Below are 57,671 nucleotides of genomic sequence, written 5' to 3'. Positions count from 1 at the left end.
TGAACCAATGACGGTAAATTTATCTCCTAATCTACCCGGTACAGACAGTGTTAGAGAGTCTGCAAAACTTCCTCCTTCAGAGGTCCACCAATACAACCTGAAAGGCGATGCTTCTGCATCAACCGTCAAGTTGCCTAAGAAAATAACACCGTCATCTGAGATTTCGATATCATTCATGGGATAAGTTCCACCGGCAACTTGAGATAAGTCGAATGCAGTGGTGAGGGTTACATCAGCGCCGGTTTCTGCATCCAATACCCTAATGGTGCTATTTGTTCTGTCGGCGGCATAAACACGAACGTTCCCGTTAACTGTGCCTTGAGCTATACCCCGAACATAACCAGCCGAAAACCAACTGGGGGCTGCTTCAGCAGCACCGGTACGAGCCGTGCGTTCCCATGTAGTATTTAGTTGTTGTGCTTGAGAGCTTATCGTAAACGCTATCATTAGAAAAGCGCTTACAAAAAAACTCATCAATGCTTTTTGTAAATGTGAGATCATTATACTCCTATTTATAGAATTGTGATTTCTATGGCAGATCTGTTTTGCATAGAAATTGAAAGGTTTGATTATCCCGATTATGTAATAAAAGAGAGCTGCATACCCCAATGTTAGTGCTGAAAACCTGCCATGTCCGAAACCGTAACATAAGATTTTTAAATTAATATGAAAGCATTAATAAATATTTTTTTAATGCAAAGTGATAATACAGCCGAATAGTTGATGACAGATCAAGTAGAAATGGAACTTATGACCTCAGTTCAAAGAATAGTGAGAAGAAAGTTCCTGACATTAATATTAATAATCTGAACTCGTTAATGAGCTACTTGATAACACACTTTTAGAGATGCTTCAAAAGGGTATTTACAACAGGCAATAACGCCACTCACCGACAAAAAAGGAACAGTTAGAAATAAATCCGGTCTGTGAGCAACCAATAACAACCATTGTATTCTTTGGTCTATGAGTGTGATATCCTGATTTGTTGAAGTAAACAAAGGTTCTCCATTCTGTATTTTAAGCCAACAGGACACATCAATAATATTGAACAGACGTTATTTAATGTTCATCAAAGCAACTCTCCGACAATCCCTTTACCTTTGGGTGAATTTTCAACTACCCACAGGTTAAAATCATGGCAACCTTTCCCAATCCTTTCTTTCGCTGGAGGCCTCATCCCTGGCACGGACTCGAAGTGGGCCCGGAACAGCCCCAAAAAGTAAATGCCTTTATAGAACTTACTCCTTTCGATACCATAAAATACGAAGTGGATAAGAAAACGGGGTATATGCGGGTAGATCGTCCGCAGCGAAGTTCTTCGTTGCCGCCATCCCTGTATGGATTTATTCCCAGAACCTACTGCGGAGATGAAGTAGGCGCCCTTTCCAGCCAGGATGTGATAGGAGACGGCGATCCGCTGGATATTTGTGTGCTTAGTGAAAGGCCCATTGACCGGAATGAGGTCATTTTAAGTGCGCGAGTGATCGGTGGACTGCATATGGTAGATCATGGAGAGGCCGACGATAAGATCATTTCCGTACTCGATAATGACAGCTATTACACCGATATCCAAAGTGTGAATGACCTGCCGCCCGTATTACTGGAGCGCTTGCGTCATTATTTTGGGACTTATAAACTTATTCCAGGTAAGGCCACCAACGATGTATATGTGGAAGGAATCTTCGATGAAAATCACGCTTTTAAAGTGATTGAAGCTTCTATCAAGGATTACGAAACCATGTTTGGTGAGTGAGCATTGAGCTGCTTTTATACCGAAGAATACCGGATTTTCAGGATGGTTATAGAGTGAAGTTATGACCAAAGGAAAAGAAAATATCCGCGTACAAAAATTCATTCTCACGGTAGCGGTCATCTTGTTCGCGATCAAAATGGTAGCTTGGTACCTGACCGGTTCCGTGGCGGTACTAACTGATGGCTTGGAGAGTATCGTGAATATGATCTCAGGCTTTGTGGGGCTTTACAGTCTCATCATTTCCGCCAAACCCAGGGATGCCAATCACCCTTACGGCCATGGGAAGATCGAATTCATCTCGGCAGGTATTGAAGGCACGCTGATCACCATCGCAGGACTGTACATTATATACGAAGCAGGGATGAGCTTCATCTATCCGGAACCTCTTCAAAAACTGGATTTGGGTATCATTCTGATCGCAATTTCCGGGGTGATAAATTATGTTTTTGGATGGTGGGCCTTAAATACCGGCAAAAAAAATAATTCACTCGCACTTCAGGCAAGCGGTAAACATCTGCAAACCGATACCTATACGACCATCGGAATCATTGCCGGACTTATCTTACTTCGGTTCACCGATATACTTTGGCTGGATGGAGCCGTAGCCATTTTATTTGCTCTGATCATTATGAGAACCGGCTACCGAATTTTGAGGGAGGCGGTAGCAGGCATTATGGATGAATCGGATGAGGACTTGCTGGAAGAGCTGATCACATTTTTGCAGGAAAACCGTGACCCCAAATGGATCGATCTGCATAATCTCAGGATCATAAAGTACGGCAGTATTTTGCATGTGGATTGCCATTTGACTCTGCCCTGGTATCTTACCGTGAAAGAGGCTCATGCTGAATTGGATAAGATCGAAGAGCTGATCGCGAATAAGTTTGGAGAACGGATCGAGATCTTTATTCACAGTGATTTTTGTATGGAATTCTCCTGTCGCTTGTGCCATATGGAGCATTGTGAAGTTCGTCAGCATCCATTTGAGGAAGAGATCACCTGGACAGTTGAGAATGTAGCTTCAGACGGAAAGCATAAGCTGTAATTATCTTTAAAGCGGGACTCAGATATAGTCAGTCAGATCAATATTTAATTCATGGGAATATCGACGCAGCAGTTCCACCTTATAATCGGGAACCAGCTCAGCTTCTCCTGCAATAATATCCTTAGCCAGTCGATTGGGCAAAATAAATGACTTGGCATGGTGTCCGTAATCGTCAGCGATCTTGTCTTGTATGGGTTGTAACAAAGTATGCTTAAGGTGGCTGATCTGACTTTGTTGTTGACGCATCTCACGATATTCTTCTCCGCTCATGGTGTGTGAGGCTTTGCGGGAATTGGAAAGGTTTTGTTGACCGGCCTCTTCAATTGCTTCATCAACTATCTTCTTAAGCTGCTTTTTAAAAGCTTCATTCTTGAGCTTCCCATAGATCCCTTTTTGTTTGTTCCACTGCTGTATTTTCCCAGGATCTCGCGCCAATGATTCTACCAATCTCTTATTTACCAGATGATACACCGGTTTATTGTACGACTTAGCCACCTCATCAAAAAAAGCCATTAATTTCTTGTAAATATGCCATTCAAACATGGTCATATCATTCTTATCCTTTTCTTTGATGAGGGTATTGTGATCCTCATCGCTGTAATCAAGCTGGTCAAAAATGGCATTCTCCTGCTGAACCCAGCCACTCAATCCTTGACGTCCCAGTTGTTGATCGATGGCATGTTTAAAATCCAGAAGATATAAGACATCGTCAGCTGCATACAGTTTTTGATCTTCGGAAAGTGGCCGTTTGTACCAGTTGCTTTGCTGTGAGGAACTGTTGACCGTAATGTTCAGCACTTCTTTGATCAAATTTGTCAGTGAAGCAGGTTCATAGTTCAGCAAGCTGGTGGCTACATCAAGGTCGAACAGATTCTTGGGAAAACATCCCAATGAATGCAGCAGGCGAAGGTCTTCCCCGAAAGCAAACACTACTTTCTGCACCTTGTCACTTTCAATAGGAGCAAAGATAGTCGCGATATTGACATCAGGGCTCAGTGGATCGATTAGATAACATTGGGTTCCGTCAAAGATCTGCATCAGGCATAAGTTGAATCCATACCGATACCGGTTTCGGTCAAACTCAAGGTCAATGGCGAATTCATTTTTTTGAAGCAATTCGGAAGACAATTTCCGGAGGGCTTCATTCTCCGTGATAAGTTGAATAGTCATAAATATAAAAAGGAAGTCATTTGCATGTAAGGTATAAGAATTAATTCTAAGAACCGAATGCTCTTACTTTCTCTTGAAAATTATTTCAGGGTTGGCGTAATCGCTTAGTTCTTCTAATTGTCTTTTGATCAGTTTGGCCCATTCCACCTGCTCCCGGTAATTCATAGAAAAGTTAGTGGCCTGATCGTACCGGTTCTGGGCTTCTTCAAGTTCATTTTGAGCTTCAGTATTTAACATGGTGAAAGTCGCTGAGGTCAGTATTCCTCTTTGTATTTCCTCCAATACCCGTTTCCGAAACTTCCTCGCCTGTACTTCAGCAAGATCAAAATGACCTTGTTCGTGCATCAAAAGCAACCCGGTCCAGGTTTTAGACCAGGATTCATACTTATCGAAATAGGTGCGGATAACCACCCGATATTCCTGATCTGTATAATTCAAACGGCCTTGAAAACCTACCACAGAAAAGGCAGCGTGAGAACTGTACCGTTCTGCAAGACCTTCAAAATCAGTCCATACCAATTCCTGATCCTCGCTCCAGTAAATAATGCTGTCCGGGGACATCTCGGCTTGGGCAAAAGATATGTGTATGCTGCCGATTACTGAAAATATGGCAAGTAAGAGATGTTTCATGAATAGTAGAATTCATAGAAATATACCAACCGTTCTGACTTTTCAAAATGGAAGTTGATCAGGCTGCCTTCACCGATGCTTGTCGTATGCATTAGCTGGAAGCACATTGCTTAGTTCCTGCAATTTTGATGATGGGAAGGATATCTCATTAGCGTTGAGCAGCAATTCAAGTTGCTCTTCGGTTCGTATGCCGGCTACCACTGATGCCACTGCAGGATGTTGTTGCACATATTTAACAGAAGCTGAAAGAGCGTTTTTAGTTTGATCCAGAGCCTTTTTCATGGCAGCTACCTGATCGGCAGAATATCCGAGATACTCTTGAGCCGGTTTATCGATAAGCATGCCCTTGGCTAAAGTTCCGCGGGTAATCACGCTGATATTATGCTCGGCTAAAAGATCCAGCGCTTCTTCTTCCGGCCGTCGATCCAGCAGGCTGTACTGCATCATCACACAATCCATATTGGATCTGTTAACCCATTCGCGGATCGTATTAGGGCGGATAGAAGAGATTCCATATGCACGGATCTTTCCCTGTTTTTTGAGCTGTTCAAAAGCTTCGACGGATTCATCAATGGGGTCGTCGATGGTTCCGCCATGCAGCATGTACAGGTCGATGTGATCCGTTTGCAGCCGGCGCAGACTTTCATTTATACCGGTCAATATGTGTTCTTTGGAAGGATTCCAGTCCCAACCTGAACCATCTTCCCGCCATTGATTCCCCACTTTTGTGGAGATGACGACTTCATCGCGGAAAGGCTTAAGTGCCTTCCCAACCATTTCTTCATTTCGTCCTTTGTTATAAAGATCGGCCGTATCAAAGAGATTGATGCCGGAATCATAGGCTTTTTTGATGAGATCTGTGATATGATCCTGTCCCTTTTCCAGCTCCAGCGACATACACCCAAAGCTGAGTTCGCTGACTTTAAGATCTGATTTTCCAAGCTTATGATGTTCCATGCCAAAACCTTTTGTTTAAATGGACTAATATAATTGAAACAAATCCTCAAAAATTCCGCACTGATTTTTGGGACTGTTTACCTCATTCCAAACAACCTTGTTGGGAATACCATGTTGGACCCCCGGTGCACATGAATTCATACTTGCTGATAATGTGCCCCACCGTAAGCGACAATACCATCTAACCAACAGAAAATCCATGATCCAAAGCGGTGTTTAAAAGTTTTTCTTGACCTTTATTCCCCGCGCCGGTTATTTGACAAATCATTTAGGCTCCCAATTTCTTTGCAATATTCCTTTGCCCTATTTAGTTTCAGAAAGAAACCATAACGAAACTAACCTGTGATGCCAAGTATTACTGTGAAAAACATACCAAAAGACATTTATGATCGGGTTCGTGAGCAAGCGAATGCCCATCATCGTAGTATCAACAGTGAAATTATTGCTTGTTTGGAAATAGCGGTCAAGCCGCAAAAGGTTTCTGCGGAAGATATTTTACAAGAAGCACGTCGTTTGCGAAATAACGCAAAAGGAAGCCTTTCTTCTGAAGAAATTGAATCTGCAATAAATCAAGGGCGTCCGTGATTGTTGTAGATACAAATATTCTTGCCCATTTTTGGCTACCTTCAGATTCAACAGAGCTGTGTGACAAACTCTACCAAAAAGATCCGCAATGGGTAGCTCCTATGCTTTGGCGCAGTGAATTCCGAAATGTGGTAACGCTATATTTAAGAAAAGAGCTGATCGATTTGTCGGAAGCTCTGCTGATTATGGAAAAGGCTGAGCTTCAAATGAAGGAGCGGCAGTTTCAGGTGAATTCAGTTCAAGTTCTGCATTATGTCAGCCAATCACAGTGCTCATCCTACGATTGTGAATTTGTAAGCTTGGCTAAAGATCTTGATCTCGAATTAATTACGTTGGATAAACAACTTCTGCAGGAGTTTCCTCAAATAGCCAAACATCCGGAGAAGATTCTTGAATCATAATTAAACCTCGTAACCGGCAACCTTGTTGGGAATGTAATGGTGGACTACCCGGTCTACAAGAAATCATGATCGCTTATAATGTACCGCGTCGTTAGCTCAACACTCATCTAACCAACAGGAAATCCATTATACTAAGCTGCGTTTAAAAGTTGATTCCTTCGTTCAAATACTGCATACTAAGCGGGAAATGAAAATAACGGAGGTCGAAAAGCAATGTCGGAACGGGACTTAAAAGGATACTGGAAGAAAAATTTAACCTATCTCGGGGTGTTACTCAGCATCTGGTTTGTGGTTTCATATGTGTTTGGGATTTTGATGGCCCCGGCGCTGAATGAGATCCAATTTGCAGGATTTAAGCTTGGATTTTGGTTTGCTCAGCAAGGTTCCATTTACACCTTTGTGATCCTCATCTTTGTGTATGTGTACCTGATGAATAAGCTCGACAAAGAATTCAACGTACAGGAGGACTGATCATGGACGTTCAAATTTGGACCTATATTTTAGTTGGTGTTACCTTTGCATTATATATCGGGATCGCTATTTGGGCAAAAGCCGCTTCCACCAGTGATTTTTATATAGCCGGGGCGCATGTGAGTCCTCTAACCAACGGCATGGCCACCGCGGCCGACTGGATGTCTGCCGCGTCCTTCTTATCCATGGCCGGACTGATCTCCTTTATGGGCTATGATGGTTCTGTTTATTTGATGGGCTGGACCGGAGGTTACGTATTGCTGGCTTTACTTTTAGCACCGTATCTTCGAAAATTTGGCAAATTTACCATTCCTGATTTCATAGGAGACCGGTACTACTCGAATTTTGCAAGAACTATTGCGGTCATCTGTGCAGTCGTTGTTTCCTTTACCTATGTGGCCGGACAAATGCGTGGGGTGGGACTCGTGTTTTCCAAATTTCTGGAAGTAAATATAGACATCGGCGTATTGATCGGGATGGCGATCGTGTTCTTTTATGCGGTTTTAGGAGGGATGAAGGGAATCACCTACACACAGGTGGCTCAGTATTGCGTGCTGATCTTTGCCTTCATGGTTCCGGCCTTTTTTATCTCATTTCAACTGACCGGCAACCCGATCCCTCAGCTTGGATTCGGTTCTACCTTATCAGATGGTTCCGGACAGTATTTGTTGGAGAAGTTAGATCAGCTACACACTGAACTCGGTTTCGCGGCGTATACGAGTGGTACCAAAAGCATGCAGGATGTCTTTTTTATCACAGCTGCCCTGATGATCGGGACGGCCGGATTGCCTCATGTGATCGTACGTTTCTTTACCGTCCCGAAAGTGAAAGATGCCCGGATCTCCGTAGGCTATGCACTCATTTTTATCGCGATTTTGTACACCACGGCTCCTGCCATTGCAGCCTTTGCCAAGTACAATATGATGGAAACGGTAAATGAGGAAGAGTACACCGAAATGCCCGCATGGTTCAATACCTGGGAAGAAACCGGACTGCTCACCTGGGTAGATAAAAATGAAGATGGAATCATCACCTATGCACCCGGAGAGGCGATCGAAGGACTCCCGGAAATTCAACGAAATACAGATGGAAGTATCATCCGGGGAGATCATGGAGAAGTGAAGGTGACCAATGCTCCGACACAGACTTCTAATGAACTCTATGTAGATCGGGATATTATGGTTTTGGCCAACCCTGAAATTGCAAACCTGCCCGCATGGGTGGCAGGATTGGTGGCGGCTGGTGGTCTTGCGGCAGCCCTCTCGACAGCAGCCGGATTGCTATTGGTGATATCTACCGCCGTTTCACACGACCTTATCAAAAAGCAGATCAAAACAGATATTTCTGATAAAGCCGAATTGACCTGGGCGCGTGTTTCTGCGGCTGGAGCAGTATTGGTGGCCGGATATTTTGGGATCAATCCGCCGGGATTTGTAGCTGAGGTAGTAGCCATTGCCTTTGGTCTTGCAGCGGCTTCGTTCTTCCCGGCCATTATCCTGGGAATTTTCTACAAGAAGATGAACCGTCAGGGAGCGATCGCCGGAATGATTTCCGGACTGTTGTTTACACTGGCTTATGTGATCTTCTTTAAGATCGCCTTTCCCGAGTACAACACACCCGAATACTGGTGGTTTGGGATCTCCCCGGAAGGCATCGGAACCCTTGGCATGCTGCTGAATCTGGCTGTTTCCTTTGCAGTGGGAATGATCTTTCCGGAACCGCCTGAAGACGTACAGGAATTGGTGGAGAGTATCAGGTATCCGAAATAACCCAAACAGAATATTCAAAAGAGGACTTTTTTAATTTAGTCAGAATTGTCCTCTTTTAATCAGGGTTTAAGATTATACCAAAATCTCAGGATCACTTACTGATTATCTAACGCTTGGGGGAAGTACTGCTTGGTGCGCTTGTCTTTTCCGGTAAAATCAATATCCTGATAGTTTGTAATATTGGCCTTTACAAGTTCCATCACTTCATCAAAATTTGAATACAAACTGCCAAGTGAAACGGCTTTACCACCACACTTGAAACTTACGATGCCTAAGTCACAAAAGATCTCGTCAATCTCGTCAAAAGCTATCTCAGATGATCCAAATAAGCTCTGTTTCCTGAAGCCTGTTTCTGATACTTCTATTGCATAATAAAAGCTATATAGCAAAGAGATTATTGCACCAAGCAAAGCTAAGGATAGAATGAAAACCGGCCATATACTGGTTTGTTTAACGACCGGCTCAAAAAGTAAATTAACCCCAAACAGGACATCAATTATAATGTCTGAACAAACGACTATTATAAATAGTGCTGAAAGATTTAGAACTGCTTTCCAAATTGGTTTTAATGAAACCGTATAAAGTATATCATTCATAGCTAACCCCGTTTTAATATTGAAAGGAAGAAATAAAAATTGGGTTAGCTATGCAAATTCGGCGATCTAAAACCAACCGGCACCCAACTCACGGAAAGGCCATGGAATGGAAGCCAGCATAATCAGCAGTCCGATGCCATAGGTGACGGCCAAACGCTTGTGCTTATCCAAAGAAGCTTCCATTCGTTTTGCCGAACTGAATCCGAATGTGATAAGGGCGATGGCTATGATCATCATACTGATGTGCTCAACGGTATAAAAACGGAGTACCGAACTCTCCATTACGCCCGATTCAAAAGAAACCTTGGGACTGATGAAATACAGCACCAGACCAATCAAAAGCTGTATGTGTGTGAATATCATAGCGAAAAGTGCCGATAGCCGATCAGACTTTTGATATTCTTTCTGGCCGGTCCAACCGGAAATAGCTTTGACCAGTGCCCAAACAATAAGCACTAATAAGATCCATCGAAGTCCAGAGTGAGCATGAAGTAAACCGGTGTACATAGCCGTAAGAATTAGGTTAAAATTGGGATTTGAATATAGGGAAAATTAGGAATGAATCTTGGATTCAAGCATTTTGAAAATGCGGTTTACCCTACGTTTGTTCACGCCAAGGTCGTAAGCTCCAAGCCGACTTGCACTGCGGATGAAAGCAAGGGTTTTTCCACCTTTCTCCTCCAGGATCACATCCACATCATCTTTAAAGCCAAAAAGGGGAATTCGATATACTGCGTGAATTTCAACTCGCTTGGGATTGAGCACTTCAAACGTATGTGCTTCCTCTTCAAATATTTTAGATAAAGCTGCGAATATTATTTCTACACCTGCATCAAATATCTTGGATGTTCTTACACAATTTGGTGTTACAGGACATGGTGGAAGGGGGTTATTCTCAGAACATTGAGCCATTCAATATCACGTTTATGTTTAGATGATTTCGTGGCAAATAAATCAATCCAGTTCAAAAAATCGTTCCAGCTGTTTCAGGCACGAGTCAAGATCATCACAAACGTTAAAAAGGGAGAGACTTTCTTTCTGTATAAAATCGTACTTGATAGCATTCTCTGTATACTGTATGAGTCCATCGAAATACCCATCTGCATTCATCAGGAAAATAGGTTTGTTATGGATGCCAAGCTGACGCCAGGTAAGGATCTCGAAGAATTCATCCAGGGTGCCAAACCCTCCCGGAAGTACCAGAAACGCATCAGAAAGAGATTCCATAAGGGCCTTTCGGGTGTGCATGTCCTGCGTTTCATGAAGGTCGGTTAGTCCGAGATGAGCGACTTCCCTGTTTTTGAGTCGGGTAGGGATCACCCCAATTACATCGCCTCCGGAATTCAGGGCGGCATCGGCGATCTTGCCCATCATTCCGACCTTTCCGCCTCCGTAAACAATACCCCAATCTCTGTTAGCGATTTCGCGTCCGGCTTGTTCGGCCAGTTCGGGAAAGCCCGGATTGCTTCCGGTGCGGGATCCACAATACACACAAATATGTTTTTTCATCAGGCTAAAGAGAACATTCGTTTTAAGACGACGTCCAGTTTTTCTACAAAGTAGTGCACATCTTCTTCGGTGTTTTGTTTTCCGAAGCTGAGACGGATACTGGAGTTAGCCAAACCGGGTTCCATGCCGATTCCGTTCAGCACATGAGAAGGTTCCACTGCACCCGATGTGCAGGCCGACCCGTTAGAAACACAAATTCCTTCGATATCGAGATTCTGCAGCAACATCTCCCCGTTGATGTATTTCCCTTGGTCGTCACTGAAGGAAAGATTCACGATATGTGGAACTCCTTTTTCATTAGGGCCATTTACCTGGAAATTCACGTCCAGTTTTTCGTTGAGTTGATGGAGGAGTAGTTTTCGGAGTTTCTTGAACTGTTGGGTATGCTCATCCATTTCCTCAACAGACAGTTCAAGTGCTTTGGCAAAACCGACAATTCCCGGCACATTCAGTGTTCCGCCACGACGTCTGCGTTCTTGTGATCCTCCGATCATCCAGGGAATCCAGCGTGCCCCATTTTTGATGTACATGATCCCGGTTCCTTTGGGACCATAGATCTTATGGGCACTTCCACTGAGGAAATCTAAACCCAATTCTTTTACATTTACCGGCAGCTTACCCAGGCTTTGCACAGTGTCGGAATGCAGGGGGACGTTGAATTCCTTGCATACTTCTGCGATCTCGGAAAGCGGGTTGATGGTACCGATCTCGTTGTTGACATGCATGAGCGAGACCAAAGCGGTATTTTCGGTGATGACCTCGCGGACGGCACCAGCTGTGATGGTCCCACAATTCTTTGCCTTGGCAAAAACAGGCTTAACCTTGTGCATTTTTTCCATCTCAACGGTATGGAGTACGGCGTGGTGCTCCAGTTCAGAAGTGATGACTTCGTTCTTATCTCCGGAAACGGCTAAAACACCCTTGATGACCGCATTATCACTCTCGGTTCCACCGCTGGTAAAAACGATCTCCGAAGGTTCTGCACCGATCAGTGAAGCCACCTTTTCGCGAGCTTCTTCGATTACCACCTTCGATTTTTGCCCAAGGTGATGTGCTGAGTTGGCATTTCCATAATTTTCCTTCAGGTAAGGCATCATAGCCTCCAAAACCCGATCGTCTAATGGGGTAGTGGCGGCATGATCAAAATAAACCGTTTTCATCAATTCCCGATTCTTTAAGTGTTAATTATAGCGCCACAAAAATATCCAAAATACCGATGAAAAGCAGGAAGAAATGCTCGTAGCACTTTTGGATGATCCTGAAAACTATCGCATAAACGTTCAATTTTTATGTCGAACTCAGATCAACAAAAAAAGGACACCTCACGATGTCCTTTTAAGATTAAACGGTATGTTTTAAGCGCTTATTTTAGCAACATAAGTTTCCGGGTTTGAACCACACCACCGGCTTCAAGGCGATAGAAATAGATACCGCTTGCCAGTTCCGAAGCATCCCAGCTGATCGTATGATTTCCTGCAGTAAAGGTGTCATTTACCAGCGTTGCTATTTTTTGCCCCAACATGTTATAGATATTCAATGTCACCGGGGTAGCCCTGTTCAATTCAAATGGAATATGGGTTGAAGGATTGAACGGGTTGGGATAATTCTGGTGCAGCTTGATCTCGGACGGAATGCCGGGATCAACTTCTGAAGAGGTCGTTATCTTATGAAGTACATTACCGGTTTCGATGTCCAGGAATATCATAAGAGAATCTTCGGTGTAAGCCTCGGTTTGGTAATTATAGGTGTATCCATAATAGTTTGCGACCCACATTACAGGAGCATTGGGGGTAGGATCGGGGGGATATTCCCAATAATCGTGCAGAGCATCCAGCCAAAGTTCCCAATATCCAAAGCCGGTTTCATTGTTATAACCGTATTGCTCTCTGAAATTAGCTCCTCCTTCAGCTTCTATGATAGACAAAGCCTGATCACTGTCAACAAAGGTTTGGGGCAGAGGTTTGAAGCTGTCAAAAGTAACGCCTTCGGGTAATTCAGCTTCATCCAGGCCGAAATATCCGTCAAAGTATGCCTCTCCGTCCATGACCTGTATTCCCAGGGCAGAATCCTTTTCAGCATCATATCCATAAAACGTCCATTCTGTTTGGTACCCATCGGGGGAACCGGAAAGGGCTGCTTCAAAATTATTCTGCTGTGTTAATGTAGCTATTCCGGGCTTTGTACGGTGCTCCCTGATCTTTGTCTTTGCCTCTGGATGGGCTTTAAATGCCTCATCAAACTGATAATAATAGGTCGTGGAGCCGCCGATCATGAGAGGGGTATTCTCAAGAAGAGCAAGTTCCTGTTCGGCCAGTTCCAAAGCTTCAGAAAAAAGTAACGGAGTGGAAGAGCTGGAGTCCGAATCACCCGCTTTATATAATACTTCTCCTGTTTGGATATCAAGAAATATCGTTAAGTATGATTCTGAGTATTCTTCGGTTTCGTAGTTGAACTTAAAACCTTCGAAGTTACCCACCCACATAACGGGGGCATTGGGTGTTGGGTCCGGTTCATATTCCCAGAAATAGTTTAGAGCGAGTACATCAAAGAACCATGTTCCAGTTTCTGAGGGACCAAATGATTCAAATTCATTCATTAGATCGGAAATTCCTTCATTGAGGAAAATACTTACAGCCGCATCACTGTCAAGATAGGTTTCCGGTAACGGTTTGATATCAGAGAAATCAACGCCTTCGGGAAGCTCCGCTTCTTCAGTGCCAAAATATCCATTCGTGGAAACCCCAAAAGGAGTTGAGATGATGCTTAGCCCTGAATCTTTCACGGCATCATAAAGGTAAATTTCCCAGAAGAGATGTGTACCATCCGGCGAAGACAGAAAGTCATCTTCAGCCGCTGCTTTAGCTTTGAATAAATTTTTTCTTTCACTTTCAAAAGGCTTTTCCGGTAAGTAAAAGGAAGGGAAGCCGGGCCTATTGGGAGAGAACAAAGCGCTCTTCTGTTTTGTCATTTGTGGCTCTTCACTTATTTCCTGAAAAGAAAAATAGAAAGTCTCGCCTCCCAGCAAAACCGGATCATTATCCAGGCTGTTTATAAGCGGCTGTGCCTTAGCGATCGCTTCAGAAAAAGTGATCGGGGCTATTTCTAACTTGGTCAGATCAATGCCGGAAAGGATATCATTCGTGGTAGTTGTGGCATTTACCTCAATGAAATTCGGCAGCAGGTCCTGATCCGGATCATAAATAAAAAGGTCAGGAACAAAGAACTCAGACATCTCATCTCCGCCAAGTACTTGAAACAGATTAAAGCCGGTTGGGAAATAGGCGTTTTCTCGCACGCCCGAAATAGTGTAGGTTCCGGTCTCGCCATCAATCATAGCGCCATAAACCGGAATAAAACCTTCTCCATTTTCCGGCTCCTCATCAAAACTCAAGAAAAATGGATCCGCCGACAGAAAAACGGCTGTTCCATTCACGCCTTCAGGAACCGTTCCCGTTACCGTATATGGCCCGGCTTCAGCATAAGTCGTAAATTGAATTAAGGCGGGAGTTTCAAGGGTATCACCGGATAAGCCAAAAATGTTGCCAATGCCCATCAGATAATCAGTGTCAGGACTTAAATTGACGGAAAGAATGACCTTGGTTTGATCTTCACTAAGAGAGATCCCGTTATATTGAATCATGGTATCGGGTTCGATAAAGAAAAAGAATCCACTCGATTCCGGATCTTCCGTATCCACCATCACCGGTTGATTAAACTCCAGGACAATAGAATCCTGGTCCACAGCCACATCTCCATTAGCAGGATTAGTGCTCACCAACTGTACCTGAGCAAATAGAGATGTGCTGAACAAACATGCAATTATTAGTAGAGTGTGTTTTCTCATAAGTACCTCCTGAGGTGTTATTTACGGGAATTTACATTTTTAGAATGAGATAAAACAGAAGGGAGTACAAATGAATAATTTGTGGTAATAGAGTATGAAATTCACCGGAGATTCTTAATAAAATCCACATAGTGCGCGGTTATACTTCACATACTATTTCAAAGGTTGTACCTTTGCGGAGCACTTTAATCCAAAATTATATTTACACACTCATGGCAAAACTCACTCTAAATGATGTCGAAGTAAAAGGTAAAAAAGTACTGATGCGCGTAGACTTCAACGTGCCCATCGAAAATGGCGAGATTACCGATGATAACCGAATTGTTCAGGCACTTCCATCCATCAAATACGTGGTGGAAAATGGGGGACTGCTGATCCTTATGAGTCACCTGGGCCGGCCGGCTGACGCATATGACCCAGAATTTTCGCTTAAGCCTGCAGCCGATCATCTTGCTACTCTGATTGATGCCAACGTGTATTTTGCGGAAGATTGCATTGGGGAAAAGGCTACATCAGTAATTGAAAAAGCAACCTACGGCGATATTGTAGTTCTTGAAAACGTGCGCTTTCATCCCGAAGAAAAGAAAAATGATGAAGCGTTCAGCAAGCAGTTAGCTGCACATGGAGATCTTTTTGTGAATGATGCTTTTGGAAGTTCACACCGTGCCCATGCTTCCGTTGCGGGCGTTACAAGGTTCTTGCAGCCTGCGGTCTCAGGTTATTTATTGGAGAAAGAGATCAAGTATCTGGAAGAAAGCATCAATGACCCCGAGCGACCATTTGTGGCCATTTTGGGGGGAGCCAAAGTATCTGATAAGATCGGAGTGATTGAAAACCTGCTGGCCAAAGTGGACACTATTATTGTGGGTGGCGGCATGACCTATACCTTCTACAAAGCCAAAGGCTGGCCGATCGGGAATTCACTGGTTGAAGAAGACAAAGTAGATCTCGCCAGAGAATTATTGGAAAAAGCCGAAGAAGCAGGGGTGAAATTTTTGTTACCGATGGATTCTGTGGTGGCCAAGGAATTCAAGAATGATGCTGAACATAAAGTAGTAGATGAAAAAGGCATCGAAGACGGTTGGATGGCATTGGATATAGGGCCTGAATCGGCATTGTCATTCAGTAACCAGATCAAATCAGCGAAAACGGTAGTTTGGAACGGTCCCATGGGCGTATTTGAAATGGAGAATTTTGCCGATGGAACCTTTGCGGTTGCCGAAGCTTTGGCCGATGCTACGAAATTCGGAGCCACAACCATTATCGGCGGGGGCGACTCAGCTGCAGCCATCAAAGCATCCGGATTGATGGATCAGGTTTCTCACGTATCCACCGGCGGTGGCGCCAGCCTGGAATATCTGGAAGGCAAAGAACTGCCGGGGGTGGCTTCGCTGACGGATAAGTAAATTGCTTTTTAAAGCAGCAGGAAGGATAACATTTCGATTGAACCATTGCTTGTTTCAATGGTTCAGTCAATCCATTAAAAAAACAGTTATTTATAAGTTGAAAAGATAAAAAGTTTGAACTACTCTCTTTATATAAGTAAATAAGAGAATTGAAAATTACTTTTTATCGGATATGCGCGTATTTAGTTCCTGCCTGCTTATTTGCGGCCTTCTTTTTATCATTTTTATACCTGAGCTTTCAGCACAAAATCGTGATTTCGGTGATGTACAGGTCGCTGACTTTTTTCAATACGATCAGTCATATGATACCAGTGCATCTGCCATTGTATTATTCGATATAGGAAATGTTTACTTCGATGCAGATTATAATGTAATACTGAACAGGCATACCAGAATAAAGATCTTAAATGAGTCTGGGTTGAAGTACGCGGATGTACAAATTTTATTCGATAGGAAGGTAGGGCAAAGGGTAAATGATATTAAAGCAGCCAGTTATCTCATCAATCAGGGAGAATTAGAAGAGCGAGATATAGGCAGGAGGGATATCTATGAAGAAAAACTGGTGGACGATATCTATGAAAAGAAATTTACTCTCCCGAATGTAAAAAAAGGGTCTATTATTGAATATTCTTATGAAAAGGTCATGGGCAATCCATTTCAGATGCCTGATTGGGAGTTTCATAAAGAAATTCCTGTAGCATACAGTTCAATATATATGAAGATTCCCTGGAGATTTAATTACCACTTGGTTTTTAAGGGAACCGATACTCTTTATACTACAAGATCAGGAAACTATGGGGGAACAGCAGGCCAAAACTACTATAATTATGGGGATGACCGCGGTTATTTTGTAGAAATCACGAAAGAGGATCTTCCTCCTGTGAAGGATCTGCCTTTTATGGATAGTCGTGATGATTTCATTTCTGAAGTATATACGCAACTGAATTATGCTTATCGCGACAATGGAAACAAAATTGAGTACTTAGAAAATTGGGAACAAATATCTGATGAAATAAGAAAGCATCCTGACATTGGGAAGCAGCGCGTCAACAGAGCGATAAGGGAGAAAGTTAAGGCTTTGACTGAAAGCGCTACATCTGATGAACAAAAAATAACGCAGATCTTTGATTTTGTTTCGGCCAATTTTGAGTGGAATGGATTGCATAGACTTTACTCAGAAAAGGGAATCATTGATACCTTCAAAGAAAAGTCAGGTTCATCCGGAGACTTGAATATCTTATTAGCAAAAATGTTGAAAGAGGCCGGAATAAAGGTTTACTATGGTTTGACAAGTACTCGTGACCACGGCGATGTTTTATTGGATTATCCGATCGTCAATCAATTTAATAATTTCATTGCAGTAGCTGAGATGGATGGCTATTTGATAGTTTTAGATGCTACGGAAGGCAGTCGATCATTACTTTTGCCACCTCTTAAAGATCTATTTCAGGTAACCATGGTGATCAAAGAAGATAGTTATGGGTGGATGGAAACCCGTCCCTATCAAAGATCGGAAACGAGGGAAATGCTTACTTATAAGATAAATATTTCCGGAGAAGCAGAAGCTACTTATACCCATACAAATGTGGGATATCCGGCGCAACTCCTTCGGCGAAAAATTGAGGCTTCCGGCAAGCAACAAATAACCGATGAAATATTTCGAGACTTGGATCCTGTTACTATTGATACCGTTGTAACCAAGGGAATGGAGAATTCCAATTCCACGGCCGTTTTATATTCTAAATTTTACTTTGATGTTTTCAGAGACAGCCTCTCAGAAGTCAGTTATTTAAATCCAATGTTATTTCTGGCTGAAAAGGAAAATCAATTTGATAGTCCTAAAAGAGAATTTCCCGTAGAGTTTCCTTACCCACTTAAACAGAATAAAGACGTGTCTATAACACTTCCTGATGGTTTTGTTGTAGAAGAAACTCCGGAACCGGTGAACTATATTTTACCTGAAAATGGGGGTAGCTTCTCTTTTCAGATTCAGGTTCTTGGTTCAATGATTAATATCTCGTCTGAATTGGATCTTCGAAAATCCACTTTCAAGAATAGTGAATATGAATCATTACGAGAATTATTTTTGACCCTGATTAAAAAACATTCCGGGTCAATTGTTATCAAAAAAAGCAAATGATCAAAATAATTTATAAGTCATGATCAGGTATATATTTTTACTTTTTCTAAGTATCATATTCACTTCTTCATCATTAAGGGCATTTCAACAGCCATTAGATTATGGGGAAATTCCAAAGGAACAACTCGAGAAAAAAATATATGCTATTGATTCGACTGCAAATGCCGTTATACTTTTTGATAAGGGTGAATCTTATGTAGATACCGATTTAAAGGTCAGGTTCAAAAGGCATGTACGGATCAAGGTTCTCACCGATAGAGGACTAGAAGAGGGAAATGTCAATATAGGCTTCAGAACTGAAGATCCTGAACAAGATGTCAGAGAAGTAAAAGCTACTGCATACAGTTTATCTCCGGGCGGAAAGGTGAAAAGTTCAGACCTTGGCAAGAGAGAAAGGTTCATAGAAGCAGTGAGTGATGATTGGTCTGAATTGAGATTTTCAGTTCCGGGTCTTCAGGTGGGATCTGTATTTGAGTATTCTTATGAGATAGTTACAGAATCTCCATTGTATATGAAAAGCTGGCAGTTTCAAAAAGAGATACCTGTGCTGTGGACTGAATATAGGGTTAGGACTCCTCAGTGGTTTAATTATTTAACTTTAGTTAGGAGCTTCTATCCGCTGGAAGAGACAAGCCAAAGTACTTTTAGAGGTAAAGCAAGGTTAAGGTTTTCCTCAACCCAAGCTCCTTCCGGAATGGGAGGAACTATCCAAAGCAGAACAGAAAGAAGCACTTTGGTTAGCTATGACGGTCTTGAGTATAAGTGGGCAATGAAAGATGTACCGGCCTTAACAGATGAGCCATACTTGAATTCAGTTGAAGATTATTCTGCAAAAGTGATCCTGCAGCTGAACAGCCTGCAATTTCCGAGATCACAAACAGAACCCATTCTCACGAATTGGTACGATTTCATTAAAATTGTAGAGGAAGGAGATTTTTTTGGTGATCATATCAGGTCGGGTTCCACTCTCAAAAATATTGTCGGAAATACCACCAATAGCGATCAAACCAAGTTCGAAAATATGATCGCTTTGTACGATCACGTACGGGAAAAAATGAACTGGAATGGGGATTATGAACTTGAGCTGAAGAAGGATGTTGATAAGGTATATGAAGATCGTACCGGCAATGGAAGTGAAGTAAATATGGTACTTGTACAACTTTTAAGAGAAGCCGGCATTGATGCAGACCCTGTGATCTTAAGTACAAGAAAACACGGTCAGATACTTGATGTTTTCCCAATTGTAGAACAATTCAATCATGCCGTAGCATATGCCGAAATCGATAGTACGAACTATTTATTGGACGCAACATTAAAAGATAAACCCTTTGATTTATTGCCGATAGATAGCCAGAATGGAGCGGGTTTGATCATTGATCAGGAAAAAGCAGGATGGGTTCCTCTGATCAATAAGACCAAAGCAGAAGAGACTAGCTTAGTGACAGTCAAGGTTAATGAAAATGGATCTTTAAGTGGAAAAGTGGAATCAAAATCTCAAGGATATTATGCTTTCAGCAGATACCAGAGATTGAAGGAAGGGGACCGTAAGGAAAAACTGCACAATGACCTATTTTCAGGAGATGAAATATTCACCATTGATTCTGTATCAGTAGACCAAGCCTACTCCTGGAAAGAACCGTTTAACTATACCGTTGAATTTTCAAGTCGGGGACAGGCAAATTCAAGGCCGGATGTTATGTATATAAATCCTTTTATAGTTGGAAAAGTATCTGAGAACCCATTTAAGAGAAAGGAGAGAAATTATCCGGTGGATTTCAATTTTCCGGTCATTGAAAAAGTGGTAACCAGGATTAGGATACCGGATGGTTGGGAATTAGATGAAGCTCCGGAATCTAAGGTAGTGCGGTTACCGGGAAAGTTGGGGGAATTCAAAAGGATCATTCAGCCTTCAGGTAACTTGATATTGATGGTTTATTCTTTTGAGATGAATGCCTATAAAATTCAACCGGATCAATATCCCTACCTTCAGGAAATGTTTCAGCAATTGGTTAACAGTATGCGAGAAAATATAGTCATTAAGAAAAGCTGACGACCCACTATTATGTATAAAGTTAATTTTCTGATTCTTGGGGTTATATTATTATTAGGGGGTTGTGCATCCGAAAGTAATTTATTTGAGGTCAAATCTCAGTATGTGACTCCGGTGCCGGCAATTTTACAGTTGGGTGCTTATTCAACGATACGTACTCAGGATGCCGTGCTAAGCTATTACGGAAAAGAAAAGGCTGAGTATAAAGAACATGGCATTATCACCATTCTTGATGAAAAACATAAAAATCAGGGTGTTTTTGAGTTGTATTACGATCGGTTCAGGGAACTTGAATATTTAAATGTTCAGGTGGTTAACAGTAACGGAATGATCGTTGGTTCATACCGTATTGATGATGCAGATGATTACAGCGCATCCGGCGAAAATTTCTATTCAGATGTGCGGGTAAAAGTGTTGAGCGCTTATCACTATTCATATCCATTTACTATAGAATATGAGTATAAATATAGTTATTCCGGCACATTGAATTTGCCCGGTTGGTATCCAAAATCATATGGACAATCTGTCGAGAATGCCAGTTTTACCATCCGGGATTACAGTAAAGGGGGTATGCGATATCACAGCAGGAATTTAGAGCAAGCTCCGGTGATAAGTGAATACCCGGACCGTTCCGAAATTGCCTGGAATTTAACTATGCAGTTAGCGCAAAAAGGAGAACTTTATAGTCCTCCATATTCTGAGGTATTCCCAAATGTAATTACCTCTGCATCTAATTTTAAAATTGAAAACAGTGAGGGAGATGCGAGCAGTTGGGAAAAATTCGGTAAATGGTATTTTGAGCTTGGCAAGGATAAAAGAAAACTTCCCGATAAGGCAAAAAATGAGATCGATCAGCTAATAGCCGGAATTAATGATGAAAGAGAAAAAGTAGAAGTATTATATCAATATATGCAAGACATGACCAGGTATGTAAGCATTCAGCTTGGTTTGGGAGGTTGGGAGCCATATTCTGCTGAATTCGTTTATCATAATAAATATGGGGATTGCAAAGCCCTGGTAAACTTCATGCAGGCCATTTTGGAGTATGCGGGTATAGATTCTGAACAGGCATTGATCAGGTTGGGTTTAGAAACTCCGAGTGTAATCGAAAATTTTCCTTCTAGCCAATTTAATCATGTGATCTTGAAAGTAGATACTAAGGAAGGAGAAACAATATGGCTTGAGTGTACCAGTAAATACATGCAACCGGGAAGGGTTGGTGCAGGAAATGAAGGGAAATTTGCTCTTCTTGTAAACAACAACGGAGGCAAATTGGTTAAAACAAGGCTTTCTGCCTCATTAGATAATACAGCATCAAGAAAAGCTATTATTGAACTGCAGGATAATGGAACGGCATTCATTCAAACATATTTAAGGAATAGCGGGTCGATGAATGATGAGATGCTTCACCGTTTAAAACCGATTTCAAAGAAACAAAGAAAGGAGTGGTTTAATAAAACAATTCCATTAAATGATTTTGATGTGACATCTCTGAAATTCCATGGGTTATCGGATAAAACAGAAAACACAGGATACGATGCCGAGTTGGTTTCCGGTAGTTTTGCCTCAGGAACATCGAAGCGTTTATTTGTACCCGTAAATAAGTTTAATCCATTACAAGTTTATGTACCTGATGATGAGTTTCGTATGACTTCAATAGAATTAAGATACTTATTCATGGAAGTGGATACTACCATATTCAAAATTCCAAGTGGGTACATTACCGAATCTCTGCCTAAGGACGTTCACCTTGAAACTGATTTTGGGATGTTTTCTTTGGAGTTAGAAGAAAGATCAGGAGAAATATATGTAAGCCGAAAATTGAAAATTGATCAAAAGGAAATTCCGAAACAGGACTATGAAGAGTTCAGGCATTTCTTTACATCTGTCAAGAAAGCGGATCAAGACCAATTCGTATTGGTCAAGGAGTAGTACAGGTCAAGTTGATCTGTTGAATTTTATTTAAAAGAGATTTATTAATCTAACATAGAAAAGAACAAGAATATTCAAGGCAAACTTATGCAAAAGTATCCGCTTTTATTACGCAGTACCATCAGGTTGGCTTTTCTGTTTTTGATTGTGGCTGCTCTCATCTTAACCCGCACTTTGCTGGTTCCCTTGTTCCTAAGCGTGATGCTTTCCTACTTGCTTTACCCCTATGCCGAATGGCTTGAACGTAAAAAAGTACCTCGAATAATCACGAATCTTACTGTAATCCTGGGCTTTATGATCTTTGTGGGAGCAGTGGTTTATGGAATGATCGCTTTGGCATCGGCTTTTACGGAAAACTTGTCAGAGATCAGGAATCAGGTTGAATCAAATGTCCGCAATATCAGGGATTCTTTGGCAGCGGTTACCGGTTTTTCATTGGGGTCCATCGAATCGCTGATCGAGAGTGTAGGGGAGACCGGTGAATATGTAGCTCAGGCTTTTACGGCAACTACCAATACATTATTGAGTGTCGGCCTTCTTCCGGTGTATACTTTTTTGCTTCTTTTTTACAGAGATAAGTTTCGGGATTTTATTTCCATGCTGATCCCTTCCGAACAGGAAGAAGTAGCCCAGGATATCATTGATCAGGCTTCAGAAGTAGTCCCTCGCTATCTTAAAGGCCTCGTTATCGTGTGTTTTATACTGTTTGGGTTGAACTCCCTGGGTTTCTATTTGATTGGGGTGGAATATGCTCTCCTGTTTGGCTTGATAGCCGCTCTTTTTAACCTGATCCCGTACCTGGGAACCATACTGGGGTATGGAGTTGTGCTGATCCTTGTTTTGGGTACTCAGGGGCCTGCATTAGCACTGGGGGTATTGATACAATTTTTTATCGTTCAATTCCTGGAGAACAATATCCTCACCCCAAATATCACGGGATCGTATGTGCAGATAAATCCCCTTGTGATCATATTTTCTTTGATCGCTGCGGGAATGATCTGGGGGCTTCCGGGAATGCTGATCATCATTCCTTATCTCGGCTTATTCAAGATCGTATGCGAAAATGTAGACAACCTGAAACCTATCGGATTTTTGCTGGGAACCAAGGGAACCGAGCGGCATTCGGTTACCGTGAAGTCTATTCAGAAAAGATTCGGCTGGCTGGAAGAGGAGGATCAGGCTTAGTCACAACCATTATGTTTTTTCCACATGGCAGGATCATGCCCTTCCGGGATATTTTGGCAAGGATCCTTTGAAGTATAACCACGAAGTTGATTGTATTTTTCAACCTGATCTTTGTTTAAAATACTCATCATCTGCAGATGGGAGTTCAAGTGCACAAAACGAAGTTTACGATACAAATCAGCACTTTCATTGATATAATTTCGAAGACCTTTAGAGTCGATGGTGCTGTCTTTAAATGCATCATCCATTTGTTTTTCAACCGATATAATGCTTTTTCCCAAAGGAATAGCTGCTGCTCTCATCTCCTCAAACAATGTTTGTATTTTTTTATGCTGATCTTCACTAAGTGCCAAAGCTCCATTTTTATAAGCATCCAGCACATGTTTCGGTCCCGGAAAACCATTTAGTTCTGCCGGTTTTGCCATCCCGTTGAAAGGGGTTCCTGAGCCTGCTTTTAGTTCTTCAATTTCTTGCATTGTGAGGGATTTGATCATCCGTTGCTCCTGTCCGACATATGGAGATTCAACTCCATGTTGTTGATGCTGGGCAGAAAGATCAGGATTAAAACAAAAGAGGAGGGAAGAAATAATTAACAAGAATTTCATAGATGCAGGCATAGAGAATAAAAATTTGGTTTATACAGAAGTTAATATTTTGCAACTATGGTTTCATCCTGAGAAAAAGGGACCAATTATTTCCTGGTGAAATGGAAAGCCCTGCCCCTGATAAGCTTATTTGTTCCTCAATCAATTACCGTTTGGGGACTTGTGTAAATACCAATACGGCTCCAAATGCGGCTAAAATAGCTCCGATTGCAAAGGGAGCTAAAAACCCATAACGGATAGCAAAACCAGAGAGAAAAGCTCCAAATGAAATTCCAATCCCAAAGGAAACGGTTAACACCGATAATTGTGCTCCTTCCTGACCTTTCTTTGTTAGGTCGCCTGCAAGTGCGAGGGCGGGGGCAAATACCATGGCTGCACTGACTCCCTGTAAACCACGAGCCAGGATCATATGCCAGGGTTCGGTAGAAAGTCCCTGAGCTAAAGTAATGGGAACCAAGCCGATCAAACCTGTAACAATGAAAACTTTACGGCCATACCTGTCACTGAGTCGGCCAACAATAGGCTGGGCAATGGCGAGTACTCCAACAAGGGCACTAAATTCAACCGAAAACATAAAAGCCCCCTGAGATAATCGTTCATTTACCTGGGGTTCAATAGATGCCAATAAGGCAAATCCGGTACTCATAATGAAAGTAGCCAATCCGAGAGCAAAGATCGGGTCAAGTAGATAGGCCGAATCCTTTGACCTGATATTGAATACCATTTTTTCGTTACTGGGCTTAGTTTCGATCGGGTCTTTGACCATAAACGACACAAGAATACCACTAAGCATAGCCATAGAGCCGGCTACCAAAAAAGCAGCAATGAAACCGTTTACTTCTCCAAGAAAAGGCAAGGTATATGGTCCCGATTCTACCAAAACACCGCTAAGAAGCGGCCCGACTCCGAAACCAATGAGCCGAAATGAATTATAGATGCCCATATTTTCACCGCGGGTTTCCCGACGGCTTACTTCGCTTACCAGGGCAATGCTTGCTGTGATCGTCAGTGCTGCAGCAATGCCTTGCACGGCTCTGATCACAAATAGAATTTCGTACGTGTCTGCGAGCACATAGGAGAAATTGGCAAACATGAATAGAACGAGTCCTGCCACAACAAAAAATTGGCGCTTACCGGCTCTATCGGAAATTCGCCCGGCAAAAGGTTGAAAAGCACTGCTCACTAAACCATAAAGGCCGATCACAAGACCGGTAATAAGACTTTCAGAAAAACCAAACAACTCTCCGGAAATGCTGCCACTGGCAATGTAGAGTGGCAGGACTACAATCAGGAATGAATTTCCCATTGCATCTGCCATCCTGGCGAAGCCAAGGGCAATAATACGTTTATCTGTTCCGAAATAGGATTCTGATCTTACCGAACTCATGTAACAGTTTATTGTTATTCCAAGAAATCAACGAGAGCAGAAGAAGGTACGTTCCTTATCAGCTGAAAGCTTTAAAATGATGTTATTTTTATAAACACATTCAGCAAATATGATTTTTCCTTTCAACAATAAGTTCTTCAAATTCGCTTCAGATTTACTACTTTTGCTTACTCACTCATTCAAAGCATATTATGGCAGATAAATTAGATTCCATTCGAAGAAAGCTCGATGACATTGATCGAAGCATTTTGCAGGCCCTGGCACAAAGGCAGGATCTTGTAAAAGAAGTTTCCGAATTAAAACTGAAGAATAAAAAGGGTATCCGTGACCTTGAAAGGGAAGAACAACTTCTGAACAGAATTCGTGACCTGGCCCATGAAGTGGGTTTGGATCGGTATTTTGCAGAGCATTTGTTCAGGGAGATCATAACAAACTCAGTGAAATTTCAAACTCATTCTTTGGTTGATCATCAGAATGAGAAAAGCGGTGGAAATGGGATCCGGGTTTCGTATCAGGGTACCGATGGAGCATACAGTCACCAGGCTGCATTGCGCCATTTTAACGACCGATACTCCCAAGTGGATGCCATAGGTTATAATACTTTTCAGGAGGCGGCACAGGCTCTGATCGATGAAAAAGTTGACTATGCGATCCTGCCTATTGAAAACACTACGGCCGGCTCCATCAATGATACCTACGATATAGTAGGAAATGAAAATGTCCATATTGTAGGGGAAGAAGTTTTGAAGGTGGTACATTGCCTGATGGCGGTAGAGCCGGTTGAAACCACCAAGGTTCGCCGGATCCTTTCCCATCCCCAGGCAATTGCTCAGTGTTCCAATTTCCTCTCAAAACTACCCCGAAGTAAAGTGGAGTCTTATTTGGATACAGCTATGTCTGCCAAAAAAGTACTGGAAGACGGAGATATTACCCAGGCGGCTATAGCCGGTGCACACGCCGCCGATTTATATGGATTGCATGTGATAGAACACGACATCGCCAATCAAAAAGAAAATTATACCCGCTTTGTGATCGCCTCCAAAACACCGGTGAATGTTGATCTTCAAATTCCGGCTAAAACCTCATTGATGATGGTCACTTCTAATGATGAAGGCTCTTTGATCGATTGTCTGAATGTACTCCATAAACATAAGATCAATATGAGCAAGCTGGAATCACGTCCCCGAATGAATGAACCCTGGAAATATTCTTTTTACCTGGATATTCACGGCAACATCGAAGACCATGAGGTTGCTGCCGGTTTGGATGAATTGATGGAAAAGGCGGAGGAGTTAAAGATTCTTGGTTGTTATCCGAAAGAAGAATCATCTTCATAAAAAAAAAGCGAAGCCTCTTTGAGAGCACTTCGCTTTGTGAATTTTTTTGTCAGGTTTAGAAAAAGATAGTGGCTCGTGCAAAGAAATTGTAGTTGGTATCCACAAAATCGCTGCGGGAATCCCGAATTCGGTAGCGAAAGTCGATGTTGAAGTTATCCGTAATGAAATATCGGTAGCGGATCTCCATTTCATCGGCATTGGGAGCGTACACATTGGCTGTTTGCCATTCAGTTCCGGTCTTAGTGAATTCGATCATTAACTGATGTTTATCGGCGAAATTGTGAACTCCAAAGGATAGATTAAGAATATTACCTTCCCCAAATTCAGCAGCGTTTAAGTTTTGTCCGGCTTCAGCTGCAATTCGGAAACTCCCTCCCCGAAAAGATTCAACCGGCGTGTCGTGGGTCAATTGTGCCAGAGCTGCAAAATAAGTGGAATATCCATCCGGCTTTAAGTAAGCGCCCGGTGCTACAAAAACTGCGATATTCTTTTGTATGAAGTTGTTGTCATCTCTGGTAAGATTTTGCAATCCAATATAAGCGGCTGCGTTGTGCTCATTCTTGCCAAAATTCAAAAGAGGACGGTATGAATAAGAGGTGTTTCCACGGTTTTGGTATTCACCGACCACCTCGCCAAACCATTCGTCATTCAGATATTTCTTGAGATGGAATCCATCAATCCAGTGGTTGTTGATGTTGTTGCTTTGAAAGCGGAGGATGCTTCGCCCGGAATTACTCTTGACTCCTGGGGTATGTTGAAAACGACCGACCTTCAGATCAAGACCATCGTTGCTGTATCGATAATAAAAATGATCGAAAGAAATGGTTCCGGCATCAATTCCTCCACCGTCAGGAATAATTGTGAAACGCACAGCCGGGAGTTCGTCCGATTGAGTAGTGGCCAAACGAGCATGGAAACTGCTGTTCTCGTTAAAAGAATACGAGGCACCAACCCGAACCCGTAAAAAGGCTGTCCCTTCAAAAATATCATCAGCATTAGGGCCTGAGCTCATATATGAAAAACGGGCATTTCCTTTAAACGTTAAGTTTTCATTAGTTTGTGCATTTACTTCCAGACCCATAAATACAGCAAGTAAAAGAGTAATTAGGTATCTAAGTTTCATATCATCATATTTTTTTGAAAAATTTCTCTGTGTTAGTTGGGGTACTTATCGACACAAATGCGGAATGCTTAAAAATTTAAAAGCATTCCTTTTTGCACCAAAAAAGATCAAAGAGTCGAAAGGTGAGAAGGTCATCTGAAGATCTTGTGAATAAGAAATATCAGCCTATAAAATTTTTAAAACCTCTCGGGCACAGCCCCATGAAACCGTAAAACCGGCTCCTCCATGACCGTAATTATGTATGACCGGCAAATTCGGATCTTTCTCTACGCGAATTTCAGGCCTTCCGGGGCGCAGACCAACAATCGATTCCCGGATGTTCAGTGACTTGATTGCGGGTTGAAAATCAGCGCAATAACTAATGATCCGATCGGTAAGGCCAGAATCCGGTGTGGTGGCGGACCGGTTTTTTTTGGCTGAACCTCCCAAAACAATACAATCTTGTCGGGGTATCACATAGGCTATCTCATCCCCATCTTTCCCCATGGGATATTCAGTGGCCATCGCCTTGATGTTCGAGCTTGGTTCAACCTTGACAACCTGTCCTTGAATGGGGTAAAGTAATTCATCTTTGAAAAGAGAACCGGATCCTAAGCCGGTGCAGTTAACGATGATTTTATCAGCCTCAAAGCCACTTACTTGTTTGATCTCTTTTTGGATGACTTCCCCTCCGGCTGCTTTAAAGCGATTCCATAAATACGGAAGATAGATGGGAGTTTCGATCAAAGGTACCTTCAGTTTGTAGCCAACATGTGCAGGGTTTACAGGGCTTTTAACTTTTTCCTCAAGGATGTGTGTTTCGGGCAGAGCATCCAGCCACCATGGCCGCACTGTTGAGTCTAAATAAGTGGTAAAAGGGATGAAAGAGACACCTGTTCCTTCTATTTGACTCAACTGTTCAAATTCCCGAAAACTATGGTAACTCCAGGTTGAGACTTTGTTCTCAGGGAAAGCTTCATAAGGAAACCAGATGGCAGCGGCTACGGCGGAGGTTGTATTTTTGGGAAGTTCCTTGGTGATGATCTTGACCTGATATCCCTTTTCAGCCAATACGATAGCTGTAGTAAGCCCCGAGACACCCGCCCCTAAAACCGTTATGTTTCGGCTATCTGTCAACGGAAATGCGGTTGTCTTTCCATTCTATATCAAAGGCGGAATCCTTCTCAAGCTGATTGGCTGAACGGATCCATTTTTCTCCTTGCCAAACACGGGTAAAGCCTTTTTCGAGCGGTTCATTGGGGTTTTTCAGATCCAGGATGTGATTCAATTCCGTGAGCCGATCCTTATGATTTCGAATCAAATTTGAGCTGCGATGAGCTAAATGTTCCTGCAACCGGTTCACTTCGGAATGAGCCGATTCGATCTTTTGCTTCACTACCTGCAGTGCGTAGGATTTTGCAAGATTGGAAACCTTATCTTTATATAATTCAATGGCCCCTGATGTATGTATTTCCAGTTTCCTGGAATAATCCTCTACTAAAAATCGAATTTCATTGATGTCAGGAACTGCCATAACTGCGGCTTGCGTTGGCGTAGCTGCACGGCCATCAGCCACAAAATCCGAGATGGAAAAATCCACTTCATGTCCCACTGCACTGATGACAGGTACTTCACTCGCAAAAACCGCTCTCGCAACAGACTCTTCGTTGAACGGCCAAAGATCTTCCAACGATCCACCGCCGCGACCAATGATCAGCACATCAACATTTTTATTTGAAGAAAAATATTCAATTCCTTTTACGATCTCCGGCGCAGCATTCACACCCTGGACGGAGGCATGATATAATTTCACTTCTGCCAGCGGCCATCTCTTTTCAAGGGTAGATCGAATATCCTGAAAAGCAGCTCCGGTTGAGGAAGTCACCACACCAATACGTTCGGGAAATTTTGGCAATGGTTTTTTGTGATGATCGTCAAAAAGTCCTTCGGCTTTTAACTTAGCCTTCAGCTTCTCAAAAGCCTGCTGCAGTTTTCCGATCCCGGCCTGCTGTACTAAACTCACGATCATTTGATACCTGCCGTGTGGCGGATAGACCTGAATATCTCCGCCAACTACAATTTGCTGTCCATCTGTGAGGTTGATATCGAGCCTTTGAGCGGTGCTTCGCCAGATCACACAAGGTAGAGCGGCATCGGCATCCTTCAGCGTAAAATAATAATGTCCATTTCGGCTTTGGTTCACATTGCTCGTTTCGCCCTCCACCAAAATATCCACAAAGTTTTGTTCCAGCAGCGCTTTGATCTTATCCGTTAGCTGCGAAACGGTGGGGATATCAAACAAAAAGGGAATTTGGTTGTCGGACATTGATCGAGATCGAAGTGATAATTTAAAATTAAGGCTTAAGGTAAGAAGGATTGGATTCCTTCGCAGGGTGAAAAGATTATCACTATCCAAAGAATAAGATTTCCTCCTTTAAACAAATAAAGGAAGAGAATGTGTAACCTTAAAGAAGCTGAGTTTTCAAAAAACACCAAATTGCATTAGTGTTCAATTAGTGTGTATATTTATACACATTCAAATTCACACCTATCTAGATAAAAAATTGTCAGAGAAAAACATTTCTATTTCCGTTATCTGGGATAAACTGGGGTTGAGTCTTTCTGCACTTTGTGCCATCCACTGTTTGTTTGTTCCGGTGGTGATTGCTCTAATGCCTTTAAGTCCACTCGCACTAACGATAGAACATTGGTTGCACCCAATATTTGCCCTCTTGATTGCTCCCACAATTATCTATGCAGTTCGGCGAAGTCATTTTAACAAACGCATTGTAACCCTGCTATCCTTTGGGTTTTTGTTCATTTTAGCGGGATGGCTGATTGGAGATTTTTTACTGGAACATGGACATACCTTTGAAACAGTCTCAACTCTAACAGGGAGTGTTCTTTTGATTGCCGGACACTGGCAAAATTATCGTCATCACCAAACGTGCAATAACAGCTCACATCACCATCACCCTTACGAGGAAACGCTATTCAATAAAGAGGAGATTCATGAAACGACTTAACTTCACTTTAGACGATGCTACGGTTGAATTGCTGAATAAGCTGGCCGGGAAATTCTATGAAGGCAACAAATCCCAAACCGTGCGCGCTGCGCTCGAAAGCCTGGCCGCTCATCAGGGACATGATGGCTGGGTGATCACCGGCTACACCATGACGCGAACTGATCATAACGTAAACTGTCACACTTGCGGAGCCAAAAATGAAGAGGGCAACATTGTGTTCAAGCCGGTTTTTGAGAAGGGAAACAGTCCGGCTGCCATTCAGCACATCCCAAAAGAGGAATGGGTGGAATGTTCGGATTGTGTGGAAAGCAGATAACCTCTTTTATGATGAATAAAACGGAGATCGAAAAATACCTCTACAAACACATTCCCATTACCAAAGCATTGGGAGTGAAAGCAACGGCTTTTTCTAAAGAGGAAGTGAAATTTTGGGCTCCGTTATCGAAAAACATAAATCATCGTTCCACGGCTTTTGGGGGAAGTATCAGCAGTTTATTGATCACTACCGGGTGGTCGTATTTGCGCCTTTTGTTTGATGAGATCGAGCCGGTTCCGAAGATCGTGATCGGACGAAGTACTACAAATTACTTAAAACCCATCACCGGTGATTTCACTTCTGAACTTATAATCCCCGAAAAAGAAGAAATAGATCGGTTTATGGAAATGTTTGACCGCTTTGGAAAGGCTCGTATCACCTTAAAAGCTCAGATCAAAGAAAAAGGAAATCTGCTTGCTGAATTCGAGGCAGATTACGTAGTCTTTAAAAGCTAAATATCGATATAAAGACAGACGCATTTATCTGATGGGGAGTCATTTCGCGGCGTATGCCTGCATTCGTTCTTTATTCGTCTGTTAAAGTCATTGAACTCCTTTGAGAAGATCATTTTTCAAAGAAAATCACAGTCTATCCCAAACATCAAACCATCACAGTCCCCTTTGTGGTTTAGGAACAAAAGGCGGTATATTTGCAGGCGAATTTAAAAGCCAAAAACACTCCCATGCTTCTCAAAAATGTAAAGCCTGTCAGTAATTCTCACTCCGGTTCCGAAACGGTCGATATCCGTATTGAGGAGGGCGTGATCAAAGAAATTGGAGCAGATCTCAAAGCTGGAAAATCCGAAGAAACGCATGATTTTGGAGGTGCTTATGTGTCACCGGGCTGGATGGATATGCACGTGCATCTCCGCGAACCGGGATTTGAGCACAAAGAAACCATCAAAACGGGATGTGATGCTGCTGCCTTCGGAGGCTTCACAGCAGTAGCTTGCATGCCGAATACAAGTCCGGCTACGCATACCCGCGATGTGGTAGAATATATCATCAAGAAAGCGGAGAAGTTGCCGGTAGATGTGCACCCAATCGCCTGCGTGACCAAAGAGCGGAAAGGGAAATCCATTGCAGAAATGGCCGATCTTAAGGAAGGCGGTGCAGTGGCTTTTAGTGATGATGGCGATCCCGTTTATGATTCACAGGTGATGCGCGTAGCCCTGGAATATTCCTCGATGCTGGGCATGCCGATCATCAACCACGAAGAAGACCTTGCGCTTTCCCGGCCCGGACATATGAACGAAGGCAAAGTGGCAACGCGACTGGGTCTTGACGGAACGCCCGGAATTGCGGAAGAAGTGATGATAGCTCGTGACATCATGCTGGCGGAATACACCGGTGGACATATTCATGTGGCGCATATCAGTACCAAAAATGCGGTAGATCTGGTTCGTCAGGCGAAGAAGAAAGGGATCAACGTAACCACCGAGGTGTGTGCGCACCATTTTGACCTGACGGATGAAGAAATTGAGAAGCAGCACTTTGATACGAATTTCAAAATGCATCCGCCTCTGCGCACGCAGGAAGATGTAGATGCGATGGTAGACGGACTGGTGGATGGAACTATTGACGCCATTTGCACCGATCATGCCCCACATGCTATCGAAGAAAAGGAAGTGGAATTCATCTACGCGCCCAATGGAATTATTGGTTTGGAAACGGCTTGGTCCATCACTAATAAGCGGCTTCTTCAGACCAAAAAACTGGATCTTCAGCAACTAATGGATAAGCTGGTATATAAGCCCCGGGAAATTCTGAACCTGGAGATTCCTGAATTAAAAGAGGGAGCAAAGGCCAATCTGACCTTCTTTAATACCGATGAAGAATGGACGTTCACATCTAAAAATGTGCGATCTAAATCCAAGAATTCTCCATATCTGAATACCAAGCTGCAAGGACGAGCCGTTGGTATTTTCAACAAAGGTCAGTTGGTTCTAAACGAACTCCGATAAGCATTTCCTGATTTTTCATTTTTTTAATTTTTGATCTAACTCATTCTTTTTTCATGAAAAAACTGTTTCTGTTTCTTTTGAGTCTTTGGTGCTCAACTGTGGTATTTGCTCAGGAAAATGCATCCAATGAATACACTCTGGTAACCTACAATGTTGAGAATCTTTTTGATGCGGATGGAGTAGCCATTTATGATGATTACCGCCCAAATGATGAAGATGGAAATCCGAATTACACCAAAGAAGATGTGCTCACCAAAATTCGACATGCGGTTCGGGTTTTGAAGCAATACAATGAAGGAAAAGGACCCGATGTGATCGCGATGGTGGAATTGGAAAGTGATTTTACGCCTGGCACGATGCTTTCTGCAGATGATTTTCTGAAAAAGTATGATGAAACCAGCCTGGAACAGATGCTTGGAGATGGATTCAACGAAGAAATTGCTGATCTGCCCTCTGAATTACTATTGCTGAAAGGAATGTCCGATGCCGGAATGTGGAAATATGAAATGTCGGTTGGAAAAAGCAAGATGGGTGCTGATGGAGAACCTGAAACCGTTCAGAAGACGGTGACTTATTCGCGGTTCCCGATCAATCATGATAAAACCAAAATTCACCACTTAGTTCGAGCACGACCGATTTTGGAAACCTGGGTCAATGTGGAAGGGCAGGAGCTGGTGGTGTTCAACAATCACTGGAAATCAGGAGCCGGATCCTGGGAAATGGAGCAGTTGCGTCACCAGAATGCGGAAGTGTTACGGGCTCGCTTGGATGAATTGCTTGCCGAAGATCCCGATCTGGATATTGTGCTGGCCGGAGATTTCAACAGTGATTATAACCAAAGTCACCGATATGATTTTGAAAAAACAGCTGTAAATGACATCCTCGGTTCCAGTGGAGATGAAGAAAAAGTAGCCGAAGGAAATACAGCATACGTTTACAATTTATGGTACGATTATCCCATCCAAAAGCGAGGCTCCGATACCTATCGCGGGAAATGGGGTACGCTTATGCAAATGATGATCTCGTCCGGAATGTATGATAATGAAGGGTTGCAATACGTAGACAATTCGTTTGAAAAAGGAGATTTTGGGTTCAATACCTTTAGTACCTCCGGAGAGCCCAAGCGCTGGAGTTCCACCTTTTCCGGAAGTGGATATTCGGATCATTTGCCCGTTTCCATGAAATTCAGAGTTGCCGATAAAAAAGCCAAATACAGCGATTTCTCGAAAAATGATGATGAGCAATGGCAACCGATCGAACTAAGCTATTCAAAACCCAAAGATTATATTACGGAAGAAGAATTCACCGCTGAAGATCCAAGAACAAAACCGGAGTTTTTCAATGAATATGTGAAGGCTGCGGCAACCGTCACTGGGGATTATGATTTTGTGGTCGATGGCATCACCTATGATGTATACGCACCGGCATTTCGTTTGAATACTGTGCTTTCGGAAGTAGCGGGAACCGATCAGGAAGTTCAGTTTTACGGGCGATTTTCTCAATACCGTGGCAATTGGCAGTTTGTGGTAGAGAGTCCGGATTTTATCAGTGTGCAGTGAACAGTTAACAGTGATCAGTAACTATATTTATGATTTTAGCGATTGAGACTTCCACAAATATTTGTTCGGTTTCTTTTCAGGATGATGGGGGAGAGATTTTTGAAAAACGAACCGAGCGGAAAGGATCTCATTCGGAATTGTTGTTTCTCTTCATCCGGGAATTGATGCAGGAGCATGGTTTTAAGATTGAAGATCTGGATGCCGTTTTGGTGAGCTCGGGCCCCGGTTCCTACACCGGATTGCGAATTGCAGCCAGCGCTATCAAGGGTCTGTTATTCGGGATGAAGGTCGATATTTTTGCCGGAAATACGCTGGCCGGATTTGCTCAGGCCGCCGGATATGGAACGGTTCATGCCGTGATAAATGCCCGACGAAAACATCTCTACCATCAACAATTTGAAAAAGGAGATCGGCTCACCCCAACAACAGATTCTGCGATTTTAGAGCTTTTGGAGATCAACGAATTATTGGGAGAAGGAGATCAGATCATTGGAACCGGAATTGATCGTTTGAATGAAGAAATAGGTTCGAAGCTTATCATTTTAGAGGAGTCGAACATTTCTGCCACTAACCTGATTCATCTTTTCAACAGCCCTTCCGGAGATGAATTTTTCCAGCAAACCACCGCAGAGGAACTTGAATCCAATTATCTGAGCAGCAGTCAGGTGAATAATACCAAGGTAAAGTAAATCGGGGAAAAATTGTCCAGTTCTGTGTGGTTAATTAATAGGCAGGAAGCCGGAGCTTCCCGAATGGCATTACGAAGGTGGACTTTCGTAACGAGCTTAACTCGGTATCAAATCTTAGAACAGTTGTGGGTTTTGGAACGAGGTAAAGGTTTAAAACTTAAAGGTCCCGATAGGGACGACCGAAATAGTAGTCCCGGGGTTAGATATTCAAATAAGAAAAACCTTCGCCGGTTGGTTTTGAGGAAAAATGAATATCGGAGGTTGAGCAACCGTGGCACCAACGCGCAGATATTTCGAACAGGATATTAGATTGAGAATTCAAGAGCATCAATTCAACAATATATTTTCCGTGTTAGAGATTTAGTGGTAAATGAACCTAAATCAGATTCAGATTTAAGTTCCAGAATCTTTATTTTGTGGGTCTGAAAATTCACAAAATAAAGTCTATGTCCTGGTTTAAAAGAAAAGACGAGAATATCCAAACCAACACAAAGAAAGAGATGCCGGAAGGTGTTTGGATCAAAGTTCCTACTACCGGTGAAACCATTCACAAGCGAGAGCTGGAAGACAACCTTTGGGTTGATCCGCTGAGTGGCTATCATTTCAGAATTGGAAGCGAAAAGTATTTTGAGATCATTTTTGATGACGGGAAGTTCAAGGAACTGGGACAGGAAATTCAGCCTACCGATCCGCTTGAGTTTGAAGACCGTAAAAAGTATTCCGATCGGCTTAAGCAGTATCAGAAGAAAACAGGATTGAGTGACGCTGCGCGGGTTGGGGTTGGAAAGATGAACAAGCTGGACCTGGTGGTTGCTTGTATGGATTTCTCCTTCATCGGCGGAAGTATGGGCTCTGTGGTGGGCGAGCGCCTGGGTATTGCTATTGATCACGCCCGGGAAAATAAGATTCCACTGATCATCATTTCCCAGACCGGTGGTGCCCGAATGATGGAAAGTGTTCTAAGTTTGATGCAGATGGCTAAAACATCGGCAAAACTGGCACAGCTCGAAGAAGCCAAAGTGCCTTATATCTCGTATATGACCGACCCGACTACCGGTGGCGTAACGGCAAGTTATGCTATGCTGGGTGACTTCAACCTGGCGGAACCCGGCGCACTGATCGGTTTTGCAGGTCCGCGGGTAATTCGCCAAACCATTGGCCGTGATCTGCCGGAAGGCTTTCAGACGGCAGAGTATTTACTTGAACACGGATTTTTAGATTTCATAGTGCCAAGAACTAAAATGAAAGCAAAGCTTACGAAGCTGCTAAAGCTGGTTCTTCATAAAAACAATTAGTTTAATTTCTCTTACCCTGAAAAGAATGCACATCGCATTCTTTTCTTGTTTTAACCCCAAAGTACCAAGTATGAAAGCACTAAAACTATCTGTTCTTTTTTTGGCCTTCTTTTCGCTGACGGCCGTAGCACAAGACAAACAACCCATAGAGTTCGAGCAACTTTTTGATGGCACTTTTGCTCCCGAGAATGTGCAGAATGTGCGCTGGATGAACAATGGGAACTACTATTCGGCAACAAACGAGAATAAGATCATCCGCTACCATATTGTAAACGGAAATGAACAAGTGCTGTTTGACGGAGCCGATTTTACCGGTACCGACGGTGAGTCTCCTTTTCGGATACAGGGATATCAATTCTCTGCGGATGAGAATAAGATCCTGTTAAAAACAGATGTTGAACAGATCTGGCGGAGAAGCACTCGGGAAAATTATTATGTGTACGACCGAAATACGAAGGAACTGACCAAGCTTACCGGCTCTGATGAAAAACAGCAGTATGCGGCATTGTCACCGGCCGGAGACCGGGCTGCTTTTGTACGGGATAATAATTTGTTTTGGGTTGATCTGAATACCGGTGAAGAGACACAGATCACTAACGACGGTGAGTTCAACAAGATCATCAATGGTGCGGCCGATTGGGTGTATGAGGAAGAATTTGGCTTTGCAAAAGCTTGGTTTTGGTCCCCGGATGGAGATCGCATTGCCTTCTATAAGTTCAATGAAGAGCGGGTGAATGAATTTTTCATGACTGAATGGGGTGAGCTTTATCCTGAACCAATACGGTTCAAATACCCCAAGGCCGGAGAACTAAATTCCAAGGTCTCCATTTATGTGTATCATCTGGATTCCGGTGAAACAACCACCATGGATGTGGGCGAAGAAACCGATCAATATATCCCTCGCATAAACTGGACAAAAGATAATGATGTACTTGCGATCCGCCGCATGAACCGTCTCCAGAATAAACAGGATCTGATGCTGGCCAATGTTGAAACAGGCACAACGGAAGTTATTTTAACCGAACAAAGCGATACCTGGCTGGACGTTCATGACAACCTCATCTTTCTGAACAACGGAGAGCAGTTCATTACCACCAGTGAGAAAGACGGTTATAACCATATTTACCTCTATAATCTGGAGGGCAAAGAACTTGAGCAGATCACAAAAGGTCCATGGGATGTAACCGAACTGATCGGGCATGATGACAGGGAATACCAGGTGTATTATGTAAGTGCGGAAGAATCCCCTTTGGAAAGACAGCTCTACCGGGTTCGGGTAGATGGTGAACGGAAGCAAAAACTGACTGAGAAAGCCGGATGGAATGAAGTAAATATGAGCCGGGATTTTAAGTATTACATCAACACATGGTCTGATTCATATTCTGCACCGGTGGTAACGCTGCATCGTAAGAATGGGCGGCAGGTTCGTACCATTCAGGATAATCAGGAACTTGAGCAACACCTTTCTGAGTACAATTACATCCACAAGGAATTCACAACGTTTGAAGTAAACGGCGCTACTCTCAATGCGTTCATGTTGAAGCCGGCCGACTTTGATCCTTCAAAAAAATATCCGGTATTGATGTATGTGTATGGAGGACCCGGAAGCCAAACCGTAACCAGGGCTTTTGAGAGTCGTGACCGTGCCATTTGGCATCATTACCTGGCAAATCAGGGTTATATTGTAGTTTCAGTTGATAATCGGGGAACCGGAGCCCGCGGACGTGATTTCAAGAACCAAACGTATAAGCAGCTTGGGGTACTGGAAACGCAAGATCAGATCGCAGTAGCTGAAAAGCTGGCTGAAATGGACTATGTGGATGCAGGCCGAATTGGGATCTGGGGATGGAGTTATGGCGGATACATGTCTACACTTTCACTGGCTGAAGGAAATGACGTGTTTTCTACCGCAATCGCTGTGGCTCCGGTTACGGACTGGCGTTTCTATGACACTATTTACACCGAACGGTTCATGCAAACTCCACAGCTTAACCCGGAAGGATATAACGCCGGTTCACCTTTGGTGAAAGCAGGCCAGATCAAAGGAAATTATTTGCTGATCCACGGTACCGGAGATGATAACGTGCATTATCAGAACACTATCGAGATGATAGATGCATTGGTTGCCGCTGATGTTCAATTCGACACTTTTATTTATCCCAACCGGAATCACGGCATTTATGGCGGAAACACACGGAAACATCTATACAAAATGATGACCGATTACATTCTGGAAAACCTGTAAACATCATGGTTCCAACGCAGGATGTGTTGAACCAGCTGGTAGCATGTAATACGAGCCGTAAATCATCAATCAAAAATCTTAAACTAAAAATCTAACATGCGCTTTGCTGATTACGCCAAAATTTATGTAACAGCCGGAAGAGGGGGCGACGGTTCTCTTCATTTCCGAAGAGAAAAGTATGTGCCTAAAGGCGGTCCAGACGGCGGCGACGGTGGTAAAGGAGGCGACGTTGTTTTAGTGGGCAATGAGCAGCTGAATACCATTCTTGATCTTCGATATCGTAAATACATTAAGGCCGCTCACGGAGAAAATGGTGCCAAGCAACGAAGTTCCGGCGCTGATGGAAAAGATGAGATCCTGGAAGTCCCGCTTGGAACCGTCGCTTTTGATGCCGACACCAAAGAACGTTTGGGTGAAATTACCGAGCATGACCAAAGAATGGTGATCGCGAAAGGAGGCAAGGGCGGCCTGGGAAACTGGCATTTCCGAAGCTCCACCAATCAAACCCCGCAACATGCTCAGGAAGGTAAACCCGGAGAAGAACGCGTGGTTGAACTGGAGCTGAAGCTGATCGCCGAAGTAGGTTTGGTTGGATTTCCGAATGCAGGAAAAAGTACGTTGCTGTCGGCATTGTCTCACGCTAAACCCAAAATTGCAGACTATCCATTTACTACATTAGAACCCAATCTCGGTGTGGTGAAATTTGATGATTATCGCAGTTTTGTGATGGCTGATATTCCCGGCATCATTGAGGAAGCCCATGAGGGAAAAGGGCTTGGTATACAGTTTTTGCGACATATTGAGCGCAATAATGTGTTGCTGTTTATGGTAAGCAGTATGACCGATATCGAGTATGAATACAAGGCACTTCTGAATGAGCTGAGATCGTACCGAAAAGACCTCCTGGATAAGCCACGAATACTGGCTATCACCAAGATGGATTTAAAACAAGGGTTTGAGCTTGAAGAAGAACTTCACTTTGATGATGAAATTCCCGTTATTCCTATTTCGGCAGCCACTGGTCATGGCGTCGATGAGTTAAAGGAAAAATTATGGGAGTTAATTCAGGATGCAAAAGAACACGAAGAAACTTAGGGTACTTATAGCGCTTTCCATTATTCCGGGGTTTGGATGCCGGCGCGTTTTTAATTTGATCAAACAAGTGGATGACCCGGAAAAAATATTTAGCCTTAGTAAGAGAGAGCTTCGGGCTGTAGAAGGGATTGGAGAAGCCTCTGCCTTGTCGCTGCTTGCTTTTGATGAGTGGGACAGGGTGGATGAGATCATCACCCAAACAGAAAAAAATGGTTCTGAGATCATCACTTTAGCCGATCCGGAATACCCGTCACTGCTCAAACAGATCTACGACCCGCCGGTCTTATTTTGGTTGAAAGGAAGCCCTGAGGCCTTATCAAAACCGGGTATCGCTGTGGTGGGCACAAGAAATACCTCGCCCTATGGACGAAAGATGGCAAAGAAACTGACGGGCGAACTGGCTGATGAAGGCCTTTGCATATTCAGCGGGTTGGCTTATGGAATTGATGCTATCGCCCACAGAACAGCCCTTGAACAAGAAGCTGCAACGGTAGCTGTTTTAGGCTCGGGTATTGATAACTTATATCCACAAAAAAATGCAGATCTTGCCAATCAGATCGTGAAGTCGGGAGGGGCCGTTATTACAGAATTTCCTTTAGGTACAAATCCTGATGCCGGAAACTTTCCGGTCAGAAACCGGATCGTAAGTGGGATGAGCCTGGGTGTTTTGGTGGTAGAATCGGGCATTAAAGGAGGAAGTATGATCACAGCAGACTTAGGACTTGATCAAAACCGGGAAGTGTTTGCCATACCGCATCCGTTAGGGAGTCCTTCGGGAACCGGGTGCAATTACCTGATCAAAAGAGGGGCGGCCAAGTTAGTACAAACCGTAGATGATATTTTGGATGAGCTGCCGGTTCAACAATCAGGAGATTCTGCTAATGAACCGGTTCAGGCCAAACCTGACTGGCGTGAGTTTGAATTGGATGAGTTGTCGGTAAGCATTTGTGAATTACTTGAAAAGAAAGCCTTCCAAGTGGACGAACTGGCAGAAGAGGTAGCAGTTGGAACCAGCCAGTTGCTGGTGAAACTGCTTCAGTTAGAAATGGATGAGCTGGTGCTTCAAAAAGCAGGAAAAGTGTTCGAGCTTAAATAAAAAAAAGACCCTGAATTTGACTCAGGGTCTTCATGGATGCGGAAATTAAGATCTATATCTGTAGATCGCTGCTAACCCGGAGTTCTTTGGGACTTCAGAGTGCTGGAGTCCATACAGTGTGCTTCCTGTCTTTAATGCAGAAACAGCAGCAAAGTTGATCAGGTCTACCGTTTGTCCGTTTAGTTTGTCAGAGATCTCAACACGATTTTCCTGGGGATCAAACGCACCGAACTGCCGGAAGCCCATTGGCACAAACAAGGTGTCAACTTTTCCATAGTAGGCGCTTTTTACGATCTCTGCTACATCCGTAGATATGAGGTCACTTTCCTGAAGGTTATTGAACCGCTCAATATCGCTCTCGATCTCCTGCCGGAAATAGGATTGAGCAATCTCCCAGGATTCCTCTTCGATCTCTTTCACCGACTTATTATCAGCGTTTCCTGAAAGAGCCTCTTCAAGTACATTGGTATATTTATTAGCCTTGCGATAATAGGCAACCAATCGATCCGGTCCGGCTAAAATAAGCGGCCCGTTATTTTTCTTAAGATACTTAGTTACTTTATTCTCTATATGCTTCAAGAACAATTCCAGTTCTTTAGCATTGTCATCTCCTTCGCCTCCTTGTCCGTGGAATACAGCACCATTGCCACTGGCTCCTGTATGATGCTGCATGGAACGTTCATGAACATGATATTTTAAATGTTCCTCCATGCTGGTAGGCACGCTTTCAAACTCCACTTTCACGGTGGCATCAGGTGCGATTTTGAACATCTTGGTTTCACTTTGGCTTAGCACCAGAACATGATAAATACCGTGATGATTTTGAAGTTCAAGCAGTGGAGTGATCAAAAAATTCTCAGCGATATAATAGTTCTCCTCCGGGCTGACCGGGATCTTAAAAAAGTCGAAATAATCTTCATTTACATATAAAGCCAGGCCTTTATCCTGATGCAGCCAAAACTGATTTTCTTTCGTTTTTGCGTATACATCCTCAAAAAGTTTTTCTACACGGCTTTCTTTCCATCCCAATTCCTGAAGTTCACTCTTAACCTTTTGAATGATATTCTTCAGGCGAATAGAATCCTGCTTTCCTTCTTCTCCTTTTTTATGAGTCGGTATAAATATCGAGATATTTACATCTTTTGTACTACTGACCAGGTTCTCAATGATTTCTCTTTTTACGACACTCATTTATAACTCCTTCATTTTTTTGCAGATGAATATGTACCTAATACAACATTTTCAGTGATGAAGTGTTCCATCGAATGCTGTGTTTATGTAACTCCAATTAATAAGGTTTTGGTATGAAAGTAAAGATAGGCCGAGGAGTATTTTTTGGAGGAGAACATGAAGCGGGCGCTTCACGTTATTCGCTCCCCGGCTGGAGCCGGGGAGCAATTAACAGAAAATGATCCGAAATCTACTTCGAAAGCGACTCGATCATCGCTTCAATTTTCTTATCCAGGGTGGCAGCTGCAGGGTCGTAGTCTTCAGCACTCATTAATTTGGAATTCACGCTGCAATAGAATTTGATCTTCGGCTCGGTTCCGGATGGGCGAACAGAGACAATACTGCCATCTTCGGTAATGAACTGAAGAACATTAGATTTGGGCAGATCAATTTCAGTGACCTCACCGGAGTCAATATCTTTTGAAGTTGAGTTTTGGTAATCCTTCACGGTAACAACTTTTGATCCGCCCAATTTTTTTGGAGGTTCAGCTCTAAAATTCTTCATCATTTTCTGGATCTCTTCAGCCCCGGATTTACCCTTTTTATAAACAGACTTGAGATCTTCTCTGTAGAGCCCATGCTTTACATACATATCGAGTAAAGCTTCATAAAGGCTGCTCCCCTGATCTTTATAATAAGCTGCCATCTCGGCAATTATGGCACAAGATACGACCGCATCTTTGTCGCGCACATGCTCCCCGATGAGATAGCCATAGCTCTCTTCGCCGCCGGCTATAAAGGTCTTCTTACCTTCCAGTTCGGTCATCAACTGTCCGATATATTTGAACCCAGTGAGGGTGTTGTAACAGTCTACATTCTTGGTTTCCGCGATCTTGTCGATCAGGTAAGAAGTAACCACGGTTTTCACGATATATTCATTTCCCGTCAGTTTTCCAGCGGCGTCCCAGGCTTCCAGCATGTAGTTGATGATAAGCGAACCGGTTTGATTTCCATTCAACAGCACCATGTCTCCAGCGAGATTGCGAACGGCAATACCCACACGGTCGGCATCCGGATCGGTAGCCATAACCAGGTCGGCATTGGTTTCTTTGGCTTTCTCAAGCGCCATATTCAGAGCTTCCTTTTCTTCCGGGTTTGGATAGACCACGGTTGGGAAGTTGCCATCGGCTTTCATTTGCTCTTCCACCAATATCACGTTCTTAAAACCATAACGGCTCAAAACTTCAGGGACTAACTTTCGGGACGTACCGTGAATGGGGGAAAAGACGATCTTCATATCACTTTGACGTTCAATGGCTTCTTTAGAAAGCGATAACGAAGTTAAGGCGTCCAGGTATTTCTCATCGATCTCTTCCCCGATCATCTCAATGAGCTCCTCATTGCCGTCAAATTTAACTTCATCTACGGAATTTATTTTTTGAACCTCTTCCATCACCATTTTGTCGAAAGGGGCCACCAGTTGACCGCCATCTGCTCCATACGCCTTATATCCGTTGTATTCTTTGGGATTGTGAGAAGCAGTGAGCATGACTCCGCTTTTGCAGCCCAGCTCACGAATAGCAAATGATAACTCCGGGGTGGGACGGAGTTCATCAAAATAGAACACCTGAATACCGTTGGCTGAAAAAACATTGGCAACCACTTGTGCGAGGGTTTCGGAGTTGTTCCTGCAGTCGTGGGCGATCATAACTTTTATGTTTTCATCGGGATATTGTTTTTTCAGGAAATTGGAAAGTCCCTGTGTAGCCATGCCAAACGTATATTTGTTCACCCTGTTCGAACCCACTCCCATAATACCTCTCAGGCCGCCGGTTCCGAACTCGAGATCCTTGTAAAAAGCATCCGTCAGTTCATCAAACTTTTCCTCATCCAGTTTTTGTTGTATCTCGGCTTTCGTTTCCTCGTCATAGCTTCCATTGAGCCATTGGTCTATTTTCTTTTGTACAGCCGAATCTAATGCGTTCATTATTTATAAAGTTATTTAAAGTTGATGAATACTTGTTCCACAGAGCCGAAATATAGCTATCCTGAATTCCATATAGCAATTGTATTCTGGAGCCGGAGCTTCCGGTATTACGCTCCCAAGCCGGAGCTTGGGAGCGAGTACGCTGTCGTGTCAGTTTTAACTCGTGATTCTCCTGCGAGCTCGTAGCTATCAAACGAGCTCGTGCCCAAGCTCCTGCTTGGGCCCGCCTGATCAGAAGCTCAAGCTTCATATTCAAATATTACAGACTATACTTCACACCGCCCAAAACCCAGCGTCCGGGCATTGGAGCACCGAGTATCTCTTGATAGCGGGTGTCGGTCAGATTCAGGATCTGTCCATATACCTGAAAATTTCCGCCAAAGGGTTTGTAGGCTAACTTGAGATTTGTCAGGAAATACTGATCGGGAACTTCAGCGTTGATCAACGAGGCAGACTCGTCTGAACGTACATTGAATTCAGAAAGGGATTCCACAGAGAAATCCCCTGAACTGACAGACAAGCTAAGATTCACCTGATGGGCCGGATGGTTAGCAATATATCGGGAAACCGTATTCTGATCGCTCGTCGTCTTGATGTACGTGTAGCCGGCCTCCGTTCTCATCGTCGTATTGGCTGTAAGCTTATTACTGAAAGCAGATATGAATTCAACTCCAAACACATCACTTTCAGAAATGTTGGAAGCGTAAAAATAATCCTCACCGGACTGTAAGTTATCCGCATTTGTGATGTCATTGGAATTCACCAGGGCATAATCGATCAGGTTTCTGGAACTGCGATAAAATAAAGTCGGGGAGATCAGCAGGTTATTTACGGGAGTCCAGTCGATACCAAGATCGTAGGTTGTTGACTCTTCCGGCATCAGGTCCGGATTTCCGATATTCCGGCCGGGAGTAAGGTTGGGAATCTCGTGGGAGATATATCGTTCCGTGAAATCACCTTCACGGATAGCCCGGCCAATGGAGGTCCGAATGACCGTATTTCCAAGATCATAAGCAGCACTGATCTGTGGCAGAAAAGAGAGATCACTGATTGGATTGAACTGAAGCCGTAAACTGGATGTGACACTCAGCCCAAAATCGTATTTCATGGTATGAATTCCATAAACGCCCCAGGAGGTATTCTCATGATCTCCCCGGTCGGTACTCTCAATTTGTTTATTCAGGATCTGTCCCCCAACCATGAACCGCATATAATTCAGTGAGCGTGAAACAGCAGTTAACTGGTTCGTATCAAGTTTATATTGATGAGAGGCATTTACAAACACCAGGTCGGTATTATGCACATTAGCCGGTGAGATTGCCGCGTTGAAATCAAACACATCATTCACGTCCCGATAAGATGCATTGATCTCAGACCGATGGTTCCCTTTTTCGTAAGTCAAAGCGGTTAAGGCCCATTTGCTGTCGATTTGCTCAACAGATTCATCATAAATGCTTCGGGTATAAAAATAGCGGGCATTGAAATCTCGGTTTTCAAGTCCTGAACGCACGTACCAACTCCAGTTTTCTGCGAAATTCACGGATAAGGCAGCCGACAGGTTCATAACATCAAAATAGGTATTGAAGTTTTCCGAAGCCGAAACCCCTTCTTCAAATCCGGGATTCATAAACTGTTCACCTTCCGAGGTTGCAGTACGAAATGACGTACTGAAGCGAAGGTTTTTCCTGGCTACTCCGGCCGTGGCGTCAATGATGCGAAGGTCATTTTGACCGGCCGAAATATCGATATTTGTCCGGGTTTGAAGTGCTTCTGAAGCCTTGATCTCCTTCATCATGTAGGCCTTCGTTTTGATGTGAACCACCCCGCCTACGGCATCTGCACCATAGGAGGTACTTGCCGGGCCACGGATCAGCTCAATTTGAGCGATCTCAGAAAGAGCCACCGGAATATTGGTATTGAAATGAGCCGTCAGCGGATCATTCAAAGGCGTATTATCCAAAAGGAACATCACCTGAGAAAACGTGCTGCCACGGACACCCACATCGGCTTGTACCCCAAAACCGGCACGTGCGTTAATGTTGATGCCCGGCAGGCTTCGGAGCAGTTCATCTACCGAACTCACCGGCATATCCCGAATATCGGCCTGGGTTATCACGGAAACATTTTTTCCGCTTTCAGAAATAGAAGTTGTGATCCTTGAGGCCGAAACGTCGATGGTATCGAGTTCGGCTTTGATCTGCGCTTGGGGAGAATCCCATAACATAAATAGTATCAGAATTGGTAATAAGTATCTCATAGGTTTTATTTGTTGAATAATAATAGTCGGAGCAAAGATAAGGACGTAGACAACAGATATTAATTAAAATCCGGTACGACTTTTTGGAGGGAGGCCTTCACTGATCAAGAAGTTGTTTCATTTTATTTAGTTATCAAATGGCGATACCTTCTTGGTGAAATTCAAAATGAAAGATTAAGAATTAAAGATTTGCAGCGTTAAATTTTTAATCTTGAACCTTAAATCAAAATTAATGCAGTTACCCATCTACCAAATTGATGCTTTTACAACCCGGTTATTTTCCGGAAACCCGGCAGCGGTTGTACCCCTGAAGGAATGGTTAACAGACGAACAGATGCAGAATATTGCAGCCGAAAACAACCTGTCTGAAACGGCCTTTTTTGTGAAGGAGGGAAACAGTTACCGGCTGCGATGGTTCACCCCAACGGTAGAAGTGGACCTTTGCGGACATGCGACCCTTGCAACGGCCCATGTGCTGTTTGAGGAATTGGATTATGAAGAAGAAGAGATCGTATTCAAGACAAGAAGCGGTTTGCTTTCAGTGAAAAGAGAAGGCGATAAACTGATGATGAATTTCCCCGCTGACGATATGCCGCAAAAGGAAGCTCCGGATGTACTGTTCCGGGCTTTAGGAATTCGGAAAACTTCGGCTACCTACAAAACCGACGACTGGATGGTGGTACTTGATTCGGAAGCGCAAGTGGCGCGGCTCCAGCCGGATATAAAAATGTTGAGTGAAGTGGAAGCCCGGGGTGTGATCGTTACAGCGCCCGGAGATAATGTTGATTTTGTGTCCCGCTTCTTTGCTCCGCAATCCGGGGTGGATGAAGATCCTGTAACCGGTTCGGCTCATACCAAAAGCGCACCCTACTGGAGTAAAAAGCTTGGGAAGAACGAACTTTCGGCCCGTCAGATCTCAGAGCGAGGTGGCGACCTGGTCTGTCGCATGCAAGGGGACAGGGTTGAGATATTAGGTGAGGCCGTAACGTATTTAAAAGGGGAGATTTCCGTTGGTTGAGCTTATAATTTTGTTGTTGATCGGAATTGGGGCGGGCGTTCTGGCCGGATTGCTGGGCATTGGCGGAGGCATCATTTTTACGCCGGTGCTTTTCTTTCTGTTTGAAGGAGCCGGCGTAGAGAACCCGGTAATCTGGACTATCGCATCCGGGTTGTTTTGTACGTTTGTGGCCGCTTCCGGCAGTTTGGTTCGTCAGCATATGCAGGATAATGTATTTTGGAGTGAGGGCATCAAGCTGGGAATTATGGGCGCCATAGGGGTTTTTGCAGGTAAAATGGTTCTCACTTCCCCATATTACAGTCGCGAAGAATTCGTCATTTTCTTTTCGATGATGCTTTTGTACGCCGCTTACATGATGTTTGGCAGAGGAAAAGATCAGGGCGACGAATATGAGCGAGCATTTGAGCCACTAAGGTTAAAGCAGTCTTTTGTGACCGGAGGGATTGGCGGGTTTGTGGCCGCGCTGGCAGGTGTAGGCGGTGGCGGCGTAATGGTGCCCATCATGAATTTATTCTACAAGCAACCCTTTCGTAAAGCTGTCAGCATATCGCACCTTGCGATGGTGATCATGGGACTTTCCGGTTGGGGGCAATTGGCTTTGGAGCCGGGCGCAATATCAGGAATCACTGAATATAGTCTCGGTTATGTAGATTTTGGTGCCGCTCTGCCGCTTTCTTTAGGTGGGCTTGCCGGTGGATTTGGAGGAGCATTATTGAATCACAAGATCAAGAGAAAATGGCTGCAATGGGGTTTTGCTATTCTTGCCGTGGCCATGGCCGGGCGATTGATCTGGGGAATCCTGTAAATCACAAAAGATAACTTACCACCCCGAACAGAAATCCCGAGCCCATATGCATAAAAGCCAATGTTTTCGCAGGAAGGGTGGCCTGGGAAGCACAGAAACTCAACCCCACCCGCTTTGTCATCTCGACCGAAATGGAGTGATCCCGAGAATTCGGGAGAGCGTAATGCAGCGGAGAGATCTGCGGGTTTAGCCAGTGGCAGTGGTAAGTTCATCAGGCAGGGAATTCAATGCCGGCACCGTAGATATCTCCACTCCGTTCCTTCGCCCTGTTAGGGCTCCTTCACTCCGGTCGATATGACAAAGTCGGCAGGGATGGCGGTATGGGAAGCACAGAAAACTAATTCCACCCGCTTTGTCATCTCGACCGAAATGGAGTGATCCCGAGAATTCGGGAGAGCGTAATGTAGCGGAGAGATCTGCGCATGTAGATAGGGCCAGGGTTGCGTTCATCAGGCAGGGAATGCAATGTCGGCACCGTAGATATCTCCACTTCGTTCCTTCGCCCTGTTGGGGCTCCTTCAGTCCGGTCGATATGACAAAGTCGGGAAGGACCTGCGGAAAACATTATGCAGAGTCCGGAATAGATATTCAGCAACCCTACCCCACCGGTTCAAGAGTAACCGTATTATCAGATGGAGCATAGCGGATCACAAAATCCTGCCCGGAATCCTCATCATGAAAACGCATCGACATTTCCTTATTGAGCTGTATTTCATCGATCTCATGAGGTTTGATCATGAGCGGCTCCAGAAATTCTTCATCGAGGCCGCGCATGGTCTTGAGTTCTTCGTTCAGGAAATCCATGTACTCCAGCTTCAAACTTCCTTCACGAATGTAGGTTATTATCAGCGAGTAGGCTACCTGTCCTGCATAGGTAAAGCGTTCCTGTAATTGTGAATTAAGCTTGCGGACATCTTGTTGTCTTGAAAAGAAGTAAAACTTGAGTCCTTTTTCGAACAAAATTTTATCTCGCTCATTCAATATCTTTGTAATTGTATCCATGAACCAAAGTTAAAACCTTTAATTCACAAAATTCAGAATTATGTCTGCTACACCATCAACCATGCTGGAATTAGGAACGGAAGCACCGGATTTCACTCTGGAAAGCGTTAACGGTGGAAGTTTATCACTTAATTATACGAATCAAAGCAAAGGTTTTGTGGTGATGTTCATATGCAATCACTGCCCGTATGTGCTTCATATAGAAAATGAATTAGTGAAATTAGCCAATGAATATATTGCCAAAGGCATCGGGTTCATCGCCATAAGCTCTAACGATGTGGAAAAATATCCACAGGACAGCCCGGAAAAAATGGCGGAGAAAAATTATCCCTTTCCTTATCTGTATGATGAAGATCAGGAAGTGGCTAAAGCCTACAAAGCTGCCTGCACTCCCGACTTATTTGTATTTGACGGGGACAGGAAATTGGTTTATCGTGGGCAGTTTGATGACAGCCGCCCCAAGAACGATGAGCCGGTAACAGGCAAAGACCTCAGACAAGCAATGGACGCTGTTCTGGAAGGAAAAACGATTCCGGAAGACCGGCAAAAACCCAGCATTGGCTGTAACATCAAATGGAAAAAAGGAAACGAACCTGAATATTTTGGTTAAACGACATTCATGAAAAAAGAAAAACTTCAGCAACTACGGGAAGACTACAGTAAAAGTGCTTTGGATGAATCGGATATATTGGAAGATCCGGTTCAACAATTTGAAAAATGGATGGAGGAGGCACTGAAGTCAGAGGTCCCCGAACCCAATGCCATGACGCTTTCCACGGTGGATATGCAGCAAAAACCTCATTCAAGAGTCGTTCTGCTGAAAGGTATAGAGGATGGAAATTTCATTTTTTTCACCAATTATGCCAGTCAGAAGGGAGAAGAGATGGAAGAAAATCCAAACGTAGCTCTTTGTTTTCTGTGGTTAGAGCTGGAGCGACAAGTACGAATAGAGGGAGAAGCAGAGAAACTTCCCGGGGAACAGAGTTTGGCCTATTTTAAGGAGCGGCCATATAAAAGTCAGCTTGGGGCATTGGCTTCCAATCAAAGTGCTGTGGTTCCAAACCGGGCTTTTCTGGAAGAACGGTTTAAGGAGCTTGAAGGAAAATACGCTGAAGGTGAAGTTCCAAAACCTGAAACCTGGGGCGGATATAAAGTGAAGCCCGAGGTATTTGAGTTTTGGCAAGGCCGAAGAAGTCGACTCCATGATCGCATTAAATACGAGAAGGTCGGCAACAAATGGGATATCAAACGGCTTTCGCCTTGAAAGTTGTTAAAGAAAGACCATGACGTAACATCCTCCAAAAAAAGTTGTCACCCGAGACGCGTAGTAAATTGAAATAGGAAGAAGTAGTCTAACGCGAGGTCTCAAAAGTTGAATTGTTTGGGTGGTATTATGGGCTGGTGCAAGTGGATTCATGAAAGCCCGTATTCCCGACCCCATCTGTCTTCCCCTTCAACAAGGGGAAGGACGCCTGGAAAGTAATGTAAAGGAGGTAAATTAATCGGATGATTGTTGCATTGATACACTGAACATAATCAAATACCACTCGTCATCCCTGCCTCGGCAGGCAGGCCGGACAAGACGCAGTCCCGATAATCGGGACGAAGTCGCCGATGCGGGATCTCTCTACGCTACTGGGGATGTTGATCACTGCACCAGGGTTAAAACCCATGCTTGCGTACCGGAAGAGATGGTTTGGTTGATTCAACAGCTTGCCCGAATCTGGTCAATCCAATTCCTTCGCCGGCATCGCGAAACCCAATCCCTGTCCCTTGCCCTCCGGCTCTTCGGTAAGACATGCTAGTCATCGCCGGTGCCGCAGGGTAAGGGAACGCTTTTGTTGGTTATTGGGCAATTCATGCATTCGATGTAGTAGGTACGCTTCATGCCAATGAACCACGGATTAAACGGATTGTTGGATTATACGGATTAAAACCAGGCCAACCGTTCAATGTTGGAAGTTCGATGTTCCTTGTTGGATGTTCCGCCCCCAAAGTTGTCACCCCGAGCGTGATGCAGCAGTGGTGATTTAGGATGTATATCGCGAGGGGCCTCAAGATCTGCACAGACGAGTGGTATTAACTGTTGAGATCCCTCGTGTTCACCGGCAAGGTCCTTGGCAAATTTTAATGCACTCGAAAAGACACCTTTAGGCTTTTAGGACTATTGGTTTTAAAATATCATATATACTTCTTTGTTGTTATCGAATTCAGGCATAAGCCGCAGCTTGCCTTTGTCGGCAGACAGGCTTGGTAACGAGCATCAAAGTAGGTCGGGCAGTTAGCCCGAACCGAGCAACAAGCCCCGAATGGGGCGGCCATCACCAACACAGGGCAGCGCCCTGTGCCAGAAAGCCAGCCACAATCCTCAGCCCTGAAAGGTCGTAATACTGTAGCATAGTATGCTATTACTTCCCCATACCATATCGAACAAGAACTCTTGTGACGAGAGGTAAGTAAGCTCCCTTACCCTGACGCGTTTAAATCATATGCCAAGCAGGCCACCAATCAAATAGTAAATCCGGTAAAAAAATAACTACCCCATGCGTTAGGGCAAGGGCGGGGGGATTGGGTTCAGAGATGCCCAGAGTAGCAAGTTGCTTGCATTCACCCAGAAGTACGAAGCAGGAGCTTGGGAACGAGTAAGAACTTGCACCTTGCACCTTGCACCTAACACCTAACACCTAACACCTAAACCCTCAAGCTTCAAAGCACAAAGCACAAAGCACAAAAATCCTTATTTTGGGCGAAATTCAAAAACAAATGCCCCTGATGCCTAAGATCAAAGAAGAGCGGATGGAAGAACTTCCCAAGCTCGAAAATACGCTGGTATATACTGAATTCGATGATGATAACCCTGCACCAAAAGGGAGATGGAATTCTGAAATATTCGACAAAGATCTGCCCATTGTGCTGGAGTTAGCTTGTGGTAAGGGGGAGTATTCCATTGGGTTGGCTGAGATCGAGCCGGAAAAGAATTATGTGGGACTGGACATCAAGGGAAACCGCATGTGGGTTGGAGCCACAGAAGCGCTCGAAAAAGGATTGGATAATGTACGCTACCTGAGGTGCTTTATAGACCACCTGGATCAATTTTTTGGAGAGGATGAGGTGGATGAGGCTTGGATCGTATTTTCGGATCCTTACCTCAAAAAAGAGCGAAAACGACTCACACATCCCAAGTTTCTGAAGCACTATCGCAAGGTGATGAAGCCCGGTTCTGTCATCCACCTGAAAACGGACAGTGATGTGCTGTATGAATATACAAAAGAGATCATCAAGCAGGAGCAACTGGAATTGGTTGATGACGAACCCAATGTACACCAAAACCGCCCCGGCGACCCCAAACTTTCCATTCTCACTTATTACGAGCAGATGCACCTGGAAAAGGGAAAAACCATCAAGTACCTGGCATTTAAGATTTGATAGATATAAGACTAATGATGTCTAAATAAGTCTGTTCCTTCCTATGTCATCTCGACCGAAATGGAGTGGGTGATAGCGTAGAACTGCTCGCTGAGCCGTTTTGGATTCTCATGATCTCAGGAGTCATACCCGCAAAGTTGTCGCCCGAGTCGCGTAGTAAGTTGAATTGGAATGAAAAAGTATTCCGCGAGCCTGCCTGCCGGCGAGACAGGGGGTCTCAAGAGTTGAACAATCGAGTTGTTTTAAGCGATGAGATCCCTCGTGTTCTACATCTCGGGCATGGAATTTTACGAGCCACTCGGGATGACAACTTCGGAGTCTTTTTTTAACGTTGTCACCCCGAGTGCGACGTTGCTTTAGTGAGTTGAGATGTACACCACGAGCCTGCCGGCAATCACCACCGGCGATTTCTCCCGACCTTGTCATCTCGACCGAAATGGAGCGATCCCGAGAATTCGGGAAAGCGCAATGCAGCGGAGAGATCTGCGTAGCCTGCCAAGGGAATGAGCGTAACCACGAAAACCCAAGCCTCGCCAAAGCCGCAGGGTAAGGGAACGCTTTTGATAGATCAGTGCTGTAGAATTGTTGTGTTATAGATATAGCATCACCTTGACCGGGATTGGAAATATCTCTTAAAGTTGTCACCCCGAGCGGGAAATTTTAGGGGAGGGTCAGTTGTGTTACGCGAGGGGTCTCAAGAGTTGAGAAATCAAGTTGTTTTAAACGATGAGATCCCTCGTGTTCTACATCTCGGGCATGGAATTTTACGAGCCACTCGGGATGACAACTTCGGAGTCTTTTTTTAAGGTTGTCGGCGGGCATTTCTCCCGACCTTGTCATCTCGACCGAAATGGAGCGATCCCGAGAATTCGGGAGAGCGCAATGCAGCGGAGAGATCTGCGTAGCCTGCCAAGGGAATGAGCGTAACCACGAAAACCCAAGCCTCGCCAAAGCCGGCAGGCAGGCCGGATCAGACGCAGTCCCGATAATCGGGACGAAGTCGCCGATGCGGGATCTCTCTACGCTACTGGGGATGTTGATCAACGCACCAGGGTTTAAACCCATGCTTGCGTACCGGAAGGGGTGGTTGGTTGATTCAACAGCTTGCCCGAGTCTGACCAACCGTTCAATGTTGAAAGTTCGATGTTCCTTGTTGAATGTTCCTTGTTCGATGTTCATTACCGCTTGATTTTCGATTTGGAATGTTTAACTTGCGTTAGTTAACACTGTTAACCTAATCAAGGCAATGAGCGAAGAAGTCCCTTTACGTGATCAAATTTTAAACATCAGCCGGCATATCCTTTATAAGGATGGATATAAATCGTTATCCATGCGTAAGATCGCCAGGAAAGCTGAAGTTACAGCTACCAGCATTTACCTCTATTTCGAGAATAAAGACCATCTGCTTCACACGCTGATCGAGGAGTCTGTTGAGGACCTCAGCACACATATCGAAGAGCAGGCATTGCCCAAGGCGAATACCATCGACCGCTTCAAGGCCATCATCCAAAGCTATGTAGAATTTGGGATGAGCAATCCTGAAAAATATGAGATCATTTACCAGGTGCGCTCGGATGCCATGGCGCGATATCCCAAAGAGAAATTCAGGAAAGCCCGGCGCGCTTACGAACTGTTGGTGAAGACCATCGAAGAAGGCGTGAAAGAGGGATTGATGGAAGTGGATGACCCGGTGTTAGCGGCCTATTCCATTTGGGCACAGCTGCATGGTGTAGTGTCGGTAGTATTGAACGGCAGGCTGGACAGCCGGATCAACAAAGAACAATTTGTAGAAGAATCTATCGAGCATGTGATTCAGGGATTTCTGGAACGTGCTGCGGTATCATAAACGGAGAATAATATGGAAGCAATTATGGAATATTTCGGATTTTTTAGTGAGATCCCGCTTTGGGCCTCTATCGGCTCAGCAGTCTTGTTGACGCTGATCCTGGGCTACACCGGCGCCCCTCTTTGGCTGTGGGCCATTGCAGGTTATGCAGCCTTGGCCGGACTCGATGCCCCCAACTGGTTGTTCATCACCTACACCGTCCTTGTTTTGGTGTTCAACCTGAAAGCGCTTCGAAGGATTGTATTGAGTGGTCCGCTGATGAAGTTACTGGATGCCATCAACTTCCTGCCCAAGATCTCCGAGACGGAACAAACCGCTATTGAAGCCGGGAACGTATGGGTGGAAGGAGAACTCTTTTCGGGCAAGCCGAACCTGAAACGCATTCTGGATGAAGACTATCCCGAGCTGACCAAAGAGGAACAGGCATTCATGGACGGTCCGGTTGAGCAACTTTGTGAGATGGTCACCGACTGGGACGTGATGGTCCGAAAGGATTTCACCGATGAAGTGTGGGATTTTATGCGCAAAGAAAAATTCTTTGGGTTGATCATTCCAAAAAAATACGGCGGACTGGAGTTTTCTGCCACGGCTCACTCCGCAATTGTGGCTAAACTGGCCTCCCGATGCGGACCTTTGGCCACAACCGTTATGGTTCCAAACTCCCTGGGGCCTGCAGAGCTGCTGCTTCACTATGGAACCGACGAGCAAAAAGATCATTACCTGCCAAGACTGGCCACCGGCGAAGAAATGCCGTGCTTTGGACTGACCGAGCCAAATGCCGGATCAGACGCCGGAAGCATGCGCTCGGAAGGCATTGTGTTCAAAGGAGATGACGGAGAGCTGTACCTTCGCCTCAATTTTGAAAAGCGATATATCACCCTGGCCGCTATCTCTACGGTGATCGGATTGGCCTTCAACCTGAAAGACCCCAAGCATTTATTGGGAGACAAAGAGAATCTTGGCATCACGGCTGCTTTGATCCCCTCCGATACGGAAGGCGTGGTTTTGGGCCGCCGGCATGATCCACTGGGTATCCCATTTTACAACTGCCCGATCAATGGTAAAGATGTGGTCGTTCCCGTGGATGCCATCATCGGTGGAAAAGAAGGAGCCGGAAATGGCTGGCGCATGCTGATGGAATCGCTGGCCGTAGGACGTGGAATCTCCCTGCCGGCACAAAGCGTGGGAGGTGCTAAAGTAGCCACTCGTGCCATTGGAGCTTATGCCGCTATCCGAAAACAATTTGGACTGAATATTGGGAAGTTTGAAGGAATCGAAGAACCGATGGCCCGTATTGGCGGTTATACTTACCTGATGGAAGCAGCCCGGAGATATACCACCGGCGGACTCGATCAGGGACAAAAACCGGCAGTGGTTACCGCTATCGCCAAATACAACTTTACGGAGTTAGGCCGCGAGATCGTGAATGATGCCATGGATATTGTAGGAGGAGCCGGTATTTCACGCGGACCCCGAAATATCTTTGCCAGCAGTTACACAGCCATGCCCATCGCGATTACGGTAGAGGGCGCCAATATCCTCACGCGTACTCTGATGATCTTTGGTCAGGGCGCCATTCGGTGCCATCCGTATGCGTATAACGAAATTGACGCACTCATGAACAAAGACGTGACGAAATTCGATGATAACTTCTGGAAACACATCGGACATGTCTTCAAAAACCTGACCCGGTCTATGGTATTGAGTGTGACTCGCGGCAAGATCGCCGGTACGCCCGTAAACGGACCTGCATCCAAATACGCGAAGAAATTGGTGTGGTCTTCCGCCTCTTTTGCTTTCTTTGCAGACCTGGCTCTCGGTTCCTACGGAGGTGCCCTCAAGATGAAAGAGAAGATCGCGGGCCGGTATGCCGACATCCTCAGTTACCTGTATCTTGCTTCCGGAACGTTGAAACGGTTTGAAGCCGAGGGAAGACGTGAAGCCGATCGTCCTTATTTCGAATGGGCGATGGAATACAGCTTTTGGAAGATTCAGCAGGCGTTCGAAGGCATTCTTCGGGAGATCAAAGTGCCGGGACTAAGCTGGCTGTTCCGTTTGGCCGGTGTGTGGGGCCGTTTAAATCCGATCGGAACTTATCCTTCCGACAAACTGGGTCATAAAGTGGCCCAAGCTATGCAGACCCGCGGTGAGGGCCGGGATCATATCACGGACGGTATGTTCATGCCTAAGGACAAAGAATCTGCCATTGGCCGGTACGAGTACACCATGGAGCTCAATGAGCAGGCGTGGCCGGTGTTCAAGAAGTTATACAAGGCCATCAAAGCTAAAGAGCTGCCCAAAGAGCCTTACATGGAGATCGCCGACCTGGCGGTCAAGAAAGGGGTGATCACCAAAGAAGAGGCCGAGCTCGTCAAGAAAACTGAAGAGGCTCGTAATGATGCCATTCAGGTAGATGAATTCACCCTCGAAGAGTACCTCAATGAAACCCCAACCAAACCCGCCGGCAACGGAAAACGACCCGAGAAAGCTCCCGAAGCAATGATGTAGAACGTACAACGGCTCGCCGAGCCGTTTTGGTTGCGTTGGTTGGGTGGTATTATTGGCTTACGACAGTGGAGCGTGAATGTTGCTCAATGCACCAGGGTTAAAACCCATGCTTGCGTACCGGAAGGGATGGTTGGCTGATTCAACAGCTTGCCCAAATCTGGCCAACCGTTCAATGTTGAAAGTTCGATGTTCCTTGTTGGATGTTCCACCCCCAAAGTTGTCACCCCGAGCGGGAAATTTTAGAGGAGGGTCAGTTGCATTCCGCGAGGGGTCTCAAGAGTTGAACAATCGAGTTGTTTTAAGCGATGAGATCCCTCGTGTTCTACATATCAGCCATAGAATTTTACGAACCACTCGGGATGACAACTTCGGAGTCTTTTTTTAAGGTTGTCGCCGGCCATTTCTCCCGACCTTGTCATCTCGACCGAAATGGAGCGATCCCGAGAATTCGGGAAAGCGCAATGCAGCGGAGAGATCTGCGTAGCCTGCCAAGG

The 57,671-nt window shown here is 44.2% G+C and carries 49 protein-coding genes (1 of these 49 running past the window's edge); 29 read left to right on the top strand and 20 right to left on the bottom strand.

Annotated features, from left to right (window positions below; all coding sequences use genetic code 11):
* A protein-coding gene (locus B151_RS20015; RefSeq protein ID WP_211207840.1) for a lamin tail domain-containing protein crosses the window boundary here: on the bottom strand, window positions 1–447 show its start. The gene continues 3,243 nt to the left of window position 1, outside the view; 447 of the gene's 3,690 nt are visible here — the first part of the coding sequence; its start codon is at window positions 445–447; the stop codon falls past the left edge of the window.
* Window positions 448–1,135: 688 nt separating this feature from the next.
* Here B151_RS20015 and B151_RS0108585 point away from each other — a divergent pair.
* The gene (locus tag B151_RS0108585; RefSeq protein ID WP_020403217.1) at window positions 1,136–1,753 is read left to right on the top strand and encodes an inorganic pyrophosphatase; all 618 of its coding nucleotides are present in this window, start codon (window positions 1,136–1,138) and stop codon (window positions 1,751–1,753) included.
* Between the two features lie 61 nt (window positions 1,754–1,814).
* A complete protein-coding gene (locus B151_RS0108580; RefSeq protein WP_020403216.1) occupies window positions 1,815–2,798 on the top strand; it encodes a cation diffusion facilitator family transporter in 984 nt (327 codons plus the stop codon).
* A gap of 18 nt (window positions 2,799–2,816) precedes the next feature.
* Here B151_RS0108580 and B151_RS18290 read toward each other — a convergent pair whose 3' ends face one another.
* The 3 genes from B151_RS18290 to B151_RS0108565 all read right to left on the bottom strand — a co-directional run bounded on the left by B151_RS18290 (window position 2,817) and on the right by B151_RS0108565 (window position 5,555).
* Window positions 2,817–3,968 (bottom strand): ribonuclease D, encoded by a 1,152-nt coding sequence (locus tag B151_RS18290; RefSeq protein WP_020403215.1) that lies wholly within the window; start codon window positions 3,966–3,968, stop codon window positions 2,817–2,819.
* A 63-nt stretch (window positions 3,969–4,031) separates the two neighbouring features.
* Window positions 4,032–4,598, bottom strand: a complete 567-nt coding sequence (locus tag B151_RS19505) for a hypothetical protein (protein WP_020403214.1) — start codon at window positions 4,596–4,598, stop codon at window positions 4,032–4,034.
* 69 nt (window positions 4,599–4,667) lie between these two features.
* On the bottom strand, window positions 4,668–5,555 hold the full coding sequence (locus tag B151_RS0108565) for an aldo/keto reductase (protein WP_020403213.1): 888 nt from the start codon (window positions 5,553–5,555) through the stop codon (window positions 4,668–4,670).
* A gap of 345 nt (window positions 5,556–5,900) precedes the next feature.
* Between B151_RS0108565 and B151_RS0108560 the strand changes: the two genes are divergently transcribed.
* From B151_RS0108560 to B151_RS0108545, 4 genes are all read left to right on the top strand, one after another.
* Entirely contained in the window at window positions 5,901–6,140 is a 240-nt protein-coding gene (locus B151_RS0108560; RefSeq protein WP_020403212.1) for a FitA-like ribbon-helix-helix domain-containing protein, read from the top strand.
* Window positions 6,137–6,541 carry a type II toxin-antitoxin system VapC family toxin gene (locus B151_RS0108555; RefSeq protein ID WP_020403211.1) on the top strand — a complete coding sequence of 135 codons (405 nt, stop codon included), beginning with the start codon at window positions 6,137–6,139 and terminating at the stop codon, window positions 6,539–6,541. Before B151_RS0108560 ends, B151_RS0108555 begins: the two co-directional genes overlap by 4 nt.
* Window positions 6,542–6,754: 213 nt before the next feature.
* On the top strand, window positions 6,755–7,012 hold the full coding sequence (locus tag B151_RS0108550) for a DUF4212 domain-containing protein (protein WP_020403210.1): 258 nt from the start codon (window positions 6,755–6,757) through the stop codon (window positions 7,010–7,012).
* A gap of 2 nt (window positions 7,013–7,014) precedes the next feature.
* Window positions 7,015–8,781, top strand: a complete 1,767-nt coding sequence (locus tag B151_RS0108545) for a sodium:solute symporter family protein (RefSeq protein ID WP_020403209.1) — start codon at window positions 7,015–7,017, stop codon at window positions 8,779–8,781.
* A 95-nt stretch (window positions 8,782–8,876) separates the two neighbouring features.
* Here B151_RS0108545 and B151_RS0108540 read toward each other — a convergent pair whose 3' ends face one another.
* The 6 genes from B151_RS0108540 to B151_RS19495 form a co-directional block, all read right to left on the bottom strand.
* Window positions 8,877–9,377, bottom strand: coding sequence for a hypothetical protein (locus tag B151_RS0108540; RefSeq protein WP_020403208.1), 501 nt, complete (start codon window positions 9,375–9,377; stop codon window positions 8,877–8,879).
* Between the two features lie 66 nt (window positions 9,378–9,443).
* Entirely contained in the window at window positions 9,444–9,884 is a 441-nt protein-coding gene (locus B151_RS0108535) for a hypothetical protein (RefSeq protein WP_020403207.1), read from the bottom strand.
* Between the two features lie 45 nt (window positions 9,885–9,929).
* Window positions 9,930–10,289 (bottom strand): DUF1499 domain-containing protein, encoded by a 360-nt coding sequence (locus B151_RS19500; protein WP_020403206.1) that lies wholly within the window; start codon window positions 10,287–10,289, stop codon window positions 9,930–9,932.
* Between the two features lie 42 nt (window positions 10,290–10,331).
* Window positions 10,332–10,886 (bottom strand): LOG family protein, encoded by a 555-nt coding sequence (locus B151_RS18275; RefSeq protein WP_020403205.1) that lies wholly within the window; start codon window positions 10,884–10,886, stop codon window positions 10,332–10,334.
* On the bottom strand, window positions 10,886–12,046 hold the full coding sequence (locus B151_RS0108520) for a cysteine desulfurase family protein (protein ID WP_020403204.1): 1,161 nt from the start codon (window positions 12,044–12,046) through the stop codon (window positions 10,886–10,888). The genes B151_RS18275 and B151_RS0108520 overlap by 1 nt, the downstream gene beginning before the upstream one ends.
* 203 nt (window positions 12,047–12,249) lie before the next feature.
* Entirely contained in the window at window positions 12,250–14,697 is a 2,448-nt protein-coding gene (locus B151_RS19495) for a T9SS type A sorting domain-containing protein (RefSeq protein WP_020403203.1), read from the bottom strand.
* Between the two features lie 245 nt (window positions 14,698–14,942).
* Between B151_RS19495 and B151_RS0108510 the strand changes: the two genes are divergently transcribed.
* From B151_RS0108510 to B151_RS0108490, 5 genes are all read left to right on the top strand, one after another.
* Window positions 14,943–16,136 (top strand): phosphoglycerate kinase, encoded by a 1,194-nt coding sequence (locus B151_RS0108510; RefSeq protein WP_020403202.1) that lies wholly within the window; start codon window positions 14,943–14,945, stop codon window positions 16,134–16,136.
* Window positions 16,137–16,308: 172 nt separating this feature from the next.
* The gene (locus tag B151_RS0108505; protein ID WP_020403201.1) at window positions 16,309–18,276 is read left to right on the top strand and encodes a DUF3857 domain-containing protein; all 1,968 of its coding nucleotides are present in this window, start codon (window positions 16,309–16,311) and stop codon (window positions 18,274–18,276) included.
* A 19-nt stretch (window positions 18,277–18,295) separates the two neighbouring features.
* Complete coding sequence (locus tag B151_RS0108500) at window positions 18,296–20,326, top strand: DUF3857 domain-containing protein (protein WP_020403200.1); 2,031 nt, start codon at window positions 18,296–18,298, stop codon at window positions 20,324–20,326.
* 12 nt (window positions 20,327–20,338) lie between these two features.
* Window positions 20,339–22,258: a DUF3857 domain-containing protein gene (locus B151_RS0108495; RefSeq protein WP_020403199.1), complete on the top strand. Its 1,920-nt coding sequence runs from the start codon at window positions 20,339–20,341 to the stop codon at window positions 22,256–22,258.
* Between the two features lie 87 nt (window positions 22,259–22,345).
* Window positions 22,346–23,443 (top strand): AI-2E family transporter, encoded by a 1,098-nt coding sequence (locus tag B151_RS0108490; protein ID WP_020403198.1) that lies wholly within the window; start codon window positions 22,346–22,348, stop codon window positions 23,441–23,443.
* Here B151_RS0108490 and B151_RS18265 read toward each other — a convergent pair.
* A complete protein-coding gene (locus tag B151_RS18265; RefSeq protein WP_020403197.1) occupies window positions 23,440–24,060 on the bottom strand; it encodes a Spy/CpxP family protein refolding chaperone in 621 nt (206 codons plus the stop codon). The genes B151_RS0108490 and B151_RS18265 overlap by 4 nt on opposite strands.
* A 133-nt stretch (window positions 24,061–24,193) precedes the next feature.
* Window positions 24,194–25,435, bottom strand: coding sequence for an MFS transporter (locus B151_RS0108480; protein WP_020403196.1), 1,242 nt, complete (start codon window positions 25,433–25,435; stop codon window positions 24,194–24,196).
* 191 nt (window positions 25,436–25,626) lie between these two features.
* On the opposite strand from B151_RS0108480, the gene pheA reads away from it, so the two are divergent.
* Window positions 25,627–26,772, top strand: coding sequence for a prephenate dehydratase (gene pheA, locus B151_RS0108475; RefSeq protein WP_020403195.1), 1,146 nt, complete (start codon window positions 25,627–25,629; stop codon window positions 26,770–26,772).
* Window positions 26,773–26,827: 55 nt separating this feature from the next.
* On the opposite strand, the gene B151_RS0108470 is transcribed toward pheA, so the two are convergent.
* From B151_RS0108470 to xseA, 3 genes are all read right to left on the bottom strand, one after another.
* Entirely contained in the window at window positions 26,828–27,895 is a 1,068-nt protein-coding gene (locus B151_RS0108470; protein WP_020403194.1) for a hypothetical protein, read from the bottom strand.
* Between the two features lie 165 nt (window positions 27,896–28,060).
* Complete coding sequence (locus B151_RS18260; RefSeq protein WP_020403193.1) at window positions 28,061–29,011, bottom strand: FAD-dependent oxidoreductase; 951 nt, start codon at window positions 29,009–29,011, stop codon at window positions 28,061–28,063.
* Window positions 29,001–30,200, bottom strand: a complete 1,200-nt coding sequence (xseA, locus tag B151_RS0108460) for an exodeoxyribonuclease VII large subunit (protein ID WP_020403192.1) — start codon at window positions 30,198–30,200, stop codon at window positions 29,001–29,003. Before xseA ends, B151_RS18260 begins: the two co-directional genes overlap by 11 nt.
* A gap of 238 nt (window positions 30,201–30,438) precedes the next feature.
* On the opposite strand from xseA, the gene B151_RS0108455 reads away from it, so the two are divergent.
* From B151_RS0108455 to dprA, 10 genes are all read left to right on the top strand, one after another.
* The gene (locus B151_RS0108455; RefSeq protein WP_169332199.1) at window positions 30,439–30,900 is read left to right on the top strand and encodes a MerC domain-containing protein; all 462 of its coding nucleotides are present in this window, start codon (window positions 30,439–30,441) and stop codon (window positions 30,898–30,900) included.
* Window positions 30,887–31,216 carry a ribbon-helix-helix domain-containing protein gene (locus B151_RS0108450; RefSeq protein WP_020403190.1) on the top strand — a complete coding sequence of 110 codons (330 nt, stop codon included), beginning with the start codon at window positions 30,887–30,889 and terminating at the stop codon, window positions 31,214–31,216. The genes B151_RS0108455 and B151_RS0108450 overlap by 14 nt, the downstream gene beginning before the upstream one ends.
* Before the next feature lie 8 nt (window positions 31,217–31,224).
* The gene (locus tag B151_RS0108445) at window positions 31,225–31,671 is read left to right on the top strand and encodes a YiiD C-terminal domain-containing protein (RefSeq protein ID WP_169332198.1); all 447 of its coding nucleotides are present in this window, start codon (window positions 31,225–31,227) and stop codon (window positions 31,669–31,671) included.
* A 227-nt stretch (window positions 31,672–31,898) separates the two neighbouring features.
* A complete protein-coding gene (locus B151_RS0108440) occupies window positions 31,899–33,179 on the top strand; it encodes a dihydroorotase (protein ID WP_020403188.1) in 1,281 nt (426 codons plus the stop codon).
* A gap of 53 nt (window positions 33,180–33,232) precedes the next feature.
* The gene (locus tag B151_RS0108435; RefSeq protein WP_020403187.1) at window positions 33,233–34,738 is read left to right on the top strand and encodes an endonuclease/exonuclease/phosphatase family protein; all 1,506 of its coding nucleotides are present in this window, start codon (window positions 33,233–33,235) and stop codon (window positions 34,736–34,738) included.
* A gap of 29 nt (window positions 34,739–34,767) precedes the next feature.
* Window positions 34,768–35,427, top strand: a complete 660-nt coding sequence (gene tsaB, locus B151_RS0108430; RefSeq protein ID WP_020403186.1) for a tRNA (adenosine(37)-N6)-threonylcarbamoyltransferase complex dimerization subunit type 1 TsaB — start codon at window positions 34,768–34,770, stop codon at window positions 35,425–35,427.
* A gap of 446 nt (window positions 35,428–35,873) precedes the next feature.
* Window positions 35,874–36,722, top strand: a complete 849-nt coding sequence (gene accD, locus B151_RS0108425; protein ID WP_020403185.1) for an acetyl-CoA carboxylase, carboxyltransferase subunit beta — start codon at window positions 35,874–35,876, stop codon at window positions 36,720–36,722.
* A 70-nt stretch (window positions 36,723–36,792) separates the two neighbouring features.
* Entirely contained in the window at window positions 36,793–38,967 is a 2,175-nt protein-coding gene (locus tag B151_RS0108420; RefSeq protein ID WP_026166575.1) for a S9 family peptidase, read from the top strand.
* A 96-nt stretch (window positions 38,968–39,063) separates the two neighbouring features.
* Window positions 39,064–40,062 carry a GTPase ObgE gene (obgE, locus tag B151_RS0108415; protein ID WP_020403183.1) on the top strand — a complete coding sequence of 333 codons (999 nt, stop codon included), beginning with the start codon at window positions 39,064–39,066 and terminating at the stop codon, window positions 40,060–40,062.
* Window positions 40,037–41,158 (top strand): DNA-processing protein DprA, encoded by a 1,122-nt coding sequence (dprA, locus tag B151_RS0108410; RefSeq protein ID WP_020403182.1) that lies wholly within the window; start codon window positions 40,037–40,039, stop codon window positions 41,156–41,158. The genes obgE and dprA overlap by 26 nt, the downstream gene beginning before the upstream one ends.
* Window positions 41,159–41,203: 45 nt before the next feature.
* Here the strand turns inward: dprA and B151_RS0108405 are convergent, their stop codons facing one another.
* The 3 genes from B151_RS0108405 to B151_RS0108395 form a co-directional block, all read right to left on the bottom strand.
* Window positions 41,204–42,349 carry a baeRF7 domain-containing protein gene (locus tag B151_RS0108405; RefSeq protein WP_020403181.1) on the bottom strand — a complete coding sequence of 382 codons (1,146 nt, stop codon included), beginning with the start codon at window positions 42,347–42,349 and terminating at the stop codon, window positions 41,204–41,206.
* Between the two features lie 229 nt (window positions 42,350–42,578).
* A complete protein-coding gene (locus B151_RS0108400; RefSeq protein ID WP_020403179.1) occupies window positions 42,579–44,315 on the bottom strand; it encodes a phospho-sugar mutase in 1,737 nt (578 codons plus the stop codon).
* Window positions 44,316–44,574: 259 nt separating this feature from the next.
* The gene (locus tag B151_RS0108395) at window positions 44,575–46,572 is read right to left on the bottom strand and encodes a TonB-dependent receptor plug domain-containing protein (protein WP_083909885.1); all 1,998 of its coding nucleotides are present in this window, start codon (window positions 46,570–46,572) and stop codon (window positions 44,575–44,577) included.
* A 232-nt stretch (window positions 46,573–46,804) separates the two neighbouring features.
* On the opposite strand from B151_RS0108395, the gene B151_RS0108390 reads away from it, so the two are divergent.
* Both B151_RS0108390 and B151_RS0108385 read left to right on the top strand, forming a co-directional pair.
* Entirely contained in the window at window positions 46,805–47,590 is a 786-nt protein-coding gene (locus B151_RS0108390) for a PhzF family phenazine biosynthesis protein (protein WP_020403177.1), read from the top strand.
* Window positions 47,583–48,395 (top strand): sulfite exporter TauE/SafE family protein, encoded by an 813-nt coding sequence (locus B151_RS0108385; RefSeq protein WP_020403176.1) that lies wholly within the window; start codon window positions 47,583–47,585, stop codon window positions 48,393–48,395. The genes B151_RS0108390 and B151_RS0108385 overlap by 8 nt, the downstream gene beginning before the upstream one ends.
* Window positions 48,396–48,992: 597 nt before the next feature.
* Here the strand turns inward: B151_RS0108385 and B151_RS0108380 are convergent.
* On the bottom strand, window positions 48,993–49,397 hold the full coding sequence (locus tag B151_RS0108380; RefSeq protein WP_020403175.1) for a hypothetical protein: 405 nt from the start codon (window positions 49,395–49,397) through the stop codon (window positions 48,993–48,995).
* A gap of 40 nt (window positions 49,398–49,437) precedes the next feature.
* Here B151_RS0108380 and B151_RS0108375 point away from each other — a divergent pair, with 40 nt between their 5' ends.
* A complete protein-coding gene (locus B151_RS0108375; protein WP_020403174.1) occupies window positions 49,438–50,007 on the top strand; it encodes a thioredoxin family protein in 570 nt (189 codons plus the stop codon).
* A 9-nt stretch (window positions 50,008–50,016) separates the two neighbouring features.
* Entirely contained in the window at window positions 50,017–50,661 is a 645-nt protein-coding gene (gene pdxH / locus B151_RS0108370) for a pyridoxamine 5'-phosphate oxidase (protein ID WP_020403173.1), read from the top strand.
* 398 nt (window positions 50,662–51,059) lie between these two features.
* On the opposite strand, the gene B151_RS20090 is transcribed toward pdxH, so the two are convergent.
* Entirely contained in the window at window positions 51,060–51,197 is a 138-nt protein-coding gene (locus tag B151_RS20090; RefSeq protein WP_020403172.1) for a hypothetical protein, read from the bottom strand.
* 972 nt (window positions 51,198–52,169) lie between these two features.
* On the opposite strand from B151_RS20090, the gene trmB reads away from it, so the two are divergent.
* The 3 genes from trmB (at window position 52,170) to B151_RS0108345 (ending at window position 57,177) form a co-directional block, all read left to right on the top strand.
* Complete coding sequence (trmB, locus tag B151_RS0108360) at window positions 52,170–52,823, top strand: tRNA (guanosine(46)-N7)-methyltransferase TrmB (protein ID WP_026166574.1); 654 nt, start codon at window positions 52,170–52,172, stop codon at window positions 52,821–52,823.
* A gap of 1,246 nt (window positions 52,824–54,069) precedes the next feature.
* Window positions 54,070–54,669, top strand: coding sequence for a TetR/AcrR family transcriptional regulator (locus B151_RS0108350; protein ID WP_020403169.1), 600 nt, complete (start codon window positions 54,070–54,072; stop codon window positions 54,667–54,669).
* 12 nt (window positions 54,670–54,681) lie between these two features.
* A complete protein-coding gene (locus B151_RS0108345) occupies window positions 54,682–57,177 on the top strand; it encodes an acyl-CoA dehydrogenase (RefSeq protein ID WP_020403168.1) in 2,496 nt (831 codons plus the stop codon).
* Window positions 57,178–57,671: the final 494 nt, after the last annotated feature.

The organism is Gracilimonas tropica DSM 19535 (assembly GCF_000375425.1).
Taxonomy (GTDB): domain Bacteria; phylum Bacteroidota; class Rhodothermia; order Balneolales; family Balneolaceae; genus Gracilimonas; species Gracilimonas tropica.
Note: the sequence above shows the minus strand (reverse complement) of the source record. Positions and strands in the feature narration are given on the sequence as shown.

Excerpts from the sequence above, each read along its gene's own strand:
- B151_RS18265 (WP_020403197.1), bottom strand. The coding sequence starts at position 24,060 with ATGCCTGCATCTATGAAATTCTTGTTAATTATTTCTTCCCTCCTCTTT.
- B151_RS0108395 (WP_083909885.1), bottom strand. The coding sequence starts at position 46,572 with ATGAGATACTTATTACCAATTCTGATACTATTTATGTTATGGGATTCT.
- B151_RS0108435 (WP_020403187.1), top strand. The coding sequence starts at position 33,233 with ATGAAAAAACTGTTTCTGTTTCTTTTGAGTCTTTGGTGCTCAACTGTG.
- obgE (WP_020403183.1), top strand. The coding sequence starts at position 39,064 with ATGCGCTTTGCTGATTACGCCAAAATTTATGTAACAGCCGGAAGAGGG.
- B151_RS0108445 (WP_169332198.1), top strand. The coding sequence starts at position 31,225 with ATGATGAATAAAACGGAGATCGAAAAATACCTCTACAAACACATTCCC.
- B151_RS0108405 (WP_020403181.1), bottom strand. The coding sequence starts at position 42,349 with ATGAGTGTCGTAAAAAGAGAAATCATTGAGAACCTGGTCAGTAGTACA.
- B151_RS0108470 (WP_020403194.1), bottom strand. The coding sequence starts at position 27,895 with ATGAAACTTAGATACCTAATTACTCTTTTACTTGCTGTATTTATGGGT.
- dprA (WP_020403182.1), top strand. The coding sequence starts at position 40,037 with ATGCAAAAGAACACGAAGAAACTTAGGGTACTTATAGCGCTTTCCATT.
- B151_RS0108495 (WP_020403199.1), top strand. The coding sequence starts at position 20,339 with ATGTATAAAGTTAATTTTCTGATTCTTGGGGTTATATTATTATTAGGG.
- B151_RS0108585 (WP_020403217.1), top strand. The coding sequence starts at position 1,136 with ATGGCAACCTTTCCCAATCCTTTCTTTCGCTGGAGGCCTCATCCCTGG.
- B151_RS0108505 (WP_020403201.1), top strand. The coding sequence starts at position 16,309 with ATGCGCGTATTTAGTTCCTGCCTGCTTATTTGCGGCCTTCTTTTTATC.
- B151_RS0108375 (WP_020403174.1), top strand. The coding sequence starts at position 49,438 with ATGTCTGCTACACCATCAACCATGCTGGAATTAGGAACGGAAGCACCG.
- B151_RS0108450 (WP_020403190.1), top strand. The coding sequence starts at position 30,887 with ATGAAACGACTTAACTTCACTTTAGACGATGCTACGGTTGAATTGCTG.
- B151_RS20090 (WP_020403172.1), bottom strand. The coding sequence starts at position 51,197 with ATGTCTTACCGAAGAGCCGGAGGGCAAGGGACAGGGATTGGGTTTCGC.
- tsaB (WP_020403186.1), top strand. The coding sequence starts at position 34,768 with ATGATTTTAGCGATTGAGACTTCCACAAATATTTGTTCGGTTTCTTTT.
- B151_RS0108535 (WP_020403207.1), bottom strand. The coding sequence starts at position 9,884 with ATGTACACCGGTTTACTTCATGCTCACTCTGGACTTCGATGGATCTTA.
- B151_RS0108420 (WP_026166575.1), top strand. The coding sequence starts at position 36,793 with ATGAAAGCACTAAAACTATCTGTTCTTTTTTTGGCCTTCTTTTCGCTG.
- B151_RS0108490 (WP_020403198.1), top strand. The coding sequence starts at position 22,346 with ATGCAAAAGTATCCGCTTTTATTACGCAGTACCATCAGGTTGGCTTTT.
- B151_RS0108520 (WP_020403204.1), bottom strand. The coding sequence starts at position 12,046 with ATGAAAACGGTTTATTTTGATCATGCCGCCACTACCCCATTAGACGAT.
- B151_RS18290 (WP_020403215.1), bottom strand. The coding sequence starts at position 3,968 with ATGACTATTCAACTTATCACGGAGAATGAAGCCCTCCGGAAATTGTCT.
- xseA (WP_020403192.1), bottom strand. The coding sequence starts at position 30,200 with ATGTCCGACAACCAAATTCCCTTTTTGTTTGATATCCCCACCGTTTCG.
- B151_RS0108440 (WP_020403188.1), top strand. The coding sequence starts at position 31,899 with ATGCTTCTCAAAAATGTAAAGCCTGTCAGTAATTCTCACTCCGGTTCC.
- B151_RS0108400 (WP_020403179.1), bottom strand. The coding sequence starts at position 44,315 with ATGAACGCATTAGATTCGGCTGTACAAAAGAAAATAGACCAATGGCTC.
- B151_RS19500 (WP_020403206.1), bottom strand. The coding sequence starts at position 10,289 with ATGGCTCAATGTTCTGAGAATAACCCCCTTCCACCATGTCCTGTAACA.
- B151_RS0108480 (WP_020403196.1), bottom strand. The coding sequence starts at position 25,435 with ATGAGTTCGGTAAGATCAGAATCCTATTTCGGAACAGATAAACGTATT.
- B151_RS0108565 (WP_020403213.1), bottom strand. The coding sequence starts at position 5,555 with ATGGAACATCATAAGCTTGGAAAATCAGATCTTAAAGTCAGCGAACTC.
- B151_RS0108510 (WP_020403202.1), top strand. The coding sequence starts at position 14,943 with ATGGCAAAACTCACTCTAAATGATGTCGAAGTAAAAGGTAAAAAAGTA.
- pheA (WP_020403195.1), top strand. The coding sequence starts at position 25,627 with ATGGCAGATAAATTAGATTCCATTCGAAGAAAGCTCGATGACATTGAT.
- B151_RS0108545 (WP_020403209.1), top strand. The coding sequence starts at position 7,015 with ATGGACGTTCAAATTTGGACCTATATTTTAGTTGGTGTTACCTTTGCA.
- B151_RS0108350 (WP_020403169.1), top strand. The coding sequence starts at position 54,070 with ATGAGCGAAGAAGTCCCTTTACGTGATCAAATTTTAAACATCAGCCGG.
- B151_RS0108380 (WP_020403175.1), bottom strand. The coding sequence starts at position 49,397 with ATGGATACAATTACAAAGATATTGAATGAGCGAGATAAAATTTTGTTC.
- B151_RS18275 (WP_020403205.1), bottom strand. The coding sequence starts at position 10,886 with ATGAAAAAACATATTTGTGTGTATTGTGGATCCCGCACCGGAAGCAAT.
- B151_RS0108390 (WP_020403177.1), top strand. The coding sequence starts at position 46,805 with ATGCAGTTACCCATCTACCAAATTGATGCTTTTACAACCCGGTTATTT.
- B151_RS0108500 (WP_020403200.1), top strand. The coding sequence starts at position 18,296 with ATGATCAGGTATATATTTTTACTTTTTCTAAGTATCATATTCACTTCT.
- B151_RS0108540 (WP_020403208.1), bottom strand. The coding sequence starts at position 9,377 with ATGAATGATATACTTTATACGGTTTCATTAAAACCAATTTGGAAAGCA.
- trmB (WP_026166574.1), top strand. The coding sequence starts at position 52,170 with ATGCCTAAGATCAAAGAAGAGCGGATGGAAGAACTTCCCAAGCTCGAA.
- B151_RS0108560 (WP_020403212.1), top strand. The coding sequence starts at position 5,901 with ATGCCAAGTATTACTGTGAAAAACATACCAAAAGACATTTATGATCGG.
- B151_RS0108345 (WP_020403168.1), top strand. The coding sequence starts at position 54,682 with ATGGAAGCAATTATGGAATATTTCGGATTTTTTAGTGAGATCCCGCTT.
- B151_RS0108550 (WP_020403210.1), top strand. The coding sequence starts at position 6,755 with ATGTCGGAACGGGACTTAAAAGGATACTGGAAGAAAAATTTAACCTAT.
- pdxH (WP_020403173.1), top strand. The coding sequence starts at position 50,017 with ATGAAAAAAGAAAAACTTCAGCAACTACGGGAAGACTACAGTAAAAGT.
- B151_RS19505 (WP_020403214.1), bottom strand. The coding sequence starts at position 4,598 with ATGAAACATCTCTTACTTGCCATATTTTCAGTAATCGGCAGCATACAC.
- B151_RS0108580 (WP_020403216.1), top strand. The coding sequence starts at position 1,815 with ATGACCAAAGGAAAAGAAAATATCCGCGTACAAAAATTCATTCTCACG.
- accD (WP_020403185.1), top strand. The coding sequence starts at position 35,874 with ATGTCCTGGTTTAAAAGAAAAGACGAGAATATCCAAACCAACACAAAG.